The organism is Paraglaciecola sp. MB-3u-78 (assembly GCF_002835935.1).
Lineage (GTDB): Bacteria > Pseudomonadota > Gammaproteobacteria > Enterobacterales > Alteromonadaceae > Paraglaciecola.
The window spans coordinates 1-57,671 of sequence record NZ_PJCF01000008.1; the positions used below are offsets into that span (position 1 = coordinate 1).

Consider the following 57,671-nt stretch of genomic DNA (forward strand, 5'->3'; position numbering starts at 1 on the left):
ACCCCGCCTAATAGAGGACGTTCCTGAAGATAGAATTTAGTAGCACAATACACTGATATGTTCGTATGTCTGCTTTGTCGGATTAACTGTATTTAGTCATAAAAAAAGCCAAGTCATTTGATCATTAAAACTACCTGAACTGAATTCTATGAACTCCCAGACCGCAACGAATCTAATATTAAAATGCTTTTTACCATGTGATAAAAAAGGTCGATAACGACGAGGCCTTTTCCATAAGTGAAGCCAGCTACCTTATTTTAAAAGGTAGCTGCTAGTAACAATAAAAAACTGGAGACACTATTGAGATCACTATATGAGTCTATGTATTTGAGTCAATAGTTAACCGCAGCACGGTTAGTGGAAATTGCAGCATACTTTAATTTGAATCTTTGTGGCTTGGTTGGTTTTACTACCCATCAAATCCGCCAACGAAAAAGATGAGATCGTCAATTTGATTGAATGATCATTTGAGAGGCGTCGACTAACTGTGAGTTTTTTTAAGCATGATTGATAACTTCGTCAAGACTGCTTGGTATGTTGGCTTTTTGGGTAAGTTTCTGTATATCAGACAACTTACCTATTTCGCCATATAATAATAGAAACTGGCGAAGTGATATTTCACCTGCCTTTTCGAATTTTCGAATGGTGCTATCAGGCACGCCTGATTTTTTTGATAGGCTTTTTACGCTTACGCCTTTACTCTTGCGGTTTTTTTCACAAATTGGCTAAGTTCAAGTTGTACGTCAAACGGTGACACTAGTGTTATCTCACGTGATTAAATTGCTATTACTTTAGCAATTATCCTTCAGAAGTCATACGCTGATAAATAAATACTAATCTAGACGCCCAAAGTAATAAAGTACCCAATCACGTCCCAGCGTCTTTAGCTTTTTCCCTTTCCTGACACTTTCGCACTAGCAGTATTTGTATCGTGAAGGATTTCTGCTCACAAAGTCATGTTAGTTGCAGCCGAGTGTGAAGTTTCCACGGCTGCCAATAGTTTATTTAAGTTGTGACTTAAAGTAGTTATAGGAGTGGACAAAGGCATCACGGATTTTTTTCGCTTCCTTCAAATACTCGTCCATTTTCTCCTCACTTGCTTCTTTCCAATGGTCTAATTTATCAGTTAGCGGTTTAGCTTGTTCTTTTAACGATGCGATTTGCTTTTCGATTTCAGCTTTGGCCTCAGCTTGGGCGTGATTGGCCTTAACTTCAAGCTCAGCGATTTTTTCGTTAAACTCATCAACGGTTTGCTTCAGTTTGGCTACATATTCATCGCGTTTACTCATTTTTTACCCCTATTATGATTTGATTAACACTTAGATTTAGAGCCAATCATAAAGATAGGAATGCAAAACTTTTTGACGTACATCAATTCTTGACTAAATACTCGCAAGGCGACAGCTAATAGTTTTGCTGTGGTAGTAAATGTTGCGTGATCAATGTGGTTAAGAAAGTAATCCTTTGATTGGATAATTATCGGTAATCAAAGTAGGGGCATACGATGAGGTTGTCACACCCTAGCGAGGTGTTAAAACATAGCTAACGATATTATAAAGCCCTGCTGTAGATGGCACTTAGCCATCTACATAGCGGCGTTTGACACGAGGAGAAACGCTGGTCAACAACTCATAAGAGATAGTCGAGGCACACTCGGCGACTTCTTCTACCGACAAATGCTCTCCCCATAGCTCGACCCTATCTTTAACCTCAACCTGAGCCAAGTTTGTTACATCAAAAGTTATCATATCCATAGAAACACGTCCCACTAAGGAAATTCTTTGATGATATAGCCAGGCCGGGGTAACGACTCGAGCATGTCGCGGGTAGCCATCGGCATAACCTATCGCCACTGTAGCGATGGTCGTTTTTCGTTGCGCCACCCAGCTTTGTGCATAACCCACACTCTCACCTTTTTCTATGCTTCGAAGGGCAATGATTGGCGCTGTCAGAGTCATCACAGGTTTCAATATTAGCGATATATTATGTATCGATTGTGCGCAGCCATATAGGGCAATACCTAAACGATTCCAACTGCCATGAGTCATAGGCCACTGTGATAAAGCGGCTGAGTTAGCCATGCTAAACCCTAAACCATGTGACAGAGCTAACTCTTCGAGCTGTTTAGACTGCTGGATATTGAACGAATTATGTTTTTCATCTGCACAGGCTAAATGACTGCATAACACCGTCCCCTCTATGAGTAAGTCGTCAAACTCTGGTAGTACTGAGTGGATTTCATCTAGTCCAATACCTAAACGGTGCATACCGGTATCGACTTTTATCCATACCTTTGGCCGCTGTGAAGGAGCTAAACTACGCAGCCACTCAAAATGTTCACTACGATGCAACATAACCCAAAAGTTGAGTTCATACGCCAGCGCCATTTCAGCCTCGCTCATCACACCTTCGAGTAATAAAATGGGTTGCACGATACCGTGTTCACGTAAATGCACGGCTTCATCTGTAAAAGCGACCGCAAATCTCTCAGCCTCGTCCGACAATGCATTTGCAATCGCGATTGCACCATGACCATAAGCATCCGCTTTGATAACGGCCAAGGTTTTGCTGTTAACAGCTAGTGCAGACATCTGCCGAAAATTATCAATCGCCGCCGTCACATTAATTTGGGCGTAAGTGGACCTTCCAAACACAGTTATCCTCTTAATCTTGGTTATAAGTGTTATTTAGTCGCTGTATGCAGCGGATATAAACCTCGTTACATTGACAACAATAGAGCGACAAGCAAGTCATATTCATGCCAGTCAGACACGCATCTTCTTAAAAAAACAAAAACGCAGCAACAATCATAAATCAATTATTATTTCTTACATACAAAACTTTACGAATAATATATTCTTAAACTAATCTGATATTAAACCTTGTGTTTAACTTATATGCTAAAGTGATATATTGACTTAAAAAGGGTGATTTTTTTATCCGGTGAGTTACTGTTATTGCATTCTGATTGGTTCTTAAATTGTACACTTAAGAGTCCTTTGAATTGAGCGATTAATGACACAAAATCTAGTTATTAATCAATAATAAATTAGGCTAATTTTGGTGACCATTTTTGTGGCAATAATGTGCTGTATTCAAGTCAAATAAATAAGATGTATCAAGCAAAGTGAAAAGAGTTATAAAACACATGAATAATTATGAATAGTAATCCACTTTTAAATGAGCTCAATACTATCTTGTCGGAATCGCGAAACCCCGAGACCTTAAACATTGACTTATTGTCAACTGATGCCATTTTGCAAAAAATGAATGAAGAAGACCAGAAAGTCGCGCAAGCCATAAAACTTGCTCTAAACAATATTGGAATTGCCGTAGATAACATAGTTGAAGTCTTTAAAAACAAAGGCCGTTTGATTTATCTAGGTGCGGGTACCAGTGGTCGTTTGGGCATTTTAGATGCCGTGGAATGTGTTCCCACTTTTAGTATTGAAAAAGATATTGTCATTGGCATTATTGCAGGAGGCGAAAAAGCAATTAAAGACGCGGTGGAAGGGGCCGAAGACGACCAAGAAGCCGCCATCGAAGATTTAAAAGCGATTAACTTTAATGCAAAAGATGTGCTGGTTGGCATTGCAGCCAGTGGCCGCACACCTTATGTGCTTGCAGCCTTAAAATACGCCAAACTGATTGGCGCGAAATCGGTTGCAGTGAGTTGTAATCCTAATTCCGCCATTGGCAAAGAAGCTGATGTGGATATTTGTGCCGCTGTTGGACCAGAAATTCTAACTGGGTCTACTCGCTTGAAATCTGGGACAGCGCAAAAATTAGTCCTGAATATGCTCAGTACTGCCAGCATGATCAAAATAGGTAAAACCTATCAAAATCTCATGGTAGATGTGCATGCCAGCAATAAAAAGTTATATGCAAGAGCACTGTTAATTGTCATGCAGGCAACAGACTGTAATGAACTCACTGCCACAGAAGCATTGCAGGCTGCAGGCAACGAAGCCAAGGTCGCTATTCTGATAATATTGACTGGGGTCAATGCAAGTGATGCGATGTCTTTACTTAAACACCATGAAGGATTTTTACGAAAAGCCGTTGAGTCCAAAGGTGCATTAGCTTGACAGGTAAGGGCCTTGTTCAAAAAATGCTGGCTAGTACTGCTAGTTTTTGCTTTAGGTGCATGTGTTTTTATACCTACATTAGTTCCATGCATTACATGATGGAAGCTGCCGCAGAATCGTCGACTCCATTTATGGTGCTAGACCGCCCAAATCCAAATGGCCGCTTTACCGATGGTCCTATTCTGGACAGTCCTTATCAATCGTTTGTGGGCATGCACCCCATCCCGGTATTGCACGGTATGACCGTCGCCGAACTCGCCCAAATGATTAAAGGTGAAAAGTGGATAACAGATGCCGATAAACTCACACTCATTACCATTGCCAACACCCATTATCGCCGGGATATGCTCTATGATTTACCCGTTGCTCCCAGTCCTAACTTACCTAATAGCCAGTCTGTACAACTTTACCCTTGGTTGTGCTTTTTTGAGGCCCCCCCTATCAGTGTCGGCCGCGGCACAGATTTCCCATTTCAGGTAATCGGTCACAATACTGTGCCATTAGGAGATTTCCACTTTAGCCCTGAGTCTCGCCCTGGCGCATCATTATATCCAAAGTTACAAGATCAAGCGCTGTTAGGAGTCGATTTACGACACAGTACTCGACAAGGATTAGATTTACAGTTGTTTGTTAAGGTTTATCAGCAATTCACTGAGTCGGGAGTTAATTTCTTTGAGCGCCCTGATTTTATGAACAAATTAGCTGGCAGCAACCAATTACGTTTGGCGATTGAACAAGGGCAAAGTGCTCAGCAGATAAAACAAAGCTGGCAGTCGGGCATACAGGCTTTTAAACAGCTGCGTAAACCCTATCTGCTCTATCCAGAGTAACAAAATTAGTAGGCTGCTATGTAAAAGTGATTTTATCTGACCAGGTTTCATTATCTCATCTACGGTAGTCGTCTAAAATCACTTACCACCGCATTGGTTTTTTCAAGAAGATGACGGCCCTGACGAGATGATTGAGTAATGGCAATAAACAAAATATCAATGATAAACTCTTGGGCAGTTCTGGCCAGAATGGACGACAAACGCGCGGATTCATCATCTGCCACCGAGTAGAGTTTCACATCGGCCATATCAGAAATGGGTGTGCTGCCATATCGTGTCACAGAAATTATTTTAGATTTATTACGTTTCGCCTCAGATACCACATTAATCATTTCTTTCGTATTGCCTGACTCACTGATCGCAAACACTAAGTCATTTTCACCTAAGGTAGCAGCAAACGCGAGTTGTGCGTGGGTATCTACTTCTTCGATAGCCATCATCCCTAATTTTTGCAACTTGTAGGAAAAATCTTTACCCACTAATGCTGAACCACCTAGACCACAAATCAAAATCCGTTTCGACGACTTGAGCAATTCTACAGCCTCAATAAATGCTTTTTCATCGTTCAACTTCTGCGTCTCATTTAACACCGACACTTTGCTACTCAGTAATTTATCAGACATCTGACCAAAGCTGTCATTGATCGTAATTTTACCGTGCAAGTTACTGTCAGCAGTAGAAATATTTAACGCATCAATAATGCCCATCTTAAAGGCAGGGTAGCCTTTATAACCTAACTTTTGAGAAAACTTAACCACACTGGATTGGCTAACACCGACTACATTAGCCAATTCTTGTGAAGATAACTCTCGAATGGCATTAGATGAGTCCAATGCAAATTTTGCTAGTTTTAGTTCACTAATCGACAACGAGTCCTTAAGCGCTTTGATTTTTGTAAATGTTGACATTGTCACTCATAAATATTTTATTTATAGATTAAGAATAATTGTAACTCAAAGCGCCTTGATTAATTAACAACTATTTTATAAAAACTTAAAGCATTACATGTGTTTAAAGTAAGAAACAAAGCTATTTATTCCAAATTAATATTTTATTCACAGCTTGCAGTCAGTGCTGCCTTAAACAGACCACCCGTTAGCATAGCCCCACAGTAAAATGTGAGTATAGAACCAAGCTTTATCACTGACACCACCTTATTGGACCGTAACGGGCAAACTGCCTTGGGCTTGAATACGGCCGCTGATCATGCCTGCTAATGCATTAAAAATGGGACCATCATACTGAGTGATCAACCGTCCATAATCGTCCATATACTCAGACTTATTCAGCCGATAAGAGAAACTCGCTAAATGGCGTCTGCATAGGGTGCAAATAATCGGCTATTGTAAGGCGTACGCAAACTGATAAACAGCGTCTTTTTACCTAGGTCTTGCGCCGCGGCTAACATACTAAGCTGTTGGCTAATTTGCTGCTCTTTAGTGCTACGATCGCCCCTGTGCTTGATATCGTCCATACCTCCCAGTTCTGCCAAGCTTTGGTCCGGCGTGATATCGGCAGTGATAATGATATCAGCCTGCTCCACGGCAGCTAAGTTAACGTCAGCATCGATATTAGCCATGCTGTTACACTTAATAGTTAAGCTAGGTAAACGGGTTTTTAAAGCAAGGGTTAATCCCATACATTTAGTGGTGTCTGGCATCACTATCAGCACACTAGCCACACTATTATCAAGGGGTAATACCCGAATGGCGCTTAATTAAGGATATATTATTTAATAAACAAATGGTTAAGTTAATTGTTTATCTAAATAAAAACCAAAAAAGGCAGAGAGTCCTGTAAAATATTTTCACCACAAAAACGTTCACAAAAGCTCTCTACCTCAATGTCCATTATCTCCCAATTTTATCTTTCTCAACAGTCAAAAATTAAAAAATACGCAACAAACATCACAGCAACCGACTTTCTTGAGTTGTTGTACAATGATGAATGGCTTTCAATAGTAGAAGAGAATATCCCCGAATACAGGGAGCAAATTTACACGCCCATGCAAACATTATCTATGTTTATGGCTCAAGCTCTAAGTGATGATCGTTCTTGCAGTAAAGCTGTTAATGACCTGATTATTCAAACCCAATCACAAGAAAATTCGCGAACAATCAGCCCCAATACTGGAGCGTACTGTCTTGCCCGGCAGAAATTACCTTTAGCTTTGTTAACTCAGCTTACCGTTAAAGTGGGTAATAGTATTTCTCAAAATACTCCCCCTCAATGGAAATGGTTTGGCCGGTCTGTTCGACTGATTGATGGTACGACAATATCAATGCCGGACACTGAAAAATCACAGGTTGCTTACCCACAACCAAAGAATCAAAAAGAAGGGCTAGGTTTCCCTATATGCCGGTTACTCGCAGTAAGTTGTTTGCACACAGGTGTTATCCTTAATGCATCAATAGGACCTTGTAAAGGTAAAGGAAGTGATGAGAAAAGTTTGCTTCGTAATGTACTCGATACCTTTAACGTTGGGGATATAGTGGTAGGCGATGCTTTTTTTGGAAGTTATTTTTTATTGGTTGAAATGATGAACAGAGGTGTTGATGTGCTGTTTGAACAACTAGGCCCTCGCAAATTAATGACCGATTTTGGAAAAGGTATCGCGTTAGCTAAAAAAGACCACTTAATCGATTTCAGTAAACCTAAAATAAAACCAGATTGGATGACTCAGAAAGCCTTTCATGAAGCACCTGAAAAAATTACCATTCGAGAATTTAAGGTCGGTCAAAAAACGCTTATTACCACTATGCTAGCTGCAAAGGAGTATCCTAAAAAAGAGCTAGGTGCGTTGTTTAAACAACGTTGGCATGTTGAAGTCGATTTTAGAAACCTCAAGACGACATTAGGTCTGGTTGTACTGAGTTGTAAAACACCTGAAATGTGTCAAAAGGAGATGTGGGTGTACTTTTTGGCCAATAATCTAATCCGGTTATTAATGGCGCAAGCCGCCGTTGAGCACGACTTACTACCAAGGCAACTGAGTTTTAAACATACGGTACAAATATGGAACACGTATTTTTTATTGGAAAAAGCGTTGGATGATCCGATGTTTGCCTTGATAGCAAAGCGGCTCGTAGGCAACAGACCTGGAAGGATGGAGCCCAGAGCCATCAAGCGGCGACCCAAACCCTATAAGTTATTGATGATCCCTAGGTCTGAAGCCAAACAAGATATTATGAAGAATGGTCACCCAAAAAGGATAAAGTAACTATCTGATATCATGGAACTTTATCCTTAATTAAGTGCCATTCGGGTAATACCCCGTTATTTTTAATCGCAACAATGGCGCTGTTAGCCAGCTGCTGCTCAACCTTTTTGTGTGGTGGTGAACCCAGGGTTGCCTGGGCTGTGATAATAGCTTGGTCAATCACTTGTCCACTATCTTGTCCACTATCTTGCCCGCTATTTTGCTGACTGAAACGCCCTGCTGCAGACAGTTGATAGCTTGCTTTTAGTGCAGCAATTCGCTGTACCGCAGCTTCCATCTCAGCTCGGTTTAAGCGCCCTTGTTGCACGGCTTTGGCAACATCACTGATAAGTTGTTTTAACTTAACGATATCTGCTGGACGCCTTATGGAAATTGGCATCAGCGCAATATCCGCCCCTGCAGAAAAGGTCTGAATCACCGCCTCAGTCTGATCGAAATAATGAACAATGCCAGCCATATTTAAGGCATCGGTCACAATAAGGCCTTTAAAACTCATTTTATTTCTGAGTAAATCCGTCAAAATTTTGCGTGACATAGTGGCCAGTAACATCACCTTATTACCGTCTTCAGCCATAAATTCAGTGTCATCTAATTGGGGATATTGAATATGTGCCGTCATGATCATGGCCTGTGTTTCGTTGTTTATTGCGCCTTTGTCTATGACGCTGTTATTAATAGCGCCCATATTGATAGCATAACTAAAAGGCTTTAAATCAATGGCTTCAATTTGTTGTATGTCGTGTTCGACTCTGGGTAAACCGGTGTGACTATCAACACTAGTATCACCGTGTCCCGGAAAATGTTTTAGGGTAGCTATCATGCCTTGGCGTTGCATCGCAATCATTTGAGCTTTACCCAGCTGCGCCACTATATTGGCGTCTTCGCCATATGAGCGCACGTTGATCACTGGATTTAACGGATTCACATTCACATTCACATTCACATCCATAGTAGGCGCAAAATTAACGTTAAACCCTAGTGAAATTAGCTCTTTGGCCATGATCTCGCATCTTTCACGGGCAAACCGGTGAACTCATTAATGCACCTGTTAGCATTAGAGCTGAGATAGATACGGCCGGCGTCCTTAATGTTTTACAGACAGCCAGTTGGAGGCGTCTTTTCATAAACGTTTTATGTTGTATTGACATGTGTCTCACCTGTTCTTATAAATTTTGATATTGGTGACATTGCTGTCACAAATTCTGCTACAAACATTCTTGTGTTGATTGATGATTTCGTACAGAGCTCGCTATTATTTAACAAATAATAGGCAACAACATCAAGAATAATTTTTTCCAATTGTGGAAATTTATAGTAATAATTTATATTTTAATGGATTATCTAGGTATCCGAATAAAATATTCAAAACGATAGAGTTAACTTAGGAGGATCAGGGTTATATTCGTTTTTCAAATCAAAAAATTAGGTATAAAATCACATATTATTGCATCATAAACATGTGCAGAATAATTATTCCATATTTTCTACAAAGTAATAATTATTTATTCTATAAGGTAAGAATTGTCATGCAGCACTGTGTTAAATATCAATTAAAATGGCGCACAATTTTGGCATCATCACGGCGAATAGGGTTTATTAGCCTACTGACAATATTCGTTGTTAGCTGCACGGCATTGCCCTTGTCGCATATGCAGTCTAAAAACTATAGCCAACGGATCAAGTTTTTGGTGATGCATTATACCGCTATTGATTATCAAAAATCAGTGACGGCTTTAGTTGATGAAGGTGGCTTGAGTTCACATTACCTGATACCAGAGCGGAATGACCCTAGTTATCAAGACAGTCAGTTAAAAGTGATTCAGTTAGTCGATGAGTCTAGCCGCGCGTGGCACGCGGGTGAAAGTTACTGGCAAGGTAGAGAGGACTTAAATGATCAATCTATAGGTATCGAAATAGTCAATGTGCCTGTCTGTATGCGTGACAATACTGCAGTCGATCTAAAAAAACGAGAAAATGATCCGAGTCGCCTCTGTATTTTTCCTGATTATGACCCCAAACAAATAGAATTGTTGATCACATTATCCAAAGACATTTTAGCGCGAAATCCTGATATATCGCCTACGGCAGTAATAGGCCACTCCGATATCGCCCCCACTCGTAAGAATGATCCAGGCCCACGATTCCCTTGGTATCAACTCTATCAAGAAGGTATTGGGGCTTGGTATGATAATGATACCCTAGGAACATACTGGGAAATGTTTAACGCCTACCCACCCAGTATTAGTTTGATGCAACATGCATTAGGTATTTATGGTTACGGTATTGTCGAAACAGGCATTGCCGACAGTGCGACCCTTGATACTTTATCCGCTTTTCAAATGCATTTTTTGCCCTGGTCGGTGAATGGCAAACTCGACAGTCAAACCGCTGGGGTTTTGTTTGCGTTAATCGACAAATATTTTCCGCAACATATTGATGCTTTATTAACGCGCTACGAAGAAGAAAAACAACCCGTACCGCAAACCACTAACTTAGGGTATTACCAAGTCAATGAGGTGTATCCCAATACAGACCGCAGTACTCGCGAATGGGTTAATGATCGTAACATTTTCAAAAGCTACGCCAATGAAGGCGAGATCATTGTCGATAATCTTGATGCCCAAAGTGCTGACATTTATGTCAATGGAGAAAAGCTCAATATAGACAATACCCTGCAGCCTTATCAGCGTTACAGCTACTCTTTAGCACGGCGCACTAAAAATGGTGAAAATACCTTACGGGTTGAAAATGTATTACCCGAAGGCAATACTATTCGGGTCATGATCCCCTTCCCTACTTTAAAAATCGAAGAGGCGGCAAAGAGTCAAAAGTTTGCGAAAGTGGATAAACTTATAAACAGTGATATCGATGCAGGTTTCCCCGGTGCAGTATTGCTGGTATTGAAAGACGGAAAAGTCATTAAACGCAGCGCATACGGTTATGCTCGCAAATTTGCCGACGGCGGTCAGGCACTGCAACATCCGATTAAAATGCAAACCACACAGCTATTTGATCTAGCATCAAATACCAAGATGTTTGCCACCAATTTTGCACTAATGAAACTGGTGTCTGAAGTAAAGATTGATGTCACTCGACCTATTAATGACTACTTGCCAGAATATCAAGGACAGGGCCGAGAAGGTAGGCTGGTTCGCGACCTACTGACACACACCGCAGGTTATTCTCCCCAAGTGCGTTTTTTCACTAAAGACAATGAATTAGGCCCACAGTTTTTTTCTCAAAATAAAAAGCAGACTGAACATTTACTTTTATCCCGGGTGCCTTTTGAAATAGGGCGAAAAACCAAAGCCATCTACAGCGACACCGATTATATGTTGCTCAGTTTACTGATTGAGCGCGTGACACATGAACCCTTAGATTTATATGTGGAACAACAGATTTATCATCCTCTTGGGCTAAGTAACACCTTGTTTAATCCATTGCAAAAAGGCTTTACCAAAAGTCAGTTTGCAGCCACAGAAATAATGGGTAACACCCGCGGTGGCACAGTAGACTTTGAGAATGTGCGTACTTATGTATTACAAGGTGAAGTCCATGATGAAAAAGCCTTTCATTCTTTTGGTGGCGTAACCGGCCATGCAGGATTGTTTTCCACAGTTAATGATTTAGCCGTATTAAGCCAAACCCTTTTAAATGGTGGCGGGTACGCTAAAACCAAAGTTTTTGAACCCGCTGTACTCGATGAATTTGTTAAACCGGAAGAAGGAAACGGTAGTTTTGGTTTAGGTTGGCGCCGCGCGGGTCATGGTGAACGTAAGTGGCACTTTGGTCCTTATGCCAGCCCTTATGCTTATGGTCATACTGGCTGGACGGGTACGGTTACCGTTATCGATCCTGAATATGACCTAGCCATTATATTACTCACCAATGCTCGCCATAGTGAGATTGTGGAACAAGAAGACGACAAAGGTCCAGAATTTAGAGGCAAACTGTTTGAAACCGGTAAGTACGGCAGTATTATTAGTTTGGTATACGAAGCCGTTTTAGATAATCAATAGGAGCCCGTGAATGCCAAGTTTATCACCCAAGTTTTTGGTCTGTTGCCTACTGGTGAGTGGGTTAAACGTGTTCAATCATGCTGAGTCTGCCACTTTGAACGAGAAAAAAATCCAACAGATCATGCAACGTTTACAAATTCCAGGTGCTGCCATTGGCATAGTCAAAAACGGTAAAGTCATCGCGGCACGTGGCTTTGGAGTAAAAACCATTGGTAATAAAGCACCTATAGATACGAATAGCATTTTTAAGATAGCCTCAAATACTAAGGCTTTTACTGCAGCGGCTTTAGCCTTGTTAGTGGATGACGGTAAGATATCCTGGGAGGGTAAAGTACAAAGCTACTTAGCTGATTTTAAACTGTATGATCCTTGGGTCAGTGAGCAATTCAACCTAATTGATTTGCTCACTCATCGCAGTGGTTTGGGTTTAGGCGCAGGCGACTTAATGTTGTGGCCTGAGCCTTCTAGTTTCAGTCGCCAAGAAGTGTTACAAAATTTACGCCACCTAAAACCCACTGGGGAATTTCGAGCTGACTATGCCTACGATAATTTACTGTATATTGTTGCCAGTGAAATTATTCCTGCGGTGACAGGTAACAGTTGGGAAACATTTGTTGAACAACGGATTATGCAACCCTTAGGTATGACACATTGCTTTGCGGGCAAAGTTAGTGCCCAAAGACAAGCAGATATAGTCACACCTCACGGTATTGTTGATGGCAAACTACACACTATCATACGTCCTATCGACCCTGACAAACCAAGTGTGTCAGGGCCTGCGGGTGGCGTACAATGCAGCCTGAACGACATGCTGACTTGGGTGAAAGTGCAGCTTAATCAAGGAAAAACAGCCGAAGGTAAGCCTCTATTTTCTCAAGCGCAGCACAACATGATGTGGACACCACACACTATTATGCCAGTGTCTTGGCGCAGTAAACATTTCGACAATACCCATCTTAGCGCTTACGGATTAGGGTGGCGTATTAATGATATGGATGGGTATTTACAAGTGCACCACACCGGCAGTTTGGCAGGCATGTATTCTTTTGTGAGTTTATTTCCAGAATTAGACTTAGGTTTTGTGGTACTGACCAATCAGCAGTCGAGCGCCGCCCGTAGTGCTTTGATGTACACCACCATGAAACCTTTTTTAGGCGATACCAGCAGCGATTGGCTAAGATACAAACCATTAGTAGCGTGCCAAGTAGTGCGCGATTTTATGCAGATGGTACTGAGCTAACGCCACAACATTTTAAACGCTATAGCGACAACCTTAATATCCAAGGGGTAAAGGAGCAGAACCTAGTTAAGTTTGGTTTAGTCACCCGACGCTCTTCACTGCGCACCTTTCCTACCTTAGATAGGGTATTTAACAAATCTATGGATCTAGATTTAGACCGTTTTCAAGAATCGGGCGTATTTCCAAGTGAAGCGGTGGCCATCTTACATAGCAGTAAAGACGGCAAATGGTTGTTGGTTCAAAACTATCATTATTTGGCATGGGTACAGCAAGAAGACATTGCCATAGGCAGTAAGCAGCAAATTCAAACCTATTTAGATCATCAAGATTTTTTGTTAGTCACTGGGGCGAAAGTACTCACCAGTTATGTGCCTAATGAGCCTGAAATTTCTCAGGTACAGTTAGATATGGGCGTTAAACTGCCGTTGTTGAGCAACGATGAACAGCATGGCGAACTATACGGTCAAAGTACTTCTGGAAACTATGAAGTGAAACTCCCCGTTCGCAACCTAGATGGTAGCCTTAGTATCAAAACGGCCTTAATTGGTCGAACCCAAGATGTACACCAAGGTTATCTAGAATACACAGCCCAAAACGTGATTGCACAAGGGTTTAAATTTTTAGGGGAGCGTTATGGTTGGGGTCATGATTACAATGGTCGCGATTGCACAGGATTTGTAGGGGAAATTTACAAAACCTTTGGCATACTGATGCCACGAAATTCAGGGCAACAAGGTAATGGTGAATATGGCACTAACTTTCGTTTTGATAAAAATAGCGATATCGCCAGCAAATTAACTGTCATTAAAAACCTGCAAATAGGCGATCTTATTTATATTCCTGGTCACGTTATGGTGTACTTAGGTAAAAAAAACGGTCAACCGATTGTGATCCATGACGTTAAAGGACTCGCCTACTGGACTCCTGACGGTGAATATTACCAAGGCGTATTAAATGCGGTTTCAGTCACACCTTTAATCAAGTTACATTTAAACGAAACTACTACTTACGTAGATAAAATTTACAATATTAAGCGCCTCACTCTACACAACGTTGAAGGAAATTAAACAGCAATGAAAATCACCGCTATCCGATTTGCCAAGTTAGAGGTGCCGTTAATTACCCCTTTTAAAACGGCCATGCGTACTGTGCAAAACATTACTGATCTTGTGGTGCTAGTTGAAACAGACAAGGGTGTACTGGGTTATGGTGCCGCACCTTCTACGCCTATTATCACTGGGGATACCCATGGCTCGATATGTTATGCCATTAATCACGTCATTGGCCCCCATATCATAGGTATGGACATTGAGGATTTAAATAGTATTTGTCATAAAATTCAACATGCTATTGTGGCTAACAGCAGCGCAAAAGCGGCCCTTGAAATTGCTATTTACGACCTATGGGCTAAGCGTTTTGATGCACCACTCTATAAAATGTTGGGAGGCGGTAAGCCGCTATTAAGTACTGACGTAACGATCAGTGTTGATCACATCGATAAGATGTTAGCGGACACTCACCTTGCTATTAGTCAGGGCTTTGACATCCTTAAAATCAAAATCGGTACTGACATCGAAAATGACATCGAGCGAGTGCATTCGATTTATCAAGATGTGGCTAAGCGCGCCACACTTAGGTTAGATGTCAATCAAGGCTGGACGGCGAAACAAACCGTTTATGCCATGCAAAAACTAGAAAGTATTGGTGTTGAACTTGAGCTGATTGAGCAACCGGTTAAAAGTCATGATATTGATGGCCTACGTTACATCAGTGAACGTATTACCACTCCCGTTATGGCCGATGAAAGCGCATTTTCACCACAACAAGTTGTAGACCTAATCCGCACCGGTGCTGCTGACATTATCAATATCAAATTAATGAAATGTGCAGGTCTCAGTCAAGCGATTAAAATTGCCGACTTAGCCGAATTACATGACATTCCTTGCATGATAGGCTGCATGCTCGAAGGCAGTATTGGTGTGGCTGCTGCAGCGCATTTAGCCGCAGCAAAAGCTTCTAGCATTTCTTTAATAGACTTGGATGGCCCTATATTGGGACAATATGATCCTGTTATTGGGGGCGTAAACTTTAACTTATCTAAGATTCAATTGGGTCAAGGCGCAGGTCTTGGTATTGAGAGTATTAACGATTTACAGGAGCTAACTTGGCCATTTTAAATTCACGTCACAACATAACGGGCACACTTATTTTATTAACGAGTTTACTCAGTGCTTGTGCAGCAAAGGCTGAGCATGTTCAGCCTTTGCTGCAAAGTCTCGACACTGAACAACTGGTGGTTGTAGTTTCAGATGATTGGGATGCCACCACTGCAAAGTTACAAAAATTTGAGTGGCACAATGAACAGTGGCACATAGTAGACCAAGCTTTCCCCGTCAATTTAGGCCGTACAGGACTCGCATGGGGCTTAGGATTACACCCCACTCAAACAGGGTATTACAAGGTAGAAGGCGATGGTAAAGCCACAGCTGGTATATTTAATCTAAGTTCCACCTTTGGCTATTTACCCGAAGCCAAAACTGATATGCCCTATCAACCCATGTCGGCTAATCACTACTGTATGGACGTCAACGGTTCGCCCCTTTACAACCAAATTGTTGATGCAAGCATAGTGGGTAAAAGTGCCGTAAAAGGTTCAACAGAACCCATGCGTCGCGATATTCACAATGGCGGTCAGACAATTTATAAAAAAGGCATAGTGCTCGATCACAATCCAGATAATATTAGCGAAAAAGGCAGTTGTATTTTCTTGCATTTATGGTTTGGCCCAGAGGTTCCCACAGCAGGCTGCACCTCTATGGAAGAACCTAAAATGGATGCACTGTTAGCATGGTTGAACCCAGCAAAACATCCACGTTATTTGGCGTTGCCAAATGATGAGTATCAGAAAAAACAGCAACAATGGGGCTTACCGGCTCTTTAATAAGAACGTATTCAAGAGTTCAGCGGGGTATTTGACTCCTCGCCTATTCAGCCATGCCAGCATGCTGTTTTTAACCTTAATAGGATCATCGACTTTTTTTAAAATAGAATACGGTAAAAATTTTTAACTTTTGATGATTTTGCACTAGGCTTGAAGGTACTCAACGACATGGAATGCACCGAATATGGCCTCGCCTATACATATCTCTGGTTTATTGATTATTGTATTATTGTCTAAGACTTCAGCCTTTAGTTTTGCCAATGAGCTCAGTCCATCTCAAACTAAAAATGCAACCTTGCCCCAACAACTAGCCAGTTTGTACCAAGATGACATAGTGGTACAAGATTATTGGATCAGTGAAAAACTGGATGGTATTCGTGCCCGTTGGGATGGCTTAGCATTGATTACCCGAAATGCTAATATTATTTATGCGCCAGCTTGGTTTGTGAAAAATTTCCCACCGCAGACCTTGGATGGCGAATTATGGTTGGCTCGCAACAGCTTTGAGAAAACAGCTTCTATTGTGCTACGGAAAACTCCGACTGTAGATTGGAAAAACATCAAATTTATGCTGTTTGATTTACCTGAACATACAGGTACTTTTAGTCAGCGTTTGACTGCTATGCAGCTTTTAATAGATACAGTTGCCAGCCCTTATTTGCAGGTGATCCCTCAATTCAAGCTGACGGATCAAGATCAGTTGATGCTCAAGTTAGACGAATTAGTCGCACAAGGTGCAGAAGGCCTGATGTTGAATCATCATGGTGGTTACTATCAGGATGGCAGAAGCACCAATTTGCTTAAGTTAAAAAAACATCAGGATGCTGAAGCCAGAGTGATTGCGCATCTTCCCGGCAAAGGTAAATACCAAAACATGCTGGGTTCATTGTTGGTCGAACTGGACAGTGGTTTACAATTTAAGATCGGCACGGGATTTTCTGACATACAGCGCCAGAACCCACCATCAATAGGCACAATAATAACCTTTAAATATTACGGCCTTACAGCGAGAGAAATTCCACGCTTTGCAAGTTTTTTGAGAGTTAAACCTACTGCGGAACATAAACAAAGTAATAAATGATGAATAGATGACTCTAGTAAATAATGTGGTTCAGAAAAATCACCGATGTAGCATCTACGGTTCACCTTTCTTTATAAAGTTATGCGCAACTTTTTTAGTGATAAGACGTAAATGAATAAACTTACCTTAATGCTAAAAATGGACACGAAAGTATTTACAGATAAGACATCCTAACCAAGCAGTGATTGGTGATAACTAATATGTTTTAAACAAGTGAATATGACGGTCTTTATGCGGCATAGCCGGGGCTTAAGTAGTAGATGACGTTGATGTTGTATATGGCTCAAGGCAAACATATTCCAAAAGCAAGGTTAACTGTGCGTAAGGATGCTGTCACATCTTTAGAGTAAATCATTATTGATATGGAAGACGTAATAGTGTCTTCAATCTCAAAAGTACCAACGGTCATACGTAGTCATTCGCCATTCTAAATAAATGAAAGCTTGAGGACAGGTTATACCGCGAAAAAGGCCATTGAAATGGCTAAATTTGTTTCATGAACCAGCCCATATAAAGCCTGTTACGCATTGCTTAGATAAGGGGTGGCGTCTATTCTTCCTATACTCGAGACTGAACTTGGATTTATACTATGACTATGAGTACTTTCCTGGCTTTCCTTGGCTTGTTTATGGCGGTCTTGGAGTTGTATTTTCCAAATATGTCAGTGGGTCTAGAGCGGCTTATTGGGCGGTTTCAGGAAAAACTGGTGGTGATGGCCATGAACCTCAAAAACGCTCCGGATGCAGTTCACTCATGGGTGATGGGATCTCGCGTCGGACGCTTCTATTCCAAACATTGGAAAGTGATACTAGTGCTCGGGATCTTACCATTTGGCATTTCCTTACTATTTAATGCGGGCGAAGATTTAGAAAATTTATTACTTGTTTTAGGACTTCTACCCATTTTACTCATGATCGCTTACGACCGTCTTTTGGGTTACTTCTATATTCTCACTTGGGTTTTAAGGGCACCTATCTTCGTTTTTGATAAGGTGTTTAGGTTCCTCAATTTTATCGGCAGAGGTAAAGCGCTTAGCGGCATCGGACTGTTAATGGCATTCTGGGGGTTGGCCCAACCCTTACTAATCCCGTAGTAACTGACTGAAGATTCAGGTTGAGAATGCCGCTCATTACGACTCTGCATGCAAACACTGTTTCTTGTTCGAAGTAGATTTTACGGACCTGCTTCAAGTGATATTTAAGTTCGGACTGAACGTCAAAAGCGGTATACAGAGAAACAAAATAATCGAACGATTAAGGCAGGAGACTATTTTGATTGTGATTTTCTCTGCGCGCGGCACCCAGCGATCTCACCTTCCTCTGTGGTGCAAAAAACCTTTAATATTTAGATTTTCAATATTAAATATTTATTACCCTCGAGAACATCGGATGCCCTCTGTAGTTCAAAACGTTTATTTTTAGTCATGCGGTTATTATAAAATCGACGAGTTTGCCACTATCGATTTTGGATAACCTCTAAGTCGCGATATAATAATAAATTGACGAGTCATTAAAATAGAAAGAGATGTATTGTGAATGTTTTACTAAAGACTGGTTTAGTTCTGGTCGTGGGTTTTGTTAACTTTGTTTATGCTGCAGCGCCAATGGCGAATATATCAGCCAAAATGTCGAGCCGCATCATTGCGAACTCAAATGTACAAACCACAGATAAATTTGATGACTTTTTAACTCAGGTACTTTCAATAGAATTTATTACTGAGCAACAGGCATTAACCCTTGCCATTAAGAAGTATCGCGCTAAAGAAACCCTACAAGGCCCAGAACTGCATCAATTACAGCGTTTATTAGGCTTGTATACTCGAGTGAAGTACGGCGACGATGCCATAAATACACTGGCGCAGTTGGTGGCTATACCTACATTTAGAGTGGATGGTCTTGAGCAACATGCGAACCCACAATTTCATAAAATGGCCGATGCATTGGCCAATATTGCTAAGGACTTCAACCTAACATTTCGAAATATCGACAATCGCATATTTGAAGTCTCGATTTCAGGCAGCTCCAATGAAGTGGTCGGTATTCATGCCCATGCAGACGTAGTGCCGGTTAAACCGTCGTTATGGGTGCTGAATGACGGCACTAAACTCAATCCTTTTCAACTTACCCGTATTGGCAATCGTATGTATGGTCGCGGCACCGAAGATGATAAAAATGGCATAGTGGTATCTATGTATGCCATGAAAGTAATCCAAGAAGAAAATATTCCCTTGCTGCGTAATTTTCATTTATTAATTGATACCACAGAAGAAACATCGTCAGAAGCAATACCTTATTATTTTGACCGCAACGCCACACCCAATTACAACCTAGCGCTAGATGGCGGTTATCCCGTAGTGATTGCCGAAAAAGGTTACGCGGGTATTATGGCTACTTTCCCAGTACGTACAGCACAAGATAATATAACTGGTAGTGCAAAAATTGTGGGGATTACCGGTGGTTTGGCCTTGAATCAAATCCCTGGGGCCAGTGTTGCTAATATTATGAGCCCAGAACCGACAACCTTAGTGAACAAGTTAAATCAATTGGGCGCTAAATTTGTGGCAGCCAATGGTGGTAATTTTTCTATTAATGCCATTTCCAAACCTCAAGGCGTTGAGCTGACGGTTAAGGGCGTGTCTGCCCACTCTTCAGAACCAGAATCGGGGGTTAATCCGGTATCCAGAATATTGACGTTTGTCGACTACGTGCAACAACAAGAGTTGATTTTCAAACAGAACCACGTAACTGACGCAGCGACTTATATTGCGAATAATTGGGGACTGGATCATCTAGGAAAAACTTTAGGTATCAATTTTTCAGACGAATTTATGGGGCCACTTACCAGTGCGGTGACCTTGATTAAACTTAATGACACAAGTTTACAAGTAGGCGTAAATTTACGGATCCCTGTGGGTCGTGATGTTGACCTAATAAAACACGATGTTTTGAATAAATTAGCGGTATGGCACAAAAAAAGTGGGGTAAATGTTGACTTCAATATATCCATAAGTGAACCCATGTATCGCAATCCCAAAGGTCATTGGGTCAATGCATTATTGGATGTGGCCACAGAAAATTTGAATATGCCTCGAAAGTTTGGATCATCTGCCGGCGGTACATCAGTCCACAACTTACCCAACGGTGTGCAATTTGGGTTGGCCATGCCAGACGAAAAATATTCAGGTCATAACGCAAATGAATTTAAACGTGTGGACCAGTTTTTGCTCGACTTGCAAATTATTACCGAAATGATTGCCCGAATTGGTCAAATTCCCAGTTTAGAATAATCCTCGCGCTGAAAAGAAACAGAAAGAAAATACTTTTCACCACCGAGAGCTGACGCTTCACAGAGGAAAGATGAACAAATGATTATAATTTATGGCTCTAGTTGTTGTGTTAACTCATTAACGTTTATTCTGCGGCGGGTTATTCACCCAAGGGGAAGTGGGAAGTGTTTGTGTGTATTTGGCTTCTTTTTCTAATGCTTCCAAATCTTTAATGATCAGTTGGTTACGCTTTTTATCTATCGTTCCGTCTTTTTTCCAAAGTTGTAATTGTTTATTCACTATCTGACGGACAGTTCCAGACATGCGCGCTAAGGTGTCATCGTTTAAACCATTGACTATATGCTGCTGTTCGTCTTCTTTGCCACTGAGATAAAACTTAATTTTATTAATATGTTTTAAAATAATACGACTCAATCGAGTGGTAACATTGTGTAAAATCAAACTGCTGGCTAGCTCTTCTTTTTCGCGCATTTTTTGTGCTAAATAAGGCATGAATTGTTGATTAAATTCTGGATAGGTCCACAACCACTGACGCATAGTCTCTAGCTTAACTGAGAGTAATTTTACCGTTGTTAATGGCGACACAATCACATCATGAGGCTGGTCATCTAAAAGCACAATCAAGTCGAAACAATCACCGGCATACAGCATATCTAGCGTTGCTTCTCTGCCGGTTTCAGGATTACTTTGCTTAATTTCTACCTGCCCTTCTATTACCACAAAAAAGCGTTGGGTCAATAAAGCAGAGTTAAAGTAGTCACCTTTGTGCCATTCGTTAAGTTGAAACTCTTGTTGGAAATCTTCAATTAACTTTGCCGGTAAATCCGCAAAGATATTAGCTTGTTTAACTAACACCGGGCTGGCTTTGTGAGGTAGCTGAGAAATGGTTTTCTCCATAGTGAAAGTGATTTGGGTGCTTTAATGGGGTTGGTATAACAAGTGTTTTTATTCTACCTCGTTGTGACTACTTAACAAAAGCTAATGTTGTTTTTCAGTTATCTGCCAGCCCATTAATTTATTGATTTTTATATTTAAAAATTAAGAAAAACAATATTGCGATTACTGTCATATTTGTGACAGAAGCATTTCTTTACCCTGAGTATTATAGCGCCACTAACCAGACAGCCAAGGTTAAACCAGCAAAGTGAGTCGGTTTATACAAGGTTGTTTATGAGGTCAAACTGCTTACTGGGTGACTGCCATGAAGCATCAAATCCTTAACTAGATCGTTTATAAACAAACAGGTGATTATTATGAGTAAGATTATTGGTATTGATTTAGGTACAACAAATTCATGTGTTGCGGTGATGGAAGGTGGCAAGGCAAAAATTATTGAAAATGCAGAAGGAAGCCGCACAACACCTTCCATTGTGGCTTATACAAACAACGAAACCCTAGCGGGGCAACCAGCAAAAAGACAAGCTATCACAAATTCTAAAAATACACTATTTGCGATTAAACGTTTAATTGGTCGTAAATTCGACGATAAAGAAGTGCAAAAAGATATTAAATTAGCACCTTATAAAATTGTAAAAGCAGACAACGGCGATGCGTGGGTTGAAATCAATGGTAAAGCATTATCGCCACAAGAAGTGTCAGCACAAATTTTACGTAAATTGAAAAAAGACGCTGAAGCCTACTTGGGCGAAAAAGTAACAGATGCGGTGATTACCGTACCCGCCTATTTTAATGATTCACAACGTCAAGCAACCAAAGACGCAGGTAAAATTGCAGGGCTTAATGTTAAGCGTATTATTAACGAACCCACAGCAGCAGCATTAGCTTACGGCGTGGATAAAAATAGTAAAGCTGAACAAAAAGTAGTGGTTTACGACTTAGGTGGCGGTACATTTGATATCTCTATTATCGAAATATCCAATGAAGACGGTGAAAAACAGTTTGAAGTGTTAGCCACCAATGGAGATACCTTTTTAGGAGGTGAAGATTTTGATTTACGCCTAATTAATTACCTTACTGATGAATTTAAAAAAGACAGCGGTATTGATATTAAGCAAGATTCTTTAGCGTTACAACGTATTAAAGAAGCGGCTGAAAAAGCCAAAATCGAGTTGTCATCAGCTTTACAAACTGAGGTGAATTTACCTTATATCACAGCGGATGCTAGTGGCCCTAAACACTTAAATGTAAAAGTAACACGAGCGAAATTAGAGTCATTAGTGAATGACTTAGTAAAAAATACCATCGCCCCCTGTGAACAGGCATTAAAAGATGCAGGCCTTAGCAAGGGTGATATTGACGAGGTTATTTTGGTAGGTGGTCAAACACGGATGCCAAAAGTACAAGAAGCGGTTAAAGCGTTCTTTGGTAAAGAACCACGTAAAGATGTCAACCCAGATGAAGCCGTGGCTATGGGAGCAGCGATTCAATCAGGTGTGTTGTCAGGGGTGGTGAATGATGTGTTATTGCTGGATGTCACACCATTGTCACTAGGTATTGAAACCTTAGGTGGTGTCATGACTAAGCTGATTGAAAAAAATACTACTATACCATCACGGGCTTCTGAAACGTTTTCAACGGCCGAAGACAATCAAGCAGCGGTTACCATACATGTGCTGCAGGGCCAGCGTGAAATGGCGACAGATAATAAATCCTTAGGTCAATTTAACTTAGCGGATATTAAGCAAGGCCCACGTGGTTCGGTTCAAGTCGAAGTCACTTTTGATATTGATGTGAATGGTATTTTAAATGTATCAGCCAAAGATAAATCAACTGGCAAGGTGCAAAGTATTGAAATTACCGCGTCAAGTGGTTTAACGGAAGATGAAATTAATCGTTTAGTGCAAGATGGCGAGCAGCACGCCACTGAAGACAAACTAAAGCGTGAGTTAGTTGAGCAGCGTAACCAAGCAGATCAGTTAATTCATTCGGTGCAAACCTCAATGACGAGTCTGACTGATGCACAGCAAACCGAGCTTAAAACATTAATTGAACAACTAAAAATGGCAGTTAATGGCGATGATAAAGCCGCAATTGAAATGCGAAAAAAGGCGTTGCAAGACGCTTACAGTAACATCATGCAAGCTGAGCAATCCCAGCAACAGGCGCAAGCTCAAGCAGGGCAACAGCAAGGTAACGCCGCCAAGGATAGCGCTAACGACGATGTCATTGATGCTGATTTTGAAGACGTCAGTAACGGTTAATCGTTAATGATAAGTGAATTTTTACTGTAACCACTAATCAGTACTAAAACCAAAACCTCTAATAGTGATTATTAGGGGTTTTTTATTGCTTAATAAAAAAAGATATTCACTACTGGGGATTCTGGGTGCCGGGTGCCGCGCACATAACACCATGCTACACATAGGTAAGATAGATCAACAGCCCCTAACATTAGCAGTGAAGTTTCAGGGTTTAATAAACCTCTTCATTGTACAATTATTCCAATCCACAGGGTTTCGATACCCTAATGTAAATTATCGATTATAGGTATAGTCCGATGTGAAGTGACTATGTAAACAACTTCAGGAAAGCAATGACATCTATGTTTAGGCTAAAGCGCCCTAGTAACAAATTGATCGCAACTTTGTTGGTTGTCACTGTGCTGGCGATAGTGTTTTTTTACCGACGCCCTATTGCCATCAAAAGCATCGAACACTTTGCTAAACCCTACGGCTTGTACATTAGCTGTCTAGATTTTTCATTGGATTGGCGATTTAATCTTAACGTTAACCAAGCATGTGTAACCTTTCCTAAAGGCGAGATTTTAGTTCGTAATGCAATGTGGCAACCATGGTCCAATGTTTTAAGTATTGAACAGCTAAAAGTTAAACACGTCGAACAACTCGCTACAGATAATAAAGTTGAAAAAGAGCTCCCAAGGGAAGAACAACCAAAAAAAATAAATTTACCTGATGCTTTGCCAAAATTAAGTATTTCAAGTATCGAAATTGACTCTTTTGAATTGCTTCATCCCTTACATGTAAGTGTGAACACAATTTCGAGCAACGAATTTCGCATTACTGGTGATGTGAATGCTTCCGTCAAAATCCATCAAAACACCTTAGTTGGCAATCTAGTGTGGAGCTTATCTGATCTTACAAAATGGATACCACAAGCCCAAAAGTTATCTGAAGATAATCCTGCAATATTAACGGAACTAGCACTTGATGAAAGTAAAATACAAACCAGCTTAACCTTTGATGGCGAAGTCATTAGCGCAGATAGCAGTTTAGATATAACCAGCCAATTTCATGTTTCAAACTGCCCGATTGATGCTGCCATTAAAGGTAATGTATTAGTTGATGTAGATGTCAGTAGTTTTGACATCAGTTTGGATTTAACCCAACTTTCAAACGACATCTCAGTGGTCAATTGCCCATTATTACAAGAGTATTTTACAGAAGATGATTTGCCGCAGCTGTCATTTGTGTTCCCGCAAACAATAGCAATAAACAAAACGCACATTAACCTACCCACATTACAAATTGTAGACAAGAGCAATACACATCGCAGTATCGTCCTTAACGATGTGAATTATAAAACTACAGGTGAGCTTGAAGTTAGCTACAAAATTGTACTGAAACAACTGATTACGACAAAACAAATAACCGCAGAAATGTTTGACTTGCAAGCTCAGGGTAAACTTTCCACAAATCTCTCTGCACAGGCTTCAGAGCTGCCAACAAGCTTTAAAATAACCAATGATAACAATCGACTCGTTGTAAAAAACGTAAAGATGGACACATTGCTTATCGGTAACTTAAGCAGTGAATTTTCCTTCCACGACACTCAGACTAAACAACTTCAAATGAAGGGAGTAGTTAATAGCTCAACGATAAAAATGGGCGAGCTTAAACTGGCAAAAACGAGTAGTGACTTTTCTCTGTCAGGGGCAAGTTTTAATGATTTACATTTAAGCGTAGATAACCAATTTTTTAATACGGTTCACCCTGAGCTCAAGATTCAGAAAATTACCAACCACATAGATGTAAATATAAAACAGCTTGAAACGCTGAGTTTTTCTGGAAACTCAACCGTCACAAAATTACTGACACAAAACATTAATTTTATGCCAATCAATATGACCCATACAGGCCAGGCAAGTTTGGCAAATATAACCCTATCCAGTCAGCATGACGTTTCACTAGAAAACAATTTTATAGTGCAACTGACACACCAACAAGCTGAGGTAAAAGTACAAATAAACCAACAAGATATTAGTCGTTTACAAAAAATAATTTCACAGTTGCAAGATGCACTGCTAATTAAAGAAGGTAAGCTTTCAGCTAATATTGAATTAACCTTGCCCCAAGATGGCGAAGCGTTTATCGCAACAGGGCAAGCAAATGTTCAGGGGGTATCCGCAAAGTATCAAGACTATGTGCTTAATAACATCTCTTATCAAACCCCACTCACCTTTGATTCAGCTGGACTTCAGTTAGCCGAATCTACTCTACACATCGATTCAATTGATGCTGGGGTGAGGATGACACAACTTGAAGGGAACGTGATTGCACAGAACAGCGTATTTCGTTTGAAACAAGTGCAAGGTGAGATCTTCAATGGTACGTTTTTATTGGGTGACTTATGGTTAGATGGGCGAGAACAACAGTTCAACATCAATATCCAACATATAGATTTAGCTCAGGTTGTCGCACTCCAACAACAGCCTGGGATCCAAATTACTGGCAATATTGACGGCAATATGCCATTTATTATGGACGAACAAGGCATAAGGATCGAGGATGGCAGAGTTTCTAGCTTGGCAGGCGGTAAGTTGACAATAATAGACAACCCGTCCTTTGATTCCATTAAAGTCCAACAGCCTGAATTGGCGTTGTTGGAAAATCTTGACTTCACCCAACTCGAAAGCAAGGTGAAGTTCACCCCTGATGGCTGGGTGTTTTTTGATTTCGCTCTACAAGGTATCAATCCTGATAAAAAGCAGAGTGTTAATTTTAATTATAGTCATCAGGAAAATATATTTTCTTTGCTAGAGTCGATACGATTAGTTAAGGCAGTAGAAAATAAAATTGAACAGAAACTAACCCAAGGTGATAAAAAGTGAAAATATTAAGTTTGGTGCTGATAGCGACAGGGGGGCTAAGTGCTTGTACTCATACAGTACAAGTCGAAACCAAGGAGCCGATTACAATCAATATCAATGTAAAAATTGATCATGAAATTCGCGTAAAAGTGGATAAAGAACTTGATGATGTATTTAGTGACGACAGTAGCTTGTTTTAAGCCAATTAAGGAATAACTTCATGAAAAACATAATATTTAAATCCATTATTATCGTCAGCTTTCTATTCAGCAGTGTTGTTTTTGCAATCGATTTAGATGAAGCCAAACAAAAAGGCTTGGTGGGCGAAAAAGACAATGGCTACTTAGGCGTGGTTGTAGCGCAAAAAGATGCACAAGATCTAATAGATGATATCAATGCTAAGCGCAAAGCTGTGTATATCGAGCTCGCAGCAAAAAACGGTATCACCTTGCAGCAAGTAGAAAAGTTAGCGGCTCAAAAAGCTTATGACAAAACCAATTCTGGTCATTATCTTTGGGTGGCTGGTAAGTGGACTAAAAAGTAACCTTGAGTTGAATATAAAAAAGTAACGCACAGTCTTGATTGATTCTTCACAGGACTGTGTTTTTGACTCATCTAATACCAGACGGGTTTCGTTAAAATTTTCGATACCCATCGAAATCCCCACTGCATCAAAAGCCTTTATTCAATCAATAAGCGCACTGGCCGTTTTTAATCAAATCCGCTCGTTCAACAAAATGCTGCTTAAGCAGATGAGTTAAATCACTGGCGGCAGCCTGAGCTTGGGTAACTTCTTCGAGGGATACCGTTTTGTCAATTTTGACATATTGAAATCCATAAAAATCGATATTGGCTTGTTGCAAAGCCTTGGCCATATTATTGATATTATGGGTTTTGTCATCTACAAAAATCACCGCTTCATAAGTGCGTCCGAGGCGTGATAATAAGTCGAGTAACATCACTCCTTTGTCCATACCTTGCACCATAAAAACCCCATCCACATAACTCATATCAGCGCTGCGTCCTTCATGGGAAAAGGTATAGTGATACCCAACATCTTTAGGCGTTAAGGCCTTATCACTCAATGCCAAACCGTTGTAGCTTAACTCTCTCATCGTGGCTGCACGATAATTGCCTGACCGAGCCGTTAACATCAAGAGGTCGTTATTTACCTGATGAACCAAAGAGGCCATGTTTTCTTGAGTAGGACGGTTAGTGGCAATTTCATAAGTGATCCCCAATGTATCGAATAAGCAACTTACCTTATCTGCTTCGGCGATAGCTAAGGGTTGACCATTTGGACTCAGAGCTCGCCCACGTTGCCAGTCATACCACTTATCACTACCAAAAAATTCAGTGGCGGTTAGCAAGGTATCATCAATATCAAATACCACCAGCGTGGTGAGTACTGGAAGCGCCTTGGCTTGCTCGATGGCCACCAACAAATCCGTCACCTTGACAATCTGACTGACCGGATGATGATCAATACGTTGATCATTGCCACTGTTTTGAATGGAACAGGCACTGAGAGACGATACAACTATGATGCCTGCAAAGTACCAGCGGAACATAAAAAGATTCAAAAAAGAGGGGCGAAACATCAGCAAAATTACCTTAAATAGAATAATTAACAACAGGGTACAACAGACTTATTCATAATCGAATAATTACTGTGGAGGCATAATTAATTTGGCTAGTTAGAGCCTGTAACTTAGTTAGTCTACAGGAGTTAATGGGGGTAAATTAACCTCTATAACTGCTGGTACATATGTTCAAGCGAATGCTAGGTTGACTTATCACGCTCCGGCTTATGACTTAAGGCACACGCTTTACATATACATGATGTGTTTTTATCTGCATCAGTTACTTGGTTTAATAAACTATCTGGAAAGCTTATAGAATTATCCATACACCAACAGCCTTCACCGTTATTATTTGCTGATAAATTACCGCAAACATTATTTTCCCCACACAAAGGACAACGGCTAGGAGTGCTACTTTTTTGAATATTCAAAACTGACTCCAATAAAATGTGTAGATTAAGATATCGAACAATATCGTCATTACTGTCCCACTACGTAGCCCCCTCAGACAACCGCAATTTCATGCAATCAAATACCTGAGTGATCATATATATCAGCACATATTTTCTATTTAAACATCAACTTTAGTAAGCCTTAAAACTTCGGTTTTAACTAACATTCCACCAATAATTTCAAAACACTTTTTTATATGTGACGACTCTGAATGGGCATTGAGATCTTCTTCTGACTCCCAGGTTTCGTGAAACATAAAAATTGCGTCATTGGAGTTATCTACGTGTAAATCATAATTAATACAACCTTGCTCTTTTTGGGTTGGGTGAATGAGTTTTGTTAATTCTGCCAATACAGTTTTTTTGTGCTCTTGTTGCGCTTCAATTTTTGCGATACATGTCAATTTGGTCATTGTGAGTCCTATTTATTACCTTTAATTTGCTGCCTTTTTAAATTTAGTCAGCTTTTGCAAAATACCTAAACGGCGATTATTCCCGATGATTTTTAATAGCATTTCATAAACTTAGACTTTTGAAAAGGCCAATAATTTGGAATGCACTTTGCTCACAAGGGATTCAGTTAGAAACCTAACATAAAGCGACAACACGAGATGACATTACCTGCTAAGGCATCAAAGTATATTTATCGTCATCATCCTGAAACATTATAAATACTCGCTGATGACCTAAACAAATAAAAAAATCCTCTAAGGTTTTTATAGCCACAGTTACACCAGTAACAGGAGTTATTTATGACCTACTCGTCATTAACCAAACACGCCATTAAAGTGCTGTCTGTGATGTTTGCCGCAGTGTTTATCAGTGCGTGTTCATCTACGACCAAAAGTGAAGCTAACTTGCGGGTAAGCAACAACGATATGCACAATGAGATGAACTATGACTATTATCAATCCATCGATGAGGCTTGTGAACAACAGGCAATGGAAATGGACAGTTTTGCGCAACAATCTGGGCAGGCGGCACAGTATTTGGCTTCGGCTAAGGCAATGCTGCGTTGTGTGAATGGCATTTCGTTTCCTAAGGGCCATCCAGACGCAGACAATGCTTTGCGTCTGATGGCGCTGTCGGTGCTCAACTTAGTCAAAGGCGGCGATATTGACGCTGCACATATTGCCCTAAGAAAAACCCAATCTAAGTTCCCTAACATAGACCTGTATTTTGCTGACTACAGCTCATTTTTTGATACCGCTACCGCTTTACTCGAACAACAAAAATTGTCTCGCCATCAGCTCGCTGCTTTGAATATCAGTGCCGATTTACGGGCTGAGATTGAGCGCCAACAACACTGGCTAAGCCACTAACAGGAGTATGTGATATGAAAAATCGTATAATTATGTCGTCCCTTATTTTAACTATCAGCCTTGGTTGCACACACTTAGTGTTGGCCAGTGACGGCAGAAACTGGGATCCCGTGGCTAGTGATAAGTTAATCAAGTTACCGGCCAACATTATTGAAAAACGTATTCAACAAGACTTTGACGCTTCACCAATGGCGTTACATTTAGTCGAGCTTGAGCAACACATGCAAGACAAACTTTCGCAGCTTAAATCCTTAGGAGAGTTGCTAGCCGACAGTGAAGGAGAGGAATTAATTAATCAACGTTTTGAGTTGGTACAACAAAAATCTGAGTATTTGGACTTAATGCAAGAAGCCCAAGGCTTACGCCAAAACGCATTAACTAAAAAACAAAATTTATATGAAACTGTACTGGGAAAATTGCGCAATAAAAATGGCCTAATTTCTCAGGACGAGGTGTATCAGCTTAAACAAAAACAAGCACAAGCCCGAGAAAGAATGCAAAACGTTATGGCGCAAGTAGATAGCAGTTTGATGCACAAAGGCCTTGATCAACGTTCGCCCTATGCCGATGAGTTTGCTGTGAACTTAGCGAAAGTAGAAGCCTTAAAAAATGCGATATCCAAGCACAAAGCCAATGCATCGCCGACTTTAGGTGACGTAGAAGTCACCAGTGAAGAGTATGTGCGCCAGTTGTTGATGGCGGCCTCCACTGAGCAATCGCTATTAGATCAGGAAGCACTGATGTTTAGTTATATGGCGAAATTGGTCGCACTAGATGCACAATCACTAGAATACGAAATCAGCTATGGCGATGAAAGTACTGAGTTAACTCTACGTAATCGCACTAAACCGGCAGATGTCGCCGACTTATTTTTATAAGGGCTTTTTTAAAAGAGGAAACAATCATGAAAATCACACTTGTTATTGCCACTATTGCCAGCTTACTTAGTACACCAGCTTTTGCTAACAGCCTGTTTAGTTTAGAAAATTTAGAAAGAGAACGTGCCGCATTATTAAGTGCACAGCTTGATAGCTCGTTAGATTTAAATCAACGGCAACAAAAAGTTCAGAGTATTTATCGTCGTCTAGTGGATATTGAACGTATGGTATTACGTGATGACAGAGTGACGTCTAGCAATAGCGCGCTGGCACAAAACGCTTTTGACAAATACGAACTCACTTTTTTAGTTCACTCTAGCGCCGAAAAAAGCCAGCCACCTTTATCTCATTGGATGTCTGAATTGCATTTAACCACAAACAGTATTTTATCTGCCAAAACGGGTCACAGATAATGTTTGCCCTCAAGGCACTGCCCTCAACCAGCAATGCAATAGGGATATTTTTTGGCACCGGTATTATTTTGTTAGCCGCGGCCAGCTATTTAACCCAAATGCCATTAATAGATTTAGTGACTTGGCTACAGAAGGTTTTTAGTTGGAGTTTTGTGATCATCTTTAGTGGGTTATGTTCCATGGCGGTGGTGGCTGGCGCAGCGATTAAGCCAGGTAAAAACAATGATTTTTTTTATGATGTTGGTATGCAAGCAGCCAATGGCATTTCGACATTAGCCCTTACCTTTACCTTACTTGGTATCAGCTTAGGTATAGGCACTCTGTCCGAACAACCACTCACGCCAAGCTCTGTTAATGACATGATTAGCGAGTTGACCAAACAATTTTCTATGGCGTTTATGACCACAGTGGTGGGTCTACCCAGTTCAGCTATTTTGCGTGCTTGGGTCAGCTTGCGATACACAAAAATTGAGAAGGAATAATCTATGAAAACCCTATTTTTTATTGCCGCTTTGGCTGGTGCAGTCTATTTAATCATGCAAACGCCGGCGGGCAAGGCTTGGTTAGAAGAGAGCGAACCTGAGGTGAGCATTCAACAAACGGCCCAACAAGAAATCAAAAAAGTACAACAAGTCAGCATACAAGTGGCGCAATCGCTCGAAGACAAAATGACCGAATTCGCCCTGCGCTTTAATCAAAAACAACAAGTGCAAATCGATCAGCTAGAAAATCGCATTGCTGAGCTGGAGAATGAGCTAGTAATGGGGCGTATTGCAAAAAAACAGCCGCTACAAAGTGTGTCTAATAACAACGTGACTTTGCACCCATACCAACAGCCAGATGAAGACTATGCTGACCAGCCCTTATCTCAAAATTTTGCTGTAAACGCACCCAAACCAGATACATCAGTAGCAACCACAAATAACCAGTTGCAAAATAACCGACAAGCTAGATTACAAGACATTGCAGAAAAAATGGAAATGTCTTCGTTACAAGCTTTGGTTAACTAAGTCAGATGGTCTTTTTGCAAAACAAGAGTTGCTCAGCCAGTACTTTATTTTGTGGCTTGCTGACAATTATTTTTATGCTGTGGCTGACAACTGTGCTGATTCAATATGACGATAACCCAATTGAAAAACAGCAAAAAATTAGCGTCAAGCCACTACCCAAAGACATTATACTCGAACAGCTAACGCTGCCACCTGTGCCAACAGCCAAGCCACAAACCTCAAAAGTATCAGCAGTCTCAGAGCTTGTTCATCAATCACCTGAGACAGCACTTAAAAAAGTAAAACAAACACCACCATCCGAAAAACAACAAGTAGAACAAGTCTACAAACAATTAAGTGATCAAGGTGTAGATATTCAAATTGCCTGGCCGCAACAAGCCCATCAACAACAAGCGGCGCTAGACTTTATGTATAAATGTGCGGGTATGCAATTTGCGATGTTAAAGGGTAATAATATCACTAAGGTTAATCAGCTTAGATTAAGTGATTACAGTGACTGGATACGCGTCGCCCAAGGCAATTTGTCGCAAAAAGAACAACACTGGTTGAATGTATATGCCCTCACAGGCACCGCCATAAGGTTGTTTCCACGGGAGATTGATTTTCGCTTATCTCAACACTTAGCTAACGCCCTTAAGGGTTCTTCACTGGTTAATTTCAGAGCAAACTACCAAGTGACAAATCAAACACTACTTCTGAATAATATCCAGCTGAACAACCAAACTATAAAAGGCAGTTGGCCGCTTTATCAGGGCAAGTGTGATTAATAAATTCGATATTACATTTTGCTTGAGCAGATTTGTCAACACATTAACTTATTAACCTGAACTCGGGTTAATACGTGCCGCTTTCTCTAAAGTAATTCATATAAAAACAATAGGTTAGAATGTTACTATTTATTTAACAGCTTATTTAATGCATCCCGTGCTGATATTATTGTGTTTATCAGGGCGAGCTTGTGAAGGAATAGCCAGCTATTGAGAGCAAGTTCAACGAAGATAGGCGCAATAATACCGGTGCTGGACGGTATGGCTTATCGAGTTCAGGTTGATTAACACCAAGCGACTTTGTTACGTCAAGATATTGCTTAGATCAGCACTATTCCATCCACTTAGTGCACAGCCCAAATTAGTAGATTAAAGACCCTCTTATAACCAAAGCCATTGGAGTTGCAGCTAGGTGGCAAAGGAGCTCAGCCCCATGAGCTTAGATGTACTAAGTGAATGGGGTGAGTGAGAGCAGCCAACAACGCTGCAGCTTCAAGGAAGACGGGTATATAACCATCTTGAATTACCGCTTTGGGCGAAAAGTAGTGGCTAGTAAATAGATGAAAGCCAAAGACTAAAGCGACTCACCACCAAATAGAGCACTGAGTTCACGGAGAAAAGAAAATTGCGGATTAGCTGAAAAGATAAATATCTATCACTTCTGGTCAATAGATCCAAATAAAACCTGACGGGCGGGACTATATTGAGCGATCTATAGTCCTTCAACCTTAAAAAACAGATTGGTAGGGAAACTATTTTTAAAATTGACTACGGCCCCTCTAAATTTGGACTTCCCCCCAGTCTGATAGACCTTGATCCTGATCAAAATTTAGTGGTTCCGACCTGCTACATTAAAAAAGTAGCTTGTGCGAAACGGCCAAGCGAAACCCAGTAGAGGAGTAATTATTATGGCGAGTGGAAAAACTGATGAAGCGAAGGGTCGCGTGAAGGAAGCCGCAGGGGCTTTGACCGGCGACAAGAAGTTGAAGAACGAGGGAAAGGCCGACCAGGCCGCTGGTAGGATCAAGAAAGCCGCCAAGAAGGTTCAGAAGAAGGCGGAGGAGGTTATTGATGATGTGAAGGACGCGCTCAGCTGAGTCTAGAATACTACGAACTTCAGGGAACGACTGCTGCCATGCAGGGTAGCTCTGTGTGGTAGCTTTCTCAGAGCGTCGGTAACACTTGGCGATCTTGGGGAAACTGCATACTTTTAGATTACCAGCAGGAGCGCGATTATGGACTTAGCAGGACTGATAATCTTTATAGCAATAGGCGCACTGGCGGGTTGGCTCGGGAGTCTAATTATGAAGGGCGGTGGATTTGGTCTGCTCGGCAATATCGTAATAGGCGTATTGGGTGCAATTATCGGCGGGTTTCTTTTCGGAGTGCTGGGACTATCGGTGAACGGCCTCATCGGCTCTATTGTCACAGCAACAGTTGGAGCGGTGGTATTGTTGTTTGTTGTTGGGATTATCAAAAAGGCATAACAATACGCCCCTTGTTACTGACAAGTGCGGCTGTCGATGGGAGTATAGTTAAAACAAAATGTCATTTCTCATAAACTAAAAATAAATGATCCCTTATATTTTCCTTATTGACCTCTCTTTTATATCCTTAAGGGAGATAAAGCCCGCTATTTTTGGTCTATTAATCAAACGTTTTCACATAATTCAAATTTAAAACAAGCCTCACCGTCCGTTGAACGCTCGTACTGGCTATACAATCAACTTTGATGACGGGGGCTTACTGCCATAAGCGTCAGTTCACAAGCTACTGTTGCCAACGGCAGCAATTGGCACAAAGTGACAATTAACAAAAAGCCCTGATTGTCTCCCACCTCAGTAAAATTGTCCTAGCAACTGAAAGACTCAGTCAACGGTAAATAATTTGGCACGCACTGTGGCTCGGTATTCACGAGGCGACGTTGACAGCAGTTTCATAAACAAAGCAGTAAAATACCCGACATCCTGATATCCAATCTTGTCTGCTACTTCACTCACGTTCAGATTACTGGTTTGTAATAAATCCTTTGCGATTTCAATACGTATTCTCTGAAGATACTGCAGTGGGGATTGTGCTGTGGCATTTTTAAAACGACGATTAAAGGTACGCACACTCATATCAAAACGACTTGCCACCTCGCTCACTTTAATTTGTCGATGGTAATTATCCTGCAACCAAATTTGCGCCTGCACAATATCCTCATCGGGGTGCTGTTTTACACTACCTTCAAAAAAGCTGGTGTTCTCATATGAACGGCGAATTTCGTGAGAGAAATTTCGCTCAACAAAACTGGCTATCCCTTGACCATATAGTCGTTTAACAAAGTGCACAGTGAGATCGGCCATCGCATTCACACTAGCAGAGCAGTATAAATTTGTGGCCTGAGTAATAAAATATTGACGCTGCAGTTTTACCCTCGGATAGTCTCTTTGAAACTGATCAAAATAATGCCAGTGAGTGGTGGCGGGTTTATCGTTTAACAAACCCGCCTCGGCTAAGAAACAAGTTCCCGTGCCTACTGCGGAAATCATTGCGCCATTTTCATAGGCCTTACGTAACCATTCTAAAAGTTCTGGATGTTTTTTCACTATAGGTCGAGGGTTTCGCCACAGTGCTGGCAGGTAGATAATATCGCTGTTGCCCGCCTCTTCCAGTTCGGTATCGGGGAACAATGAAAAGCCGATGCTGGTTTTTATTGGTCGTTTGTTTATCGCTGTTGTTTGAATGAGTACAGCCTCAACATGGCTGCCACCTTTAGCACGAGCAGCACTCTCGGCGGCCCGTAACATTTCAAAAGGCAAGGTGGTGCTAGTAGCCAGCATATTGTCGCAGAGTAAAAAGGTAATTTTATGCACAAGTCGATTTCGTAGTTTTTGTGTATCTTCCACAACAATACCCAAGGCATGGCTAAAACACCATTAATTATGGCTAATACAACCCTGCCGGATATCCAACTAAGGCATTACACTGCTGTCCACATAAGCTTTTGCAAACTTTTGGTATTTTACCTATGTCTTCTTTACCCGTTATCGTTGGATTTGGAGGTTTTAATGCCGCTGGTCGTAGTTCATTTCATCACGCTTACAAACGTATGGTGATAGAGAGTTTACCTGCCGGTGAACGCCAAGTAACCCTACTTGGGTTGGCTACAATGATGAAACTAGTGCGTTTTGAAAACGACAGTTATATCGATATAAACGAGCAGTCTTTCACTGCACAGGAAGTGGTTACACACTTTTCTGAGCAAATATTGCGTTCCACCCTTATTCGTAAAATTGAAAAGAGTCACTTTGATGTTGATGCCGTGCATTGGCAGAAAAACATCACTATGCGTTCGTCTGATAAACAAGGTATTTGTTTTGAATTACCCCGTAAACAACTGCCTAATCCGTTGCCCGCTAACTGGCAGATCAGTGATCTTGATAAAGAAAACGTTAGCATTGAAATTATTGGCGATGTTGAATTCAAAACCGACAGTTACCTTGAATGCCCAGTAAAGGTCGCCGGACAATTACCCAGCGGATTTAACCCAGCAGATCACTACAATGCTCGATTTCATCCCCGCGCCCTACAAATGGCCATTATGGGTGCATCAGACGCTATTCGTTCATTAGGCATTGAGTGGAAAACCGTAGTCGATGCCGTCAAGCCTGATGAAATAGGGGTATACGCCAGTAATGCCATGTCGCAACTTGATGAAAACGGCTTTGGTGGCATGCTGCAGTCCCGCCTAAAGGGTGGCCGAGTCAGTACCAAGCAGTGTCCCTTAGGTCTCAATACTATGCCCGCTGATTTTGTGAATGCCTATGTACTAGGCAGCGTAGGCCACACGAGTGCCATTGTGGGAGCCTGTGCCAGTTTCCTCTATAATCTAAGAGCCGCCATTGAAGATATCAATAATGGCAAACGTCGGGTGGCAGTGGTAGGCAATGCCGAAGCGCCAATATTGCCAGAAATCATTGATGGTTATGGCACCATGGGCGCATTGGCCAGCGAAGAAAATTTAAAACGTTTAGATAAAACTGACACCGTTGACCATCGCCGAGCCAGTCGTCCATTTGGAGAAAACTGTGGTTTTACCATCGCAGAATCAACTCAATATGTGGTGTTAATGGACGATGCTTTAGCCTTAGAACTAGGGGCTGACATTCATGGCGCAGTCAGCGATGTTTTTATTAATGCTGATGGTTACAAAAAATCCATATCGGCCCCCGGCCCTGGTAACTACATCACCATGGCTAAAGCCGTTTCTGCCGCTCGCGCGATTGTAGGTGACGAGTCGGTTCGCGAGCGTTCATTTATTCAAGCCCATGGTTCAAGTACCCCTGCCAACCGCGTCACTGAGTCACGCATCTTTCATGAAGTAGCCAAAATATTTGATATTCAAAATTGGCCCGTCACTGCGGCAAAAGCGTATTTGGGTCATCCTTTGTCCCCCGCCAGTGCCGAACAACTGATGGTGAGTCTGGGTGTGTTTAAGCACGGATTAATTCCTGGCATTAAAACCATCGATAAAGTAGCAGACGATGTATTTGATGAACGACTCAATATTTCAACTACAGATATTGATAAAGGCGCGGGGAATGTTGACATCGCGTTTCTAAATTCCAAAGGATTTGGCGGCAACAATGCAACAGCCACGGTATTGTCACCACAGGTTGTCAATACAATGTTAGCCAAGCGATACAGCAATGAAGAAATGACGGCTTATGAGTCCCGTCGTGAGCAAGTTCGCAAAAAAGCTAACGCCTATGACATCGCAGCCACTCAAGGTAACTTTGATACTATTTATCATTTTGGTCAGGATCTTATCGACGAAAACGCCATCCAAATGACCGATAAAGAAATACGTATTCCCGGATTCGCCAACCCTATCGACTTAAGAATGAAAAATCGTTTTAAAGATATGATGTAGCGGTTTGAAGAAAAATATTGGCAAAACAGTACCATATTTAAACTTTAGTAAAAGTGGCCATGGTGTATACGATGAAGCAGGAAGAGATGTCTTGTATCATGACGTACTTGAATTTTTAGACAACAATATAGATGAATAAAAATCGGTTCATTTAAACACCTTAACAAGCTATCAGGCCAAATCTGACTCTGATAGCTTATTAATGACTGTTATCTGGTATCGCTAATTTACGGCCAACAATAAACGAATCAATAATCGCAATGCCCCAACAACCTAATAAAAAAAGGGTGGCAATATTTTTGGGGTCACCGGGACTACCGTTAAGTTGTGAGGATACTTCAGCCATAAGACTATTTATATCTAAGGGGATGTCGCCACTTAATATTCTGTCACTAATGTCATTAGCAACCTTGACTGCAAATGTGATTAAGACATACAAACAACCCGCAGAAAACAAAGCAAATACAGCCCCTCTTAGTTTACTTTTTAAATAAAAATGACCACAACCAGGAAAAATTAAGGCAGATATCAGGGCTGCTTTTGTTGCCTTATGCATGTGTAACCTTTGTGTTATATCCCATCATAGTTTGTTAAACGGTCCGTTTACCGTGGAATGTATCTAAACGTGAAGTGTTGACAAGTTAAACCTCTGATAGTTGCCTCACATTATTAACTTTAGCCCACAGTGAGTAGAGCAATAGTGGAAGGCAAAAAAACGCTAACTAGCGTCTTACTATTTTTGTGCTTGTAAAACTCACCAAAGCAGACGCTTAGTTGTCGCCGTGCAAAGACTCGTAAATTGCTTGAATTTCTTCAGCTCGCATAAACAATTTGTTTTCTTCATAGCGGGCACTGGGCAGTTCGCAAAGCTCAGTTAATTTCGCTAGGGCTTTGTCTTGTACTTGATCTGCTTCAACCGCTTCGTCCAACATGCCAATTACAGCTGCTTCTGCAGGAGAGTATCCCTGAGACTGAATAATTGCCCGTGTGTGATGCAAAGGGTCAATGTGGGTTTTAGCTAAGATTCTCAAGGTTGCATTAAAAGGCATATCAATGGCGGTTTCAGGTAGCTTGAGGACGAATTCGCCCGATGCACCTATTCGGTAATCAGCTACGAGTAAAAGAAATACCCCCATTCCTATGGCATGGCCTTCACACGCAACAACCACAGGGTGTGGGTGTGAGTAAATTTTTTCTAGTAAAAGCATACCCGCAGAGACCATCTTATGGGCTGCTTCTGGACCTGTCGCCATAACTTTTAGGTCGAACCCTGCAGAGAATATGCCTACATGGCCTGCAATTAACACACCTTTGCTTTCAGTTTTTGCGCGGTCTAGGTTGGCCATAAATTCTTGGGCAAGGTCGAAAGACACGGCGTTTGCTTTACCGTTGTCTAGTGATATTTTGGCGATACCGCCCTCAAGTAGTTCATATTTCATGATGTTGCAATTTCCTCAGCTCGGTTTCAAATTTTGCTCAACGCGAATTCTACCTGCTTTTTAGTCCAAAAGGGCCCTCAAAATACTTTCTAATTCTTCTAAATTAACTCGATATTGTTACTTACACCTGTAATTATTACATTAATTTACACATTGTGTATTTTATGGTAATAATTACACCTATTCTTATTTGGGCTAACCCTATGCTTAGAAAACGTCAAATCACCCCTAAGACTATCATTCTTGATGTGCTGCGATTAACTCGTGGTGGTTATTGCCAATCGGCCAAATTGATAGCAGTCGGCGAGTTATTTGATTTTAAAGCCAGCACCATGCGGGTGGCGTTAACGCGTCTTTTGACCGCTCGAAAAATTGAGGCGAACGGCAGCAGTGGCTATCGCATGAGTTCAAATACTGATCTACTCAGCGACTATATTGAGCAGTGGAGACTGGGGGATTTACGCCGCGGTGCTTGGCAAAAAGACGACTGGTTAATGGTACTGTTGCCGAGTAACCCTGACCGCGCGATCCGCACATTGAGCCAAACGACTTTGCAGTTCTTCGGTTTTCGTAAGGCTAGAAACAAAGTATGGGTTCGCCCGAATAATCTGCTCCCTACATTGAATGAATTACGTGCCTTGTATCAGTTGGTTGGCCTTGAGCAAGAAGCTTTATTATTCAAAGCGGCTGATATTCCATACACCGAGCAGTTTATTTGGGAAAGTACCTTATGGAACACCGAAAACTTGCAATTCACTTATGAGCAGCAGCTAGTCAAACTGACGAAAAGCACAGCGCGACTCAATAATCTTAAGATTAAGGACGCGCTACGTGAAAGCTTTATGATTGGCGGGGAAACCATTAATTTACTGGTTAAGGATCCTTTACTGCCGGATGAAATGTTCTGTACACCCAAGCGTGAAGAATTACGCCACGCAATGTGCGACTACGATACCTGTGGTCACAAAATTTGGACTCAATTTATGGGTGAGTCCACCCTATTTAACGTTCACAACACTAGGATAAGTCGATGAAAGCACATGACATACTTACCAGACAAGAAATAGTCCAATTGATGAGCAAGAGTAACCTGCGTGCCACTTTGTTGGTACTTAGCTGCTGGGCATGGGTCTTAGCTGCCATGGTGTTTGTAGCGGTTTGGCCGAACTTTGTCACCATAATCATCGCCCTGTTAATTATTGGCGGTCGGCAACTTAGTTTTGCCATTTTAATGCATGATTGCGGGCATAACAGTCTTTTTAAATCAACTCAACTCAATCAGTTTATCGGTACCTGGTTGGCCGCAGCTCCCATATTCTCCGATATGCAAACCTACTCACGTCAGCACACCACTCACCACAAAGACGTTGGTACTGATAAAGATCCGGATCTAGGCAACTACGCTGCTTATCCTATCAGTAAGGCGTCGTTACTGCGTAAAGTGTTGCGGGATCTTGGTGGCTTAACCGCACTAAAGTTTTGGGTTTATATACTGAAAACCCGGCATCCATCACAACAGAGCATGGTCACAAATAGTGCCTTATTCAGAGGCTTAGCTGTCAATCTGGGATTATTTTTATGCTGCTATGTTCTGAATGTAGCTTGGTTATATCTGATTTGGTTACTGGCTTATAATACTACCTACTTTCTATTTCTACGCATCCGTCATGTGGGTGAACATGCCGTTGTACCGGATCCTAATAGTCGAAATATGTTTGAAAATACCCGTACCACACTTTCAAGTTGGTGGGAGAGATTATTGGTCTGTCCGGTATATGTTAACTATCATATTGAACATCATTTATTACCCTCAGTGCCACCCTACAATTTGAAACAGATGCACAGTTGGCTGGTAGCCAAAGAGGCTTATAAGAACACGCCTTTGCCCTCGGGTTATATCACGATGCTCCGTGGCGTTTTAAATTAACCTCAATGAGTACAAAAGAAAGGAAAACCACACAGCAATAAATAGCCGTTTATTTCGAATACAAAATTAACGTCACTGGCCTTTGAGCATTAGTCCAAAGACATAGGGTTTTAATGTCTGTAGCCTAGTACGTATTAGCGTTTAAGTATTAAGATGGAAAAACATGCAGAACAACTCGGATAGAAAGGTCATCAGAGAGATTGTTGCGTATATAAAAAATCAGGAAAGCACCTTACGTGTCAACCACCCTTTTTTAGCGCAACAAAATGCCTTAGGTTTGGGGCTGCTATTATTATCGGTATCTGGCTTTATTACTGCAGGTTGTTTGTATTTTTATGCTGTTATTCCTCCATGGAGTTGTATTATTATTGCCGCGTTAAGCGCATCTATTGCTCACGAAATAGAACACGATTTAATTCATCAGCAATACTTTAAATCAAATACTGTCGTGTATCATTTTATGATGTTTATGGTTTGGATTATTAGGCCAAATACTGTCAATCCTTGGTACCGTAAAGACATGCATCTAAACCATCACAAAACCTCAGGTACACCGCAAGATATTGAAGAACGTTTAGTGGGAAACGGTATTAAAAGCCATACATTAAGACTCTTGGTGGTGTGTGATGGATTACTCGGGTTAATAATACGCTCCAAGCAATTTTCTCGTGAGATTAAAGGTTATCGTTTTTTTAATATATTGAATGCCAGCCTTCCTCTAGTCACCGTTTACTATCTTATTATTTACAGTTTTTTACTTTTCCATAGTGTTAATTTTATTGCTGATCACTCACCCATTGTGTTGAATTACCCTGCTTGGCTAATGACGCTGATGCCATGGATTAATTTTGCAATGGTGGTATGGGTAGCCCCTAATTTTTTACGTTCAGCATGTTTAAATTTCATCACATCGTCAATGCATTATTACGGTGGTAACTATAATTTATTACAGCAAACTCAGGTATTAAATCATTGGGCCTTTATGCCATTCCAGTGGTTTTGCTTTAATTTTGGCAACACACATACCATTCACCATTTTGTGCCTAATCAGCCTTTTTATATTCGCCAGATAATCAGCAAGCAGGTCAATGCATTATTGAAAAACAAAGGCGTGAAATTTAATGACTTGGCCAGTATTCTTACGGCAAATCAATATAGAAAGTATGGGGGATCCCATTAAAAGTACTTAACCTGAACTCTGGTTAAGATGTACCGTTTTCCTTAAAATAACGGCAATAATAACCTAAAAGGCGATTGTTTTGGATCCAAAAAATGAACAAATAAAAATCAACTTTAATGAATTTATGCAGCTTCATGTTAAAGGTATCAGGAACACTGGCATTGTCTTGGTTGTGCTCGGTGCGCTAGCTCTTATCGTACCGATGGCCGCTGCCCTTGCCATTGAACTAATACTCGGCTGGCTACTATTACTTGCGGGTATCACTCAGGTAATACATGCCTTACGTAGCAAAGGTTCCCAGCGATTTTGGTGGGAAGCAGGCATTGGAATATTGTATTGTTTGGTGGCATATTCTTTGTTAATGAATCCCATGCAAGGACTGATAACACTGACTTTACTGCTGACTATTTTATTTATTGCAGAAGGCATATTTAAAATTATATTAGCATGGCAACTTAGACCTGCATCAACCTGGCCTTGGTTACTTGTAAGTGGTTTGTTGTCTTGTGCACTAGGAATGATCATATTGTCTAATATTTCAGGCAATGCCAAGTGGGTGCTCGGCATCATGGTGGGGATTAATTTTGTGTTTGCCGGATGGGCATTGATTAAACAAGCAAGCCACTTCAACAAACAATAACCTTGGCTTTCAGCGCATATCGACTCCTTTTTATAAAGAAATATTGACATCAGTTTCGCCAAATATTTAAGATAAAGGTCACCGAACCTTTATCTTAAATATAGGTCTATGTACTACTATGCATATACGGCATAATAAACAAGCGTTACCTTGGGTAATGAATCCACGATTTTAAAGGAAAAATAATGAGTAAACACAAAAAACCGTTAGCGAAAGCGAGCATGAGTGAAGCAGATCTAGGCCGTGGTAAAATTAAAGATAATTTTTTAGCCGCCTTAGTGACTTCGAAGCTTTATAAGATGCAGATCGTAAAAGCCAAAAAAGGCAAAGGTTCGTTCCAGCGTAAAGCTAAAAATATAAGACAAGAGTCTTATTTAATAGCGGCTTAAACTATAGCTTATAGCCACTATTAAATAAGACTCTTTTTTTATCACCACAATTATCCGTATCTAAGCGGTTAAAATAGCAATTAACAGCCAAAAAACAGCAGTAATTAGCCGTTTACAGGGATCGCAATATTACCCTCCTCCCCCCCTCCACAATATTGTAATTCAACTTGTTAAGGAATTTGAGATCTGGATAGCTAGAATTACAATGGGATTGTTTGTATGAATAATACACTTACCCAGACTTTTTTTTAAAAAAAACAGTGTAATGATGAGGAAACAGGGAATGGATGAGCTTTCAATTAAATTGGAATTAAATTTCATTTAACCTCATCAAATTGTAATAACTTAAATAAAAACATATTAATGATTCAATTTTAGCCTTAGCATTCTTCAATGCGGAATTTCACTTTGCAATAGCAAGTTAACAACAAAGGTATTTATGAAGAGTAAAGAAAAGGTTATTGAACAAACAAACGACCACGGCCCAAAATTTATTAAAATGCTGGGTGGGCAGCTAGTAGATTTCGATATGGACAAAACAGCTTGTACCTTTGAATTCAATCTCAGTAAAGACTTCTGCCATTCAATTGATATTGTTCAAGGTGGGTTTGTTACGGCCATGCTTGATTCAGCCATGAGTCATGCTATTTTTATCTGCGATCCAGAAATTTTGAATGTCTCATCTCTTGAAATCAAAACCTCTTACCTTGCAGCTACTCGGGCTGGAAAGCTCCGTGTTGAAGGCTGGGTAATAAAACAAAGCTACAAAACAGCGTTTATGGAAGGTCACCTGTATAACGAAGCTAATGAGCTAACCGCTACCGCAAGCTCAGTCGCTAAATTAATACGCGCGCCTAAGCAATAAACACTTAACACCCATAAAAACATCTTAAGTGGGCATGGTTAGTAAAGATTAAGCAAACAGAGAATGAGGCGAAGTATCGGTTTCAGAACAAAGGTAAATACCCTGAAATGGGTTTTAACCGTCGTCATATAAATAAGGTCTAAGACCTATGTACCAATAACGTTGACGTGGTTTAATCAATTCGGGCTGTCTGGTTAAGAGATAATCCTTAAAACTAGATTGTGTAGTGAATGTTTGATTTTCCTATTTTGGAAATATTTTGAGTAATTTGAGAAGTAGTTTGTTTATGGTGATGGCGATGGCTGCTTTTTCACTAGAAGATATGTTTATAAAAGCCACGGCTGATGTTGTCCCTGTAGGTGAAATTCTAATGTTGTTTGGCTTTGGGGGAACACTTGCCTTTATTGCCATGACGCTGAGTCGTGGGCAAGCTATTTTTCACCCAAAAATACTGTCTCAGCCTGTTTTACTACGAATTGTCTTTGAAGTCATTGGACGTTTGTTTTATACCTTAGCGATTGTTTTCACCCCCTTATCTAGTGCCTCTGCGATTTTGCAAGCCACACCATTAGTTGTTGTTATGGGAGCGGCCTTGTTTTTGGGTGAGCGTGTTGGTTGGCAGCGATGGTGCGCCATATCAATGGGTTTTATGGGGGTTTTAGTGATTATCAGACCCGGCCTTGAAAGTTTTGAAATATCATCATTATTGGCGATTATTGGCATGCTTGGCTTTGCTGGGCGAGACTTAGCAACACGTGCGGCGTCCCCGGTTTTATCTCATTTACAACTGAGTATTTATGGTTTTTTTATATTAATCCCAACAGGCTTATTTATGTTGATTTTTAATATTGGCCCCGATAACAACGGCTTACTTAATCAAGACTTTATTTGGCCAGATATGATGTCAAATCTTCAAATCTTGGCAGCAACAACCTTTGGGGTCATGGCTTATTACTGGTTAACCATTGCGATGCGCAATGGTGATGTGTCCGTTGTTGCGCCATTTAGGTACACGCGGATAGTATTCGCACTCATTCTAGGGGCAACTATTTTTGGTGAAAGGCCTGATAACGTCACTTTATTAGGCATAGTGATCATAGTCGCAAGTGGCCTATATACTTTACTTCGTAATAAGCGAGCTAGCGCAAAATGTTAGGCATGACTATCTGGGTCACCCATTTTGATTTTGGGTGAATTGTGATGAGTGCCTTTGAAAATATCTTAAACCAATTTGCGGTTTCGTTAGCTACAAACATTCACAGCACCCTTTTGATTCCGAAGCACTGGCCAAGTAAAGCCCACTGCTCATTGCTTAGTTTAGTGACAGGGTTTAACCTCACTGGGCGCAGACTCCATAAAATTCTATTCATCCTTAGGTAATCGTCATGCTAAAACCGTTTTATACATCTCTACTTGTTAGCTCTCTTTTATTGGCTATTGGTTTAGGTGTGGCAGTGCCAAGTTATGCAACTGTCTCCATTATTCATGGCAAGACCATTATACCCGCCGGTAACGCCACATCTGATAAAGACTTAACCATCAGAAATGAAAAATTGGCATTTTCCTTAGCTGTAGGATCAGCTCCTCCTTGGGGTGTAGCCCGTGGTTGTATTGTTGATATTGCCAATGTAACAGCGGATGGCTCGTTAAGTAATGACCGTGTGGCCTTTGCTGATTTTATTCCGAATAACTGGTCAAGCTGGCCGACTACCTATCAAACTGTGGATATTATTAAAGACAGCCAAGATGAAGCAATAGTTAAAGTGACCCGTGATTTTGGCAAGGTAGTGATCAGTACCCTTTATAGCCTAGCATCAGGCTCTGACCGTATTCATGTTAAAACCACTATGACCAACGAAGGTGAAGCATTGGTGGATATGTTATCCGGTTATACGTTGTGGCCGGATGCTGGATTTAAGTTTGCCGTGCCAGGTTATGCTGGCAAAGATCAGGCGGTGATCCATAATCCTATATCAGACCGTTTTGTCGGCTATGACGCTGATTGGGCCATTGCATTGCACGCACCCTATATGACAGAGCTGAAAAGTAAATCCCGGGATTTATATACCAAGCATACTCTGAAAAAATCAGAAACCATGTCATTTGAAGGTGACTATCAAGTGTTAGCCAGTGGCGACATTTCGCCGGTAGTTCGTGCTGAAATTGAGCGTAAAAATCTGCAGTCGGGAACGTTGACCGGAAGCGTTAAAACGCAACAGGATAAGTTTGTAAATCAGCCCGCGGTAGTGGTGCTTAAAGAGGGTGTGCCCTACATTTGGGTAATAGGTGAAAATGGCCAGTATCACCTTGACTTACCGGTGGGAGATTATCAAGTTTATGCGGCGGGTAAAGGTTATTCCGACAGTACAAAGCATGACATCAGCATCCAACATAATGTGTCGCAAACGCTTTCATTTGGTGATCTTATGGCTCCGGGTGAAGTCAATATTCAAGTAACAGACGCACAAACCACATCTGCATTAGACGCTAAAATTCAAATCGAAAAGGGCAATACACCCCTGATTGAATTTTTTGGCGCAACAACATTCTTCACTGAATTAGTCCCCGTTGGTCATGCTAAATTCACTTTGGCCCCTGGCGATTATCAGCTTAAAATTTCAGCTGGGGGTGGCTTTGTAGCGAAACCCGTATTGATTGACGCCAGCATTATCCCCAATAAAACAACCAGCTTGGTCAGCGCAATCCCTGTGAGTACCTATCCAACACAACAGGGCTGGTATGCCGGCGACTTACACCATCATGCCGATGTGCTGGAAGGCTCTACATCAGCGGAGTATCTGGTACGTTCACAGCTGGCAGCAGGTCTGAATGTGACCTTTGTGAGTGATCATGACTCAACCAAAAACCATGAGGCGATTAAAAAACTATCAGATAAGCGTGGTGTGCCCTTTATTCCATCCATAGAAATCTCGCCGTCCTGGGGGCATTTTAATGTGTTCCCAGTTGAAATTGGGGCGCAGCTTGCGGTAGACCCAGGCGTAGATGATATCCATAGCATTATTCAAGATGCCCGTCGAATAGGTGCAACGGTTGTCGCCTCTAACCATCCCTATATTCCTTACGGTTATTTGAGTAGTCTTGAGAAAAACACGGCACCTGGCGGATTTGATCCAAGCATTGATCTGATTGAGATAAATTCAGAAGTGGATTATATGCAGGCAGTTGAGAAAGCACGCCAGCTATGGTCTGAAGGTTTGCCTTATTACTACACGGCAGGTTCCGATACCCACGATGTCTGGAATGAAACAAGCGGACATAACCGTATGTTTGTCTATACAGCGAGTAAACCAAACGCGAAAGCCTTTGCTCAGGCAATGAAAAATGGCCGCTCGTATGCCTCTTTCGGTCCTGTGATTTATCCGAAAAATGTGATGTTTGGCGACACCTTAAAGCTGGCTGCAAATCAATCCCAATCCATCCGTTTTGACCTGCTATCAGTCAATGGGCTGAAGTCAGTGCAGTTAATCGGCAATGATGGGGTCATCAGTGAGCAGACCTTATCGGGCGACAAAGTATCGGTAGCATTTGAGGTACCGCAAACATCAGGGTGGGTAAGTCTAGTTGTTGAAGATACCAAGACGCACAAAGCCTTCTCAAATCCAATATGGCTTAAAATGGTCGATAAAAATATTTTCTAAGCATTGAGTCACATCAATCTCGTGAAGGTAAAACACTTAAGCTGATTGATTAATAACAAATACTGTATATAATTACAGTTATTATAGTCTTGTAACGGAGGTATCAAATGTCTAGCATCCTCATTTCAGAACCAACTCATCTTACTCTTGATCAGATTTACAACGCCATTTTAGCCAAAGAACGTGATTATGCGACTCAGCTTTATGCCCAATTAAAAGGCATTACTTTGGCCAGCGCTGGGCAAGCTATGTCTGTGATTTATCGGGTGTTCCATCTTGGATATGAAGATTGTCTACACAATGTCAGTATCGATGATATGCCTGGGTTTGAGAATAATGTACATCTAGATGTATGGCGAGCGGGGTTTGGGTATGCCCTTAAATTGCCCACATTCAAGGAAAACAGTGAATCCGAACACAAAACAACCTGTTGATAATGTGGGTAGTGTTAGTGCTCTCTGATTTTAAAATGATCCTGATAAATTGACATTGCCACCCTATTTACCTTTAAGTGATTCTCAATGAATTCTTTAGCATTTTAGTGGGGGTATTTAATTAATGTAGGCATTTTATGGTAATCGCCACACCTAAATGTCAGACGCTCCCTCATTGTGCAGTGTCGTTTTTACTGCACACTTGAAGCGCAACAAAAATCTCCCTCGATAATATAACACTCCTCAGAAAATGCTGTGACTTTCGATAAATTTTAAAAAAACTACATATGTATCAACTAATTAACTAAGATCTCTAAATCTTGTCCAAATGGTCAATTAATTGGCATCCTTCCTGCAATTTCTTGATTAGTGATTAGCCATTAAATAAATACAGCCAGTCACAATGGCAAAGACCCGTCACACCCATTTTTTAATTCATCCAGGAAGTGCACTATGAGCAAAACCACCTTTAAATTGAAATCTCTCGCGATTGCCGTTGCGGTGTCTAATCTGGCAGCGCTATCAGCAAATGCTCAAGAGCGAGCTATTGAGAAAATCGTAGTGACGGCTGAAAAGCGCGGTGAAAGCTTGCAGGATTTATCACAGGCGGTCACCGCACTTACTGCCAAGGATCTCGATAAGAAATATATATCCTCTTTTGTCGACTTAAGTGCCATCGCCCCCGGTGTGACTGTGGCAAAAAATGAAGGCTTTAAAACCATTATCTCGATCCGTGGCGTGGGCAATGAAGCCAATCAAAATGCGACAGCCAATCCATCGGTCTCTTACCATATGGACGGGATCTATATTGCCTCTCCTTATGCACTACAAACCGATTTTATTGATATTGAGCGCATAGAAATTTTGCGTGGTCCCCAAGGTACCTTGTTCGGACAAAACTCCACCGGTGGTGCCATCAATGTGATTAGTGCAAAACCCAACTTTGCAGAATTTTCCGGTAAAGCTGATGTAAGCCTAGGCACTGACAATTTAGTCAAAGTGCGTGGCACCGTTAATGTGCCTATTAGTGATGACCTAGCCATGCGTACCTCCTTCAGCCGGGCAACACAAGATGGATACACTCAAAACGTGTACAACGGTCCTAATGTTCTTAACCCAAGCGAAACATTTGTCGGCGAAGACATGGATAACATCGATAATTTATCCATGCGCACAGACTGGCTATGGAATGCGAGCGATACATTAAGTCTTCGATTCTTGGCCCAGTATTTTAGTGGAGAGTCTAACGGAGCAGGTATCAAGGGTATTGACGACCCCACCCCCGGTGCACGAAATTTGTCACAGGATACCGATTCTTCATATGAGTTAGAGTCACAAGTGTACGGATTAATAGCAGAATGGGATGCAGGTTTTGCGGTCATAAAGTCGCTAAGCAGCTATCAAAAAGACGACATTACTGTTGTACGTGATAATGACCGCCACTCCTTCGATACCAACCCAGAGATCCAAATCAGTGTGTTTAATCCTGAAATTAATATCCAAACTACGTTTACCCAGGAGCTGAATGTTATTTCTAAGGAGCCACTGTTTGGCAAGTTGGACTGGATTGTTGGCGCATTTTATCTTGATACCGATATCGAAATCACTATTCGCGAAGAGCTAGATGTGGGTCGCGATGGTGTACTTGATGGTTATGTTCCCTCGTTTCCGGCAGTATTTGGCGGCGACCGAGGCTTTATTTCTGACTCGAACCCGCAGCGCGAATCTTTATCGTTTTACGGTCAAACAACCTATCCGCTATCAGAATCTGTGCGTTTGATTACAGGGCTTCGCTATACTAAAGATGAAGTGGAAAGTACGGTTTCTAACTTTTTCGGCCCCTCTGCATTTATCAACCCCAAAACAGAAGATCTTACCGGCAGAATAGCAATGGAGTGGGATGCCGGCGATGACACCATGACTTATGCTTCATACACCCGTGGTTTAAAACCAGGAGGTAGCAACTTGACCTTTTCAGAGGGTGATGCTGCACTAGTTCGTGCGTCTTTCGAAGACGAAACTATCGACGCTTATGAGCTAGGACTTAAGACAGAATTTATGGACAGTAGAGTGCGAACCAACGTCGCGGCTTTTTATTATGATTACACCAACTTACAATTTCAGGCTTCTGACTTTAACGAGTTTGGTAGTGGTGTATCGAATATCCCTGAATCTGAAATTTATGGTGTGGAGTTAGAAATGACCGCGCTCATTGGTGACAGATTTAGCCTAGATGTGAAACTAGCGAGTATGCAGTCTGAAGTATCTGCAGATTATTTAGCCTTGGACAACCGTCTGCTCATTGAAGACGTATTCCTTGCCGACGGCTTAACACCTGCCAAAGAAGAAATTCATGGTGCCAGTCGAGACGTAGCCCGATTCCTACAAAATTTGAGTGGAAATGAATTGGCGAAAACGCCTGGTTTAACGGCTGATATTAGTTTGGGCTTCGAAGATCAAATGAAAGACGGCGCGTATATCGGTGCTAGTTTACAGTATACCTACCGTGGTGAGTTTGAGCAGCGGGTATTTAATAACGCAGAAGTGGATACAGTTGACTCATATGACTTGATTAACCTGACAGTGTCTTATGACAATCCTGACGAAGTATGGGGCGTGGATTTAATAGCCTACAACATGTTGGACGAGGATGGCGTTAATTCGGCTATGACTGATGTATTTGGTGTTAACGAAACCGGTTTTCAATATGTGGCTCCCCGTCAGTTAATGGCTCGCTTTAGATACAGTTTCTAGAGCGCATTAACATTACATTAATATCAAAACGTTATGCCCAGTTTTTTGCTGGGATTTTAACGATATATTGACGTTAAAAGTTATAACTTACGCATTGTAATCACAGTAGTGAACAAACATTGACCTGAGTGATAACAAATCTTGGGACGGGACATTTTTAAAACCTGTCCCATTGTATAACACCACAGCAGGGGATAAGGGTGTATGAGTAGTGAAAAGCCGTCGGAACTGATATATCGACTTGATGACAAACCACCCGTTTTAGAATCCTTGTTCGCAGCGATACAACATCTGCTCGCCTCTTTTGTCGGCATTGTCACTCCCACGCTAATTATCGGTAGTATTTTGGGGCTGCAGGAACAACTGCCATACTTGATTAGCATGTCCCTGATTGCATCGGGTATAGGCACTTTTATACAGGCCTATAAACCCTTTGGCATAGGCGCAGGCATGCTTTGTGTGCAGGGCACCAGTTTTGCTTTTTTAGGCGCAATACTCAGTGCTGGTTTTATTGCGCGGGATGCCGGAGGTGGTCCTGAAGAGATTATCGCATTAATCACCACCCTGTGTTTTGTAGGTTCCTTTGTACAAATAGGCCTCAGCCAATTTATTCCGCGGTTGCGTAAAATAGTCACACCACTGGTGACCGGTATCGTTATCACCAGTATCGGTATAAGCCTAATCAAGGTGGGCATGACCGATTTAGCCGGTGGACTCAATAGCCCAGACTTTGGCAGTTCAGCTAATCTGATGCTTGGCTTTTTTGTGATTGCGGTGATCGTATTGATGAATATATCCAGCAACAACTGGGTGCGCCTGTCTTCAATTGTGGTCGGCCTTGTTGCCGGTTTTGGGGTAGCTGCACTAACAGGGATGCTTGCCCCAGGTGACCTGCTCCCATCAGCAGCACTTAGTGTACCTATCCCCTTCAAATATGGTTTTAACTTTGAACTAGCTGCCTTTATTCCATTAGCGGTGATCTATGTTATCAGCTCAGTAGAGACAACCGGCGATATTACCGCTAACTGCATTATTTCCGGCCAACCCATTACCGGAGAAGGCTATATTCAACGGATTAAGAGTGGGGTGCTTGGGGACGGCATCAACTCCATGATCGCCGCAGTGTTAAATTCATTTCCGAATACAACCTTTAGCCAGAACACCGGGGTGATCCAGCTCACAGGTATCGCTAGCAGGCATATCGGCATGTACATCGCTGGGATTTTGGTATTCCTTGGCCTGTTCCAAGGTGTCGGTGATATTCTGCAACAAATACCCAAACCGGTATTGGGGGGCGCTACGCTGGTGATGTTTGGCACGGTGGCGGCAGCGGGTATCAAGATATTGGCCTCTGAATACATCGATCGCAGAAAGGTGATTATTATTGCGGTTTCCCTTGGTCTTGGTTTGGGCTTAGCGCTGGTGCCTGATGTATTCTCGAAAACACCCGACTTAGTACAAAATATTTTTAGTTCAGCCGCAGCCACTGCTGGGCTTACTGCGATGTTATTAAGCTTGATCCTGCCAGAATTGAAGGAACAGGAACAGGAACAGGAATAGCCTTAGCATGTATCTTTATTAGTCACAGGAAGCAGATCATATGGATCACAAAAATCAAGCATTCAATCGCAGACGGCTGTTGCAGCTAGCCGGTCTATCCATAGTCAGCTCAAGCCTCTGCACTACTTTATTTTCAAAGGAAATGACCATGCCAGATAATCGCCCTACTCCGCCAGGAAAGGATCCTACCCCAGAGCAAATGCTGCGCCACTTGAAACAAGCCAATAAAGTCGCGCAAGAGGCCATGGATAAAGGTCACCACCCTTTTGGAGCTATTTTGGTCGCTGCAGATAATGAAACAGTGGTAATGAAGCAGGGTAATATCGACTCAGTAGCACATGCAGAGTCAACCTTGGCCCAGCGTGCCTCAAAGCAGTTTAGCCCAGACGAACTCTGGGGAATGACCCTGTATTCAACCGCCGAGCCCTGCGTGATGTGCGCCGGCACCCAATATTGGGCCAACATCGGGCGGCTGGTGTATGGCATGTCTGAACGCCAATTGCTCGATCTGACAGGCAACCATAGCGAAAACCCGACGCAGGATGTGCCCAGCCGCTATGTATTCTCGCGAGGCCAGAAGGATATTCGTGTGTGGGGGCCAATAGATGCAGTGGTCGAGGAGATTGCCGCCTTACATGTGGCGTTCTGGAAATAAGTTCATCACCCACCTAACTGTTTTGCGGGTTTACCCCCCGCATGAAGACACCTGACAGCTTGCCATTTTTAATTTGCAACAAAGGTAAATAGAGTATTGTTAAACGGTGTTACATAAAGTGAATGAAAAACACCTATCTGAGGGCAGAGTAAACTTTTCTAATATCTATTGAACTCCCTTAACTCTAAGTCTTCCCATTTTGGCTGGGTGCATTCTTTGAGGCTGTTAAAGCTTCTATTTGTTGTGAAACTCTTCACTGTCAATAGTCACCCCTCTTTTCGTCGCTTGTCTGATATCGGTTATGAAAATTTCGGGCGCATAAGCAGCACAATAGCGTGGTTAACCCGTCGATGGCAGCTTCAAACTTATTATAATTACCCGTGAAGAAATTGTTCTGAGCCTCTTTTACTTCAATAAAGTAAACATCAAAACGTGGCAATAAAATCTGACTACTCGGCCAAAATAATTTCACCACGTCTTTTGGACCAATAATAAAAAGGAAGCCCCGCTGCGATTAAAATAGTACCTTGCAGTGCAATCATCAAGCCTGAGCCAATCAATGCAAAAATAGAAAATACTAAAGCCACAAGCGCGATTATCAAAGATGACCATTTTCGTTTATTGTGCTCAGAGTATTCCTTTTTCTGTAGTACTAATTCTGCCATGGCTGAAGTGACGTAAGGTAACAGTGTCGCTAGTGTTGACAATAAAATCAGGGTCTTAAAAGCTTCTATCAACCCCTCCGAAAAATTCATTACCACTAAAAGCGACGCTAATATACCGGAAAATACAATGGCTGCCGCGGGTGCACCCGATTTATTCAAACTGGCAAAATATTTTGGGAAAATATTGTCCTGCGACATAGCCTGAGGCATAACGCCAACAATAAAAACGTTGGCGTTCACGTTACTAATTATTGATACCAAAGCCACAATAGCAATCAACGCCGCCCCCCAAGGACCAAATATAACTGAAGCTGCATCCGCGATGGGCGAAGTTGAGTTAGCTAAATGTTCTAATGGAACGAGTGCCATGACGCCATAGGAAATTAGTAAATAAACAGCCATTACAGTAAGCGTGCCTAAAATGAGTGCTTTAGGTATATTCTTTTGAGGTAAAATCATATCATCTGAAGGTAAGGTAACCGCTTCAACGCCGACGTACGCCCACATAATGATCATAATCATTTCGGAAATATTAAAGAACGTAGCCTCGTCTTTGGGAGCGGATGTCGTAGTATTGGAGAATTCACCGATGAACAAGCCGCCACCAGCAATAATAAAAAGAGGTAATATTTTGAATAGTGAAGTGACTAATTGAAAAGTACTAGACGCTTTTATACCTGTCACATTGAGTCCAGTAACCAGCCAAATTAATGATAAAGAGACCAAGCCACTGTACATTGGACTTTGAGTTAAGCTAGGAAAGAAAAATCCGAGATAACCGGTTATCGCCAAAGATCCCGCAGCAACGGCTGTGATTACACCAATCCAATACCCCCAGCCAATTAAAAATCCAGTAAGATCACCAAATGCTTGTCGTGTATAGGCATAGGGCCCGCCAATCATAGGGTTACGCTTGGCCAATAAACCGAACATCAAGGCGATAAATAGGGTGCCAACACCGGCGATGACCCAACCCAGCAAACTCATTTTACCAAATGGAGCCAAAACAGCAGGTAACATGAATATACCGTTGCCAATCATTATGCCAACTACTAATCCCCAACAGCGCCAAAAACCCATTACCTTTTTCATTGCGTATATTCTATTATTTGTATTTTATTAATATAAAACACTCAATCTTTCACGAAATCAACTGTTTGTTTTTTAACCGCTTTATCACATTGTAAAATGAATCGTATTAATTAACCTGAACTGGGGTCAATACCCGCACGTCACTGCCCTCACCTGTCAAGCATCCGCTGTGAGCTTGCGGCAGCATAGCGCAACTTCGTAAATTTGATCTGGTTTAATGTTTGCAACTTATTCATTGAAGATGAAAATATGGCAATCGCTAAAAAAATAAATCAGATCGTTGAAGCATTTGAGCTGTGGCGAAAAAACCGGGTTAGTCGCCGTTCTGCAACCCCACAAGCACTGCGCCAACAAGCAGTTGATCTACTCGAACACTGCTCGTCCAGTAAAGTCACCGCGATGCTGCGGATCAGTGGCACACAATTGAAACAATGGCGTGAAGCCGTTGAACCAAGCCCAACATCCTCTGATTTTATTCGCTTACCTGGGCAAGGCGCGAGGGAGCCTGTTGCTAACGAGCATCTCAGTGTCGAGCTTCGGTTGTGTAATGGTGCAGCATTAACCCTTTCGGGTGATATTTCCCAAGCCTTCCTCGTCGCCATGATCCAGGAAGTTAGATCGTGATCCATTTAACGGCCCAAACGCCTATCCTGATCGCCACTGAGCCTGCTGACTTTCGCATGGGGATTGATGGTTTAGCGGCGCTTTGCCGTAGCAGGCTGACGCACGAGCCTCGTTGCGGGATCTTATTTGTGTTTATTAATCGCAATAAAACCATGATCCGCACGCTCGCCTATGATGGCACAGGATTTTGGTTGATGACCAAGCGTTTATCTAAGGGTAAATTTCAATGCTGGCCCACCGTTAATTCACCTGTTCATCCGTTTGAGGCCAGGCAGTTGCGTCAACTTCTAAGCCCCGTCAAGCCTGATCTTAAGCGATCATTTACGGCAACATAAATGAGCGTCATGAGCGGGTTGTATTTTCAATTAATGAGATCATACTGCCTGCCAATCTCCTATCCACACACAACAAACGGCTAAGCGAAACAGTGAGTAAACCTTTTACAGATATTGATGGTCAGGCGCTGGAAGCGCTGATAGCCCGCGTGACTGAGGCCAAGGAAAACACCCTGGCGTTAAGTGAGCAAGACAGCCAGTTGTTATTGGATGCGTTGCTGACGTTGGCGAGTATGCAGGACCGTTTAACGCATCATAACGTTACTATTCATAAGTTACGAAAATTGCTGGGAATAGAGAAATCATCTGAGAAACAATCGGATGTCACGCCAAAAAAGCAAAAGCCCGCCAAGCCTCAAAAGCCTGGTAACAAGCGCCAGACCAGCGCCTCTTCAGATAAGGGATTTACGCCGGTCAAACCCACCGTGGTTATTCACCCGTTAACCACCATCAGTAAAGGGGATAATTGCCCAGAATGCCTCACCGGTAAGGTATATAAAACCGAGCCAGGCAGTTTCTTGCGGATCACCGGCCACAGTCCGTTTACGCCCGAGCAGCATGTGATGGAGCGAGTTCGCTGCAATACATGTGGGGCTTATTTCACGGCGGAGCTGCCACCGGACGTACTGCAAGAGGGCCCGGGGACCCGAAAATACGGTTATTCCGCGTGCGCCTTGATGGCGATCTACAAGTACTTCGCGGGGTTACCTTTTTACCGCCAGAGCAGTATTCAAAAGCTGTTGGGCGTGAAGATCAGCGCATCAACGGTGTTTGACCAGATTGAGCTGGTGTGCAATGCCATTTATCCGGTCTTTCACCACCTTTTAAATCTGTCTGCGGATGCCGTGCATTACGCCATTGATGACACCACACACCGAATTCTGGATGCTAAGCCCATTGAGAAAAAAATACGTAACAGTGATAAAACGCAGCTACGCAGTGGTGTGTATACCTCGGGTGTTATCGCTACCACGAAGAACAATCAACACATCGTGTTATTCGAAACCAATATCGGCCATGCCGGTGAATTTATTGACAGCATCTTACAAAACCGCAGTCAATCCAGTGCACAGCCCATTATTATGAGTGACGCACTTGCCAGCAACCGCCCGACGGTGAGGGAAACCATGGGATCGTTATGTAACAGCCATGCAAGGCGGCAGTTTGTTGATGTGATCAACCATTTCCCGGAAGAAGTTGAACATATTTTAACGCGCTATGGCGAGATCTGGTCACACGAACATCACGTAGAAGAGCAACAACTGAGCGTAGCCAAACGGCTTGAATATCACCAAACGCATTCGTTGCCCGTCATGGCAGAAATTAAATTGTGGGGTGAAACCCATTTGGCAAACGAGACAGTAGAAGAAAACAGTGGCTTAGGCAAAGCGATAAAAT

52 protein-coding genes and 1 pseudogene (1 of these 53 running past the window's edge) are annotated in these 57,671 nt (G+C 41.7%); 39 read left to right on the forward strand and 14 right to left on the reverse strand.

What is annotated here, in order from left to right; all coding sequences use genetic code 11:
* Positions 1–497: 497 nt before the first annotated feature.
* The 3 genes from CXF95_RS31565 to alr form a co-directional block, all read right to left on the reverse strand.
* Positions 498–722, reverse strand: coding sequence for a helix-turn-helix domain-containing protein (locus CXF95_RS31565; RefSeq protein WP_157828195.1), 225 nt, complete (start codon positions 720–722; stop codon positions 498–500).
* A gap of 279 nt (positions 723–1,001) precedes the next feature.
* On the reverse strand, positions 1,002–1,289 hold the full coding sequence (locus CXF95_RS19855; RefSeq protein ID WP_101200325.1) for a hypothetical protein: 288 nt from the start codon (positions 1,287–1,289) through the stop codon (positions 1,002–1,004).
* 288 nt (positions 1,290–1,577) lie between these two features.
* Positions 1,578–2,654: an alanine racemase gene (gene alr, locus CXF95_RS19860; protein ID WP_232787947.1), complete on the reverse strand. Its 1,077-nt coding sequence runs from the start codon at positions 2,652–2,654 to the stop codon at positions 1,578–1,580.
* A 504-nt stretch (positions 2,655–3,158) separates the two neighbouring features.
* On the opposite strand from alr, the gene murQ reads away from it, so the two are divergent.
* The gene (gene murQ / locus CXF95_RS19865; protein WP_101200327.1) at positions 3,159–4,088 is read left to right on the forward strand and encodes an N-acetylmuramic acid 6-phosphate etherase; all 930 of its coding nucleotides are present in this window, start codon (positions 3,159–3,161) and stop codon (positions 4,086–4,088) included.
* A 65-nt stretch (positions 4,089–4,153) separates the two neighbouring features.
* A pseudogene (locus CXF95_RS19870) lies at positions 4,154–4,918 on the forward strand (exo-beta-N-acetylmuramidase NamZ domain-containing protein); the annotation flags it as partial.
* 59 nt (positions 4,919–4,977) lie between these two features.
* Here CXF95_RS19870 and CXF95_RS19875 read toward each other — a convergent pair.
* Together CXF95_RS19875 and CXF95_RS19880 are read right to left on the reverse strand one after the other, a co-directional pair.
* Positions 4,978–5,826 (reverse strand): MurR/RpiR family transcriptional regulator, encoded by an 849-nt coding sequence (locus CXF95_RS19875; protein WP_101200328.1) that lies wholly within the window; start codon positions 5,824–5,826, stop codon positions 4,978–4,980.
* Between the two features lie 398 nt (positions 5,827–6,224).
* Complete coding sequence (locus tag CXF95_RS19880; protein WP_232787948.1) at positions 6,225–6,599, reverse strand: hypothetical protein; 375 nt, start codon at positions 6,597–6,599, stop codon at positions 6,225–6,227.
* A 162-nt stretch (positions 6,600–6,761) separates the two neighbouring features.
* Between CXF95_RS19880 and CXF95_RS19885 the strand changes: the two genes are divergently transcribed.
* The gene (locus CXF95_RS19885) at positions 6,762–8,138 is read left to right on the forward strand and encodes an IS4 family transposase (RefSeq protein ID WP_101200329.1); all 1,377 of its coding nucleotides are present in this window, start codon (positions 6,762–6,764) and stop codon (positions 8,136–8,138) included.
* 10 nt (positions 8,139–8,148) lie between these two features.
* On the opposite strand, the gene CXF95_RS19890 is transcribed toward CXF95_RS19885, so the two are convergent.
* Entirely contained in the window at positions 8,149–9,138 is a 990-nt protein-coding gene (locus CXF95_RS19890) for a glycoside hydrolase family 3 N-terminal domain-containing protein (RefSeq protein WP_232787949.1), read from the reverse strand.
* Between the two features lie 526 nt (positions 9,139–9,664).
* On the opposite strand from CXF95_RS19890, the gene pbp4b reads away from it, so the two are divergent.
* From pbp4b to CXF95_RS19930, 8 genes are all read left to right on the forward strand, one after another.
* Complete coding sequence (pbp4b, locus tag CXF95_RS19895; RefSeq protein WP_101200330.1) at positions 9,665–12,157, forward strand: penicillin binding protein PBP4B; 2,493 nt, start codon at positions 9,665–9,667, stop codon at positions 12,155–12,157.
* Between the two features lie 10 nt (positions 12,158–12,167).
* A complete protein-coding gene (locus CXF95_RS19900; protein ID WP_232787950.1) occupies positions 12,168–13,397 on the forward strand; it encodes a serine hydrolase in 1,230 nt (409 codons plus the stop codon).
* Complete coding sequence (locus CXF95_RS19905) at positions 13,328–14,464, forward strand: SH3 domain-containing protein (protein ID WP_232787951.1); 1,137 nt, start codon at positions 13,328–13,330, stop codon at positions 14,462–14,464. The genes CXF95_RS19900 and CXF95_RS19905 overlap by 70 nt, the downstream gene beginning before the upstream one ends.
* A gap of 6 nt (positions 14,465–14,470) precedes the next feature.
* Positions 14,471–15,574 carry a dipeptide epimerase gene (locus tag CXF95_RS19910; protein WP_101200331.1) on the forward strand — a complete coding sequence of 368 codons (1,104 nt, stop codon included), beginning with the start codon at positions 14,471–14,473 and terminating at the stop codon, positions 15,572–15,574.
* Positions 15,562–16,338: a L,D-transpeptidase gene (locus tag CXF95_RS19915; RefSeq protein ID WP_101200332.1), complete on the forward strand. Its 777-nt coding sequence runs from the start codon at positions 15,562–15,564 to the stop codon at positions 16,336–16,338. The genes CXF95_RS19910 and CXF95_RS19915 overlap by 13 nt, the downstream gene beginning before the upstream one ends.
* A 184-nt stretch (positions 16,339–16,522) precedes the next feature.
* Positions 16,523–17,419 carry a DNA ligase gene (locus tag CXF95_RS19920; protein ID WP_101200333.1) on the forward strand — a complete coding sequence of 299 codons (897 nt, stop codon included), beginning with the start codon at positions 16,523–16,525 and terminating at the stop codon, positions 17,417–17,419.
* A 589-nt stretch (positions 17,420–18,008) separates the two neighbouring features.
* Complete coding sequence (locus CXF95_RS19925; RefSeq protein WP_101200334.1) at positions 18,009–18,512, forward strand: hypothetical protein; 504 nt, start codon at positions 18,009–18,011, stop codon at positions 18,510–18,512.
* 438 nt (positions 18,513–18,950) lie between these two features.
* Positions 18,951–20,705, forward strand: coding sequence for a dipeptidase (locus CXF95_RS19930; protein WP_198556651.1), 1,755 nt, complete (start codon positions 18,951–18,953; stop codon positions 20,703–20,705).
* A gap of 117 nt (positions 20,706–20,822) precedes the next feature.
* Here CXF95_RS19930 and CXF95_RS19935 read toward each other — a convergent pair whose 3' ends face one another.
* The gene (locus tag CXF95_RS19935; protein ID WP_101200335.1) at positions 20,823–21,602 is read right to left on the reverse strand and encodes a Crp/Fnr family transcriptional regulator; all 780 of its coding nucleotides are present in this window, start codon (positions 21,600–21,602) and stop codon (positions 20,823–20,825) included.
* Positions 21,603–21,958: 356 nt separating this feature from the next.
* Between CXF95_RS19935 and dnaK the strand changes: the two genes are divergently transcribed.
* The 4 genes from dnaK (at position 21,959) to CXF95_RS19955 (ending at position 27,256) form a co-directional block, all read left to right on the forward strand.
* On the forward strand, positions 21,959–23,866 hold the full coding sequence (gene dnaK / locus CXF95_RS19940; RefSeq protein ID WP_101200336.1) for a molecular chaperone DnaK: 1,908 nt from the start codon (positions 21,959–21,961) through the stop codon (positions 23,864–23,866).
* A 332-nt stretch (positions 23,867–24,198) separates the two neighbouring features.
* Positions 24,199–26,733 carry a YdbH domain-containing protein gene (locus CXF95_RS19945; protein ID WP_101200337.1) on the forward strand — a complete coding sequence of 845 codons (2,535 nt, stop codon included), beginning with the start codon at positions 24,199–24,201 and terminating at the stop codon, positions 26,731–26,733.
* A complete protein-coding gene (locus tag CXF95_RS19950) occupies positions 26,730–26,912 on the forward strand; it encodes a YnbE family lipoprotein (protein ID WP_101200338.1) in 183 nt (60 codons plus the stop codon). Before CXF95_RS19945 ends, CXF95_RS19950 begins: the two co-directional genes overlap by 4 nt.
* 20 nt (positions 26,913–26,932) lie before the next feature.
* Positions 26,933–27,256, forward strand: coding sequence for a YdbL family protein (locus CXF95_RS19955; protein WP_101200339.1), 324 nt, complete (start codon positions 26,933–26,935; stop codon positions 27,254–27,256).
* Between the two features lie 145 nt (positions 27,257–27,401).
* Here CXF95_RS19955 and CXF95_RS19960 read toward each other — a convergent pair whose 3' ends face one another.
* The 3 genes from CXF95_RS19960 to CXF95_RS19970 all read right to left on the reverse strand — a co-directional run bounded on the left by CXF95_RS19960 (position 27,402) and on the right by CXF95_RS19970 (position 29,160).
* Positions 27,402–28,313 carry a DUF2608 domain-containing protein gene (locus tag CXF95_RS19960; RefSeq protein WP_101200340.1) on the reverse strand — a complete coding sequence of 304 codons (912 nt, stop codon included), beginning with the start codon at positions 28,311–28,313 and terminating at the stop codon, positions 27,402–27,404.
* Positions 28,314–28,495: 182 nt separating this feature from the next.
* Positions 28,496–28,726: a cysteine-rich CWC family protein gene (locus CXF95_RS19965; RefSeq protein ID WP_101200341.1), complete on the reverse strand. Its 231-nt coding sequence runs from the start codon at positions 28,724–28,726 to the stop codon at positions 28,496–28,498.
* A 140-nt stretch (positions 28,727–28,866) separates the two neighbouring features.
* The gene (locus CXF95_RS19970) at positions 28,867–29,160 is read right to left on the reverse strand and encodes a putative quinol monooxygenase (RefSeq protein ID WP_101200342.1); all 294 of its coding nucleotides are present in this window, start codon (positions 29,158–29,160) and stop codon (positions 28,867–28,869) included.
* A gap of 339 nt (positions 29,161–29,499) precedes the next feature.
* Here CXF95_RS19970 and CXF95_RS19975 point away from each other — a divergent pair, with 339 nt between their 5' ends.
* The 8 genes from CXF95_RS19975 to CXF95_RS20010 all read left to right on the forward strand — a co-directional run bounded on the left by CXF95_RS19975 (position 29,500) and on the right by CXF95_RS20010 (position 34,624).
* Positions 29,500–30,069, forward strand: a complete 570-nt coding sequence (locus CXF95_RS19975; protein ID WP_101200343.1) for a hypothetical protein — start codon at positions 29,500–29,502, stop codon at positions 30,067–30,069.
* Between the two features lie 14 nt (positions 30,070–30,083).
* Positions 30,084–30,947, forward strand: a complete 864-nt coding sequence (locus tag CXF95_RS19980; RefSeq protein ID WP_101200344.1) for a hypothetical protein — start codon at positions 30,084–30,086, stop codon at positions 30,945–30,947.
* Positions 30,948–30,973: 26 nt separating this feature from the next.
* Entirely contained in the window at positions 30,974–31,360 is a 387-nt protein-coding gene (locus CXF95_RS19985; RefSeq protein WP_101200345.1) for a hypothetical protein, read from the forward strand.
* Positions 31,360–31,842, forward strand: coding sequence for a hypothetical protein (locus CXF95_RS19990; protein WP_101200346.1), 483 nt, complete (start codon positions 31,360–31,362; stop codon positions 31,840–31,842). The genes CXF95_RS19985 and CXF95_RS19990 overlap by 1 nt, the downstream gene beginning before the upstream one ends.
* A gap of 3 nt (positions 31,843–31,845) precedes the next feature.
* Positions 31,846–32,370 (forward strand): DUF2730 domain-containing protein, encoded by a 525-nt coding sequence (locus CXF95_RS19995; RefSeq protein ID WP_101200347.1) that lies wholly within the window; start codon positions 31,846–31,848, stop codon positions 32,368–32,370.
* A 92-nt stretch (positions 32,371–32,462) separates the two neighbouring features.
* Complete coding sequence (locus tag CXF95_RS20000) at positions 32,463–33,137, forward strand: hypothetical protein (protein WP_232787952.1); 675 nt, start codon at positions 32,463–32,465, stop codon at positions 33,135–33,137.
* A gap of 908 nt (positions 33,138–34,045) precedes the next feature.
* A complete protein-coding gene (locus CXF95_RS20005) occupies positions 34,046–34,234 on the forward strand; it encodes a CsbD family protein (protein ID WP_101200349.1) in 189 nt (62 codons plus the stop codon).
* A 138-nt stretch (positions 34,235–34,372) separates the two neighbouring features.
* The gene (locus CXF95_RS20010) at positions 34,373–34,624 is read left to right on the forward strand and encodes a GlsB/YeaQ/YmgE family stress response membrane protein (protein ID WP_101200350.1); all 252 of its coding nucleotides are present in this window, start codon (positions 34,373–34,375) and stop codon (positions 34,622–34,624) included.
* A 381-nt stretch (positions 34,625–35,005) separates the two neighbouring features.
* Here CXF95_RS20010 and CXF95_RS20015 read toward each other — a convergent pair whose 3' ends face one another.
* Entirely contained in the window at positions 35,006–36,028 is a 1,023-nt protein-coding gene (locus tag CXF95_RS20015) for a GlxA family transcriptional regulator (protein WP_232787953.1), read from the reverse strand.
* 122 nt (positions 36,029–36,150) lie between these two features.
* Between CXF95_RS20015 and CXF95_RS20020 the strand changes: the two genes are divergently transcribed.
* Positions 36,151–38,055, forward strand: a complete 1,905-nt coding sequence (locus CXF95_RS20020) for a beta-ketoacyl synthase (protein WP_101200351.1) — start codon at positions 36,151–36,153, stop codon at positions 38,053–38,055.
* 199 nt (positions 38,056–38,254) lie between these two features.
* On the opposite strand, the gene CXF95_RS20025 is transcribed toward CXF95_RS20020, so the two are convergent.
* Together CXF95_RS20025 and CXF95_RS20030 are read right to left on the reverse strand one after the other, a co-directional pair.
* Positions 38,255–38,611, reverse strand: a complete 357-nt coding sequence (locus CXF95_RS20025) for a hypothetical protein (RefSeq protein ID WP_101200352.1) — start codon at positions 38,609–38,611, stop codon at positions 38,255–38,257.
* A gap of 214 nt (positions 38,612–38,825) precedes the next feature.
* Positions 38,826–39,494, reverse strand: a complete 669-nt coding sequence (locus CXF95_RS20030; protein ID WP_101200353.1) for a crotonase/enoyl-CoA hydratase family protein — start codon at positions 39,492–39,494, stop codon at positions 38,826–38,828.
* Between the two features lie 203 nt (positions 39,495–39,697).
* On the opposite strand from CXF95_RS20030, the gene CXF95_RS20035 reads away from it, so the two are divergent.
* The 12 genes from CXF95_RS20035 to CXF95_RS20090 all read left to right on the forward strand — a co-directional run bounded on the left by CXF95_RS20035 (position 39,698) and on the right by CXF95_RS20090 (position 53,557).
* Positions 39,698–40,528 carry a transcriptional regulator gene (locus CXF95_RS20035; RefSeq protein ID WP_101200354.1) on the forward strand — a complete coding sequence of 277 codons (831 nt, stop codon included), beginning with the start codon at positions 39,698–39,700 and terminating at the stop codon, positions 40,526–40,528.
* Positions 40,525–41,421, forward strand: coding sequence for a fatty acid desaturase family protein (locus CXF95_RS20040; protein WP_101200355.1), 897 nt, complete (start codon positions 40,525–40,527; stop codon positions 41,419–41,421). Before CXF95_RS20035 ends, CXF95_RS20040 begins: the two co-directional genes overlap by 4 nt.
* A gap of 163 nt (positions 41,422–41,584) precedes the next feature.
* Entirely contained in the window at positions 41,585–42,601 is a 1,017-nt protein-coding gene (locus tag CXF95_RS20045) for a fatty acid desaturase (protein ID WP_101200356.1), read from the forward strand.
* Positions 42,602–42,680: 79 nt separating this feature from the next.
* Positions 42,681–43,241: an HdeD family acid-resistance protein gene (locus tag CXF95_RS20050; RefSeq protein ID WP_101200357.1), complete on the forward strand. Its 561-nt coding sequence runs from the start codon at positions 42,681–42,683 to the stop codon at positions 43,239–43,241.
* A 185-nt stretch (positions 43,242–43,426) separates the two neighbouring features.
* Positions 43,427–43,630 (forward strand): alternative ribosome-rescue factor A, encoded by a 204-nt coding sequence (locus tag CXF95_RS20055; protein WP_101200358.1) that lies wholly within the window; start codon positions 43,427–43,429, stop codon positions 43,628–43,630.
* A 439-nt stretch (positions 43,631–44,069) separates the two neighbouring features.
* Positions 44,070–44,495 carry a PaaI family thioesterase gene (locus CXF95_RS20060; RefSeq protein WP_101200359.1) on the forward strand — a complete coding sequence of 142 codons (426 nt, stop codon included), beginning with the start codon at positions 44,070–44,072 and terminating at the stop codon, positions 44,493–44,495.
* A gap of 286 nt (positions 44,496–44,781) precedes the next feature.
* On the forward strand, positions 44,782–45,651 hold the full coding sequence (locus CXF95_RS20065) for a DMT family transporter (protein ID WP_369809334.1): 870 nt from the start codon (positions 44,782–44,784) through the stop codon (positions 45,649–45,651).
* 229 nt (positions 45,652–45,880) lie between these two features.
* Complete coding sequence (locus tag CXF95_RS20070; protein WP_101200361.1) at positions 45,881–48,154, forward strand: CehA/McbA family metallohydrolase; 2,274 nt, start codon at positions 45,881–45,883, stop codon at positions 48,152–48,154.
* Positions 48,155–48,261: 107 nt separating this feature from the next.
* Positions 48,262–48,588: a hypothetical protein gene (locus CXF95_RS20075; RefSeq protein ID WP_101200362.1), complete on the forward strand. Its 327-nt coding sequence runs from the start codon at positions 48,262–48,264 to the stop codon at positions 48,586–48,588.
* A gap of 453 nt (positions 48,589–49,041) precedes the next feature.
* A complete protein-coding gene (locus tag CXF95_RS20080) occupies positions 49,042–51,342 on the forward strand; it encodes a TonB-dependent receptor (protein WP_101200363.1) in 2,301 nt (766 codons plus the stop codon).
* 204 nt (positions 51,343–51,546) lie between these two features.
* Positions 51,547–52,902, forward strand: coding sequence for a uracil-xanthine permease family protein (locus tag CXF95_RS20085; RefSeq protein ID WP_101200364.1), 1,356 nt, complete (start codon positions 51,547–51,549; stop codon positions 52,900–52,902).
* 40 nt (positions 52,903–52,942) lie between these two features.
* On the forward strand, positions 52,943–53,557 hold the full coding sequence (locus tag CXF95_RS20090; RefSeq protein ID WP_101200365.1) for a nucleoside deaminase: 615 nt from the start codon (positions 52,943–52,945) through the stop codon (positions 53,555–53,557).
* A 449-nt stretch (positions 53,558–54,006) separates the two neighbouring features.
* Here the strand turns inward: CXF95_RS20090 and CXF95_RS20095 are convergent, their stop codons facing one another.
* On the reverse strand, positions 54,007–55,314 hold the full coding sequence (locus tag CXF95_RS20095; protein WP_101200366.1) for an APC family permease: 1,308 nt from the start codon (positions 55,312–55,314) through the stop codon (positions 54,007–54,009).
* 249 nt (positions 55,315–55,563) lie between these two features.
* Here CXF95_RS20095 and CXF95_RS20100 point away from each other — a divergent pair, with 249 nt between their 5' ends.
* The 3 genes from CXF95_RS20100 to CXF95_RS20110 form a co-directional block, all read left to right on the forward strand.
* On the forward strand, positions 55,564–55,938 hold the full coding sequence (locus tag CXF95_RS20100; protein ID WP_101200367.1) for a hypothetical protein: 375 nt from the start codon (positions 55,564–55,566) through the stop codon (positions 55,936–55,938).
* A complete protein-coding gene (gene tnpB, locus CXF95_RS20105; protein ID WP_101199143.1) occupies positions 55,935–56,273 on the forward strand; it encodes an IS66 family insertion sequence element accessory protein TnpB in 339 nt (112 codons plus the stop codon). The genes CXF95_RS20100 and tnpB overlap by 4 nt, the downstream gene beginning before the upstream one ends.
* Before the next feature lie 92 nt (positions 56,274–56,365).
* Positions 56,366–57,671, forward strand: the 5' portion of a protein-coding gene (locus CXF95_RS20110; RefSeq protein ID WP_101199142.1) for a transposase. It continues 296 nt past the right edge of the window; the window shows 1,306 of its 1,602 coding nt (coding positions 1–1,306); its start codon is at positions 56,366–56,368; its stop codon lies beyond the right edge, outside the window.

Coding starts and splice junctions, on each gene's coding strand:
- CXF95_RS19855 (WP_101200325.1), bottom strand. CDS start 1,289: ATGAGTAAACGCGATGAATATGTAGCCAAACTGAAGCAAACCGTTGAT.
- murQ (WP_101200327.1), top strand. CDS start 3,159: ATGAATAGTAATCCACTTTTAAATGAGCTCAATACTATCTTGTCGGAA.
- CXF95_RS19875 (WP_101200328.1), bottom strand. CDS start 5,826: ATGTCAACATTTACAAAAATCAAAGCGCTTAAGGACTCGTTGTCGATT.
- CXF95_RS19885 (WP_101200329.1), top strand. CDS start 6,762: ATGTCCATTATCTCCCAATTTTATCTTTCTCAACAGTCAAAAATTAAA.
- CXF95_RS19890 (WP_232787949.1), bottom strand. CDS start 9,138: ATGGCCAAAGAGCTAATTTCACTAGGGTTTAACGTTAATTTTGCGCCT.
- pbp4b (WP_101200330.1), top strand. CDS start 9,665: ATGCAGCACTGTGTTAAATATCAATTAAAATGGCGCACAATTTTGGCA.
- CXF95_RS19900 (WP_232787950.1), top strand. CDS start 12,168: ATGCCAAGTTTATCACCCAAGTTTTTGGTCTGTTGCCTACTGGTGAGT.
- CXF95_RS19910 (WP_101200331.1), top strand. CDS start 14,471: ATGAAAATCACCGCTATCCGATTTGCCAAGTTAGAGGTGCCGTTAATT.
- CXF95_RS19920 (WP_101200333.1), top strand. CDS start 16,523: ATGGCCTCGCCTATACATATCTCTGGTTTATTGATTATTGTATTATTG.
- CXF95_RS19925 (WP_101200334.1), top strand. CDS start 18,009: ATGACTATGAGTACTTTCCTGGCTTTCCTTGGCTTGTTTATGGCGGTC.
- CXF95_RS19935 (WP_101200335.1), bottom strand. CDS start 21,602: ATGGAGAAAACCATTTCTCAGCTACCTCACAAAGCCAGCCCGGTGTTA.
- dnaK (WP_101200336.1), top strand. CDS start 21,959: ATGAGTAAGATTATTGGTATTGATTTAGGTACAACAAATTCATGTGTT.
- CXF95_RS19945 (WP_101200337.1), top strand. CDS start 24,199: ATGACATCTATGTTTAGGCTAAAGCGCCCTAGTAACAAATTGATCGCA.
- CXF95_RS19955 (WP_101200339.1), top strand. CDS start 26,933: ATGAAAAACATAATATTTAAATCCATTATTATCGTCAGCTTTCTATTC.
- CXF95_RS19960 (WP_101200340.1), bottom strand. CDS start 28,313: ATGTTTCGCCCCTCTTTTTTGAATCTTTTTATGTTCCGCTGGTACTTT.
- CXF95_RS19970 (WP_101200342.1), bottom strand. CDS start 29,160: ATGACCAAATTGACATGTATCGCAAAAATTGAAGCGCAACAAGAGCAC.
- CXF95_RS19975 (WP_101200343.1), top strand. CDS start 29,500: ATGACCTACTCGTCATTAACCAAACACGCCATTAAAGTGCTGTCTGTG.
- CXF95_RS19980 (WP_101200344.1), top strand. CDS start 30,084: ATGAAAAATCGTATAATTATGTCGTCCCTTATTTTAACTATCAGCCTT.
- CXF95_RS19985 (WP_101200345.1), top strand. CDS start 30,974: ATGAAAATCACACTTGTTATTGCCACTATTGCCAGCTTACTTAGTACA.
- CXF95_RS19990 (WP_101200346.1), top strand. CDS start 31,360: ATGTTTGCCCTCAAGGCACTGCCCTCAACCAGCAATGCAATAGGGATA.
- CXF95_RS19995 (WP_101200347.1), top strand. CDS start 31,846: ATGAAAACCCTATTTTTTATTGCCGCTTTGGCTGGTGCAGTCTATTTA.
- CXF95_RS20005 (WP_101200349.1), top strand. CDS start 34,046: ATGGCGAGTGGAAAAACTGATGAAGCGAAGGGTCGCGTGAAGGAAGCC.
- CXF95_RS20010 (WP_101200350.1), top strand. CDS start 34,373: ATGGACTTAGCAGGACTGATAATCTTTATAGCAATAGGCGCACTGGCG.
- CXF95_RS20020 (WP_101200351.1), top strand. CDS start 36,151: ATGTCTTCTTTACCCGTTATCGTTGGATTTGGAGGTTTTAATGCCGCT.
- CXF95_RS20025 (WP_101200352.1), bottom strand. CDS start 38,611: ATGCATAAGGCAACAAAAGCAGCCCTGATATCTGCCTTAATTTTTCCT.
- CXF95_RS20030 (WP_101200353.1), bottom strand. CDS start 39,494: ATGAAATATGAACTACTTGAGGGCGGTATCGCCAAAATATCACTAGAC.
- CXF95_RS20035 (WP_101200354.1), top strand. CDS start 39,698: ATGCTTAGAAAACGTCAAATCACCCCTAAGACTATCATTCTTGATGTG.
- CXF95_RS20040 (WP_101200355.1), top strand. CDS start 40,525: ATGAAAGCACATGACATACTTACCAGACAAGAAATAGTCCAATTGATG.
- CXF95_RS20045 (WP_101200356.1), top strand. CDS start 41,585: ATGCAGAACAACTCGGATAGAAAGGTCATCAGAGAGATTGTTGCGTAT.
- CXF95_RS20055 (WP_101200358.1), top strand. CDS start 43,427: ATGAGTAAACACAAAAAACCGTTAGCGAAAGCGAGCATGAGTGAAGCA.
- CXF95_RS20060 (WP_101200359.1), top strand. CDS start 44,070: ATGAAGAGTAAAGAAAAGGTTATTGAACAAACAAACGACCACGGCCCA.
- CXF95_RS20065 (WP_369809334.1), top strand. CDS start 44,782: ATGGTGATGGCGATGGCTGCTTTTTCACTAGAAGATATGTTTATAAAA.
- CXF95_RS20070 (WP_101200361.1), top strand. CDS start 45,881: ATGCTAAAACCGTTTTATACATCTCTACTTGTTAGCTCTCTTTTATTG.
- CXF95_RS20075 (WP_101200362.1), top strand. CDS start 48,262: ATGTCTAGCATCCTCATTTCAGAACCAACTCATCTTACTCTTGATCAG.
- CXF95_RS20080 (WP_101200363.1), top strand. CDS start 49,042: ATGAGCAAAACCACCTTTAAATTGAAATCTCTCGCGATTGCCGTTGCG.
- CXF95_RS20085 (WP_101200364.1), top strand. CDS start 51,547: ATGAGTAGTGAAAAGCCGTCGGAACTGATATATCGACTTGATGACAAA.
- CXF95_RS20090 (WP_101200365.1), top strand. CDS start 52,943: ATGGATCACAAAAATCAAGCATTCAATCGCAGACGGCTGTTGCAGCTA.
- CXF95_RS20095 (WP_101200366.1), bottom strand. CDS start 55,314: ATGAAAAAGGTAATGGGTTTTTGGCGCTGTTGGGGATTAGTAGTTGGC.
- CXF95_RS20100 (WP_101200367.1), top strand. CDS start 55,564: ATGGCAATCGCTAAAAAAATAAATCAGATCGTTGAAGCATTTGAGCTG.